48 protein-coding genes (1 of these 48 running past the window's edge) are annotated in these 57,671 nt (G+C 47.1%); 19 read left to right on the top strand and 29 right to left on the bottom strand.

Going from position 1 to position 57,671, the window contains the following annotated elements:
• Nucleotides 1-185 carry the beginning of an ExeM/NucH family extracellular endonuclease gene (locus RHEIN_RS12780; RefSeq protein WP_008899390.1) on the bottom strand. It extends 2,794 nt beyond the left edge of the window, so the window shows 185 of its 2,979 coding nt (coding positions 1-185); the start codon lies at nt 183-185; its stop codon lies off the left edge, out of view.
• Nucleotides 186-473: 288 nt separating this feature from the next.
• Here RHEIN_RS12780 and RHEIN_RS12775 point away from each other — a divergent pair, with 288 nt between their 5' ends.
• Nucleotides 474-707 carry a hypothetical protein gene (locus RHEIN_RS12775; protein WP_008899389.1) on the top strand — a complete coding sequence of 78 codons (234 nt, stop codon included), beginning with the start codon at nt 474-476 and terminating at the stop codon, nt 705-707.
• 16 nt (nt 708-723) lie between these two features.
• Here RHEIN_RS12775 and RHEIN_RS12770 read toward each other — a convergent pair whose 3' ends face one another.
• Nucleotides 724-1,461, bottom strand: coding sequence for an alpha/beta fold hydrolase (locus RHEIN_RS12770; RefSeq protein ID WP_008899388.1), 738 nt, complete (start codon nt 1,459-1,461; stop codon nt 724-726).
• Between the two features lie 451 nt (nt 1,462-1,912).
• On the opposite strand from RHEIN_RS12770, the gene RHEIN_RS12765 reads away from it, so the two are divergent.
• From RHEIN_RS12765 to tamB, 4 genes are all read left to right on the top strand, one after another.
• Nucleotides 1,913-2,878 (top strand): ABC transporter ATP-binding protein, encoded by a 966-nt coding sequence (locus RHEIN_RS12765; protein WP_008899387.1) that lies wholly within the window; start codon nt 1,913-1,915, stop codon nt 2,876-2,878.
• Nucleotides 2,875-4,044, top strand: coding sequence for an ABC transporter permease (locus RHEIN_RS12760; RefSeq protein WP_008899386.1), 1,170 nt, complete (start codon nt 2,875-2,877; stop codon nt 4,042-4,044). The genes RHEIN_RS12765 and RHEIN_RS12760 overlap by 4 nt, the downstream gene beginning before the upstream one ends.
• Nucleotides 4,045-4,178: 134 nt before the next feature.
• Nucleotides 4,179-5,888, top strand: coding sequence for an autotransporter assembly complex protein TamA (gene tamA / locus RHEIN_RS12755; RefSeq protein ID WP_008899385.1), 1,710 nt, complete (start codon nt 4,179-4,181; stop codon nt 5,886-5,888).
• Entirely contained in the window at nt 5,885-9,646 is a 3,762-nt protein-coding gene (gene tamB, locus RHEIN_RS12750) for an autotransporter assembly complex protein TamB (RefSeq protein ID WP_008899384.1), read from the top strand. Before tamA ends, tamB begins: the two co-directional genes overlap by 4 nt.
• Before the next feature lie 113 nt (nt 9,647-9,759).
• On the opposite strand, the gene RHEIN_RS12745 is transcribed toward tamB, so the two are convergent.
• The 18 genes from RHEIN_RS12745 to RHEIN_RS20450 all read right to left on the bottom strand — a co-directional run bounded on the left by RHEIN_RS12745 (nt 9,760) and on the right by RHEIN_RS20450 (nt 31,129).
• On the bottom strand, nt 9,760-10,542 hold the full coding sequence (locus RHEIN_RS12745) for a Crp/Fnr family transcriptional regulator (protein ID WP_008899383.1): 783 nt from the start codon (nt 10,540-10,542) through the stop codon (nt 9,760-9,762).
• Nucleotides 10,543-11,002: 460 nt separating this feature from the next.
• Entirely contained in the window at nt 11,003-12,562 is a 1,560-nt protein-coding gene (locus tag RHEIN_RS12740; protein WP_008899382.1) for an HAL/PAL/TAL family ammonia-lyase, read from the bottom strand.
• Between the two features lie 20 nt (nt 12,563-12,582).
• Nucleotides 12,583-13,716: an AMP-binding protein gene (locus RHEIN_RS12735; RefSeq protein WP_008899381.1), complete on the bottom strand. Its 1,134-nt coding sequence runs from the start codon at nt 13,714-13,716 to the stop codon at nt 12,583-12,585.
• A gap of 82 nt (nt 13,717-13,798) precedes the next feature.
• Entirely contained in the window at nt 13,799-14,182 is a 384-nt protein-coding gene (pyp, locus tag RHEIN_RS12730; protein ID WP_008899380.1) for a photoactive yellow protein, read from the bottom strand.
• Nucleotides 14,183-14,901: 719 nt separating this feature from the next.
• Nucleotides 14,902-15,648 (bottom strand): 4'-phosphopantetheinyl transferase family protein, encoded by a 747-nt coding sequence (locus RHEIN_RS20455; RefSeq protein ID WP_008899379.1) that lies wholly within the window; start codon nt 15,646-15,648, stop codon nt 14,902-14,904.
• Nucleotides 15,648-16,520, bottom strand: coding sequence for an NAD(P)H-binding protein (locus RHEIN_RS12720; protein ID WP_008899378.1), 873 nt, complete (start codon nt 16,518-16,520; stop codon nt 15,648-15,650). Before RHEIN_RS12720 ends, RHEIN_RS20455 begins: the two co-directional genes overlap by 1 nt.
• Complete coding sequence (locus tag RHEIN_RS12715; RefSeq protein WP_008899377.1) at nt 16,517-17,041, bottom strand: nuclear transport factor 2 family protein; 525 nt, start codon at nt 17,039-17,041, stop codon at nt 16,517-16,519. The genes RHEIN_RS12720 and RHEIN_RS12715 overlap by 4 nt, the downstream gene beginning before the upstream one ends.
• Nucleotides 17,041-19,656: an efflux RND transporter permease subunit gene (locus RHEIN_RS12710; RefSeq protein ID WP_008899376.1), complete on the bottom strand. Its 2,616-nt coding sequence runs from the start codon at nt 19,654-19,656 to the stop codon at nt 17,041-17,043. Before RHEIN_RS12710 ends, RHEIN_RS12715 begins: the two co-directional genes overlap by 1 nt.
• An 18-nt stretch (nt 19,657-19,674) precedes the next feature.
• Nucleotides 19,675-20,493, bottom strand: a complete 819-nt coding sequence (locus RHEIN_RS12705) for an outer membrane lipoprotein-sorting protein (RefSeq protein WP_008899375.1) — start codon at nt 20,491-20,493, stop codon at nt 19,675-19,677.
• A 13-nt stretch (nt 20,494-20,506) separates the two neighbouring features.
• Nucleotides 20,507-21,709, bottom strand: a complete 1,203-nt coding sequence (locus tag RHEIN_RS12700) for a DUF1302 family protein (protein WP_008899374.1) — start codon at nt 21,707-21,709, stop codon at nt 20,507-20,509.
• Nucleotides 21,697-22,461 (bottom strand): SDR family NAD(P)-dependent oxidoreductase, encoded by a 765-nt coding sequence (locus tag RHEIN_RS12695; RefSeq protein ID WP_008899373.1) that lies wholly within the window; start codon nt 22,459-22,461, stop codon nt 21,697-21,699. Before RHEIN_RS12695 ends, RHEIN_RS12700 begins: the two co-directional genes overlap by 13 nt.
• The gene (locus tag RHEIN_RS12690) at nt 22,458-23,195 is read right to left on the bottom strand and encodes an SDR family NAD(P)-dependent oxidoreductase (RefSeq protein WP_008899372.1); all 738 of its coding nucleotides are present in this window, start codon (nt 23,193-23,195) and stop codon (nt 22,458-22,460) included. The genes RHEIN_RS12695 and RHEIN_RS12690 overlap by 4 nt, the downstream gene beginning before the upstream one ends.
• Before the next feature lie 11 nt (nt 23,196-23,206).
• Nucleotides 23,207-26,044: an aminotransferase class III-fold pyridoxal phosphate-dependent enzyme gene (locus RHEIN_RS12685; RefSeq protein WP_008899371.1), complete on the bottom strand. Its 2,838-nt coding sequence runs from the start codon at nt 26,042-26,044 to the stop codon at nt 23,207-23,209.
• 1 nt (nt 26,045) lies between these two features.
• Nucleotides 26,046-27,044 (bottom strand): hypothetical protein, encoded by a 999-nt coding sequence (locus RHEIN_RS12680; RefSeq protein ID WP_008899370.1) that lies wholly within the window; start codon nt 27,042-27,044, stop codon nt 26,046-26,048.
• Entirely contained in the window at nt 27,041-28,309 is a 1,269-nt protein-coding gene (locus tag RHEIN_RS12675; protein ID WP_008899369.1) for a beta-ketoacyl-[acyl-carrier-protein] synthase family protein, read from the bottom strand. The genes RHEIN_RS12680 and RHEIN_RS12675 overlap by 4 nt, the downstream gene beginning before the upstream one ends.
• A complete protein-coding gene (locus tag RHEIN_RS12670; RefSeq protein WP_008899368.1) occupies nt 28,306-29,379 on the bottom strand; it encodes a beta-ketoacyl synthase in 1,074 nt (357 codons plus the stop codon). The genes RHEIN_RS12675 and RHEIN_RS12670 overlap by 4 nt, the downstream gene beginning before the upstream one ends.
• Nucleotides 29,380-29,403: 24 nt before the next feature.
• Nucleotides 29,404-30,648, bottom strand: coding sequence for a beta-ketoacyl-[acyl-carrier-protein] synthase family protein (locus RHEIN_RS12665; RefSeq protein ID WP_008899367.1), 1,245 nt, complete (start codon nt 30,646-30,648; stop codon nt 29,404-29,406).
• A 19-nt stretch (nt 30,649-30,667) separates the two neighbouring features.
• Nucleotides 30,668-31,129 (bottom strand): acyl carrier protein, encoded by a 462-nt coding sequence (locus RHEIN_RS20450; protein WP_008899366.1) that lies wholly within the window; start codon nt 31,127-31,129, stop codon nt 30,668-30,670.
• A gap of 436 nt (nt 31,130-31,565) precedes the next feature.
• Here RHEIN_RS20450 and RHEIN_RS12650 point away from each other — a divergent pair, with 436 nt between their 5' ends.
• Nucleotides 31,566-32,195 carry a TetR/AcrR family transcriptional regulator gene (locus RHEIN_RS12650; protein ID WP_008899365.1) on the top strand — a complete coding sequence of 210 codons (630 nt, stop codon included), beginning with the start codon at nt 31,566-31,568 and terminating at the stop codon, nt 32,193-32,195.
• A gap of 545 nt (nt 32,196-32,740) precedes the next feature.
• On the opposite strand, the gene RHEIN_RS12645 is transcribed toward RHEIN_RS12650, so the two are convergent.
• Genes RHEIN_RS12645 through RHEIN_RS12635 form a run of 3 tightly spaced genes read right to left on the bottom strand, consistent with a single transcriptional unit; the run spans nt 32,741 to nt 35,574 of the window.
• The gene (locus tag RHEIN_RS12645) at nt 32,741-33,514 is read right to left on the bottom strand and encodes a methyltransferase domain-containing protein (protein ID WP_008899364.1); all 774 of its coding nucleotides are present in this window, start codon (nt 33,512-33,514) and stop codon (nt 32,741-32,743) included.
• Nucleotides 33,515-33,539: 25 nt separating this feature from the next.
• Nucleotides 33,540-34,304 carry a Nif3-like dinuclear metal center hexameric protein gene (locus RHEIN_RS12640; protein WP_008899363.1) on the bottom strand — a complete coding sequence of 255 codons (765 nt, stop codon included), beginning with the start codon at nt 34,302-34,304 and terminating at the stop codon, nt 33,540-33,542.
• Nucleotides 34,297-35,574, bottom strand: a complete 1,278-nt coding sequence (locus RHEIN_RS12635) for a glycosyltransferase (RefSeq protein WP_008899362.1) — start codon at nt 35,572-35,574, stop codon at nt 34,297-34,299. The genes RHEIN_RS12640 and RHEIN_RS12635 overlap by 8 nt, the downstream gene beginning before the upstream one ends.
• Before the next feature lie 101 nt (nt 35,575-35,675).
• On the opposite strand from RHEIN_RS12635, the gene trhA reads away from it, so the two are divergent.
• Nucleotides 35,676-36,365: a PAQR family membrane homeostasis protein TrhA gene (trhA, locus tag RHEIN_RS12630; protein ID WP_237704363.1), complete on the top strand. Its 690-nt coding sequence runs from the start codon at nt 35,676-35,678 to the stop codon at nt 36,363-36,365.
• On the opposite strand, the gene RHEIN_RS12625 is transcribed toward trhA, so the two are convergent.
• Complete coding sequence (locus tag RHEIN_RS12625; RefSeq protein ID WP_008899360.1) at nt 36,362-39,571, bottom strand: sensor histidine kinase; 3,210 nt, start codon at nt 39,569-39,571, stop codon at nt 36,362-36,364. The genes trhA and RHEIN_RS12625 overlap by 4 nt on opposite strands.
• 292 nt (nt 39,572-39,863) lie before the next feature.
• Here RHEIN_RS12625 and trxB point away from each other — a divergent pair, with 292 nt between their 5' ends.
• The 4 genes from trxB to infA all read left to right on the top strand — a co-directional run bounded on the left by trxB (nt 39,864) and on the right by infA (nt 42,589).
• Nucleotides 39,864-40,820, top strand: coding sequence for a thioredoxin-disulfide reductase (gene trxB, locus RHEIN_RS12620; protein WP_008899359.1), 957 nt, complete (start codon nt 39,864-39,866; stop codon nt 40,818-40,820).
• A 26-nt stretch (nt 40,821-40,846) separates the two neighbouring features.
• A complete protein-coding gene (aat, locus tag RHEIN_RS12615; protein WP_008899358.1) occupies nt 40,847-41,560 on the top strand; it encodes a leucyl/phenylalanyl-tRNA--protein transferase in 714 nt (237 codons plus the stop codon).
• 1 nt (nt 41,561) lies between these two features.
• Nucleotides 41,562-42,275 carry an arginyltransferase gene (locus RHEIN_RS12610; RefSeq protein WP_008899357.1) on the top strand — a complete coding sequence of 238 codons (714 nt, stop codon included), beginning with the start codon at nt 41,562-41,564 and terminating at the stop codon, nt 42,273-42,275.
• 95 nt (nt 42,276-42,370) lie between these two features.
• Nucleotides 42,371-42,589, top strand: coding sequence for a translation initiation factor IF-1 (infA, locus tag RHEIN_RS12605; protein ID WP_008610216.1), 219 nt, complete (start codon nt 42,371-42,373; stop codon nt 42,587-42,589).
• A gap of 229 nt (nt 42,590-42,818) precedes the next feature.
• Here infA and clpA read toward each other — a convergent pair whose 3' ends face one another.
• Entirely contained in the window at nt 42,819-45,074 is a 2,256-nt protein-coding gene (gene clpA / locus RHEIN_RS12600) for an ATP-dependent Clp protease ATP-binding subunit ClpA (RefSeq protein ID WP_008899356.1), read from the bottom strand.
• Between the two features lie 48 nt (nt 45,075-45,122).
• Nucleotides 45,123-45,443, bottom strand: coding sequence for an ATP-dependent Clp protease adapter ClpS (gene clpS, locus RHEIN_RS12595; RefSeq protein WP_008899355.1), 321 nt, complete (start codon nt 45,441-45,443; stop codon nt 45,123-45,125).
• Nucleotides 45,444-45,699: 256 nt separating this feature from the next.
• Here clpS and cspD point away from each other — a divergent pair, with 256 nt between their 5' ends.
• On the top strand, nt 45,700-45,921 hold the full coding sequence (gene cspD, locus RHEIN_RS12590; RefSeq protein WP_008899354.1) for a cold shock domain-containing protein CspD: 222 nt from the start codon (nt 45,700-45,702) through the stop codon (nt 45,919-45,921).
• Nucleotides 45,922-46,097: 176 nt separating this feature from the next.
• Here the strand turns inward: cspD and RHEIN_RS12585 are convergent, their stop codons facing one another.
• Nucleotides 46,098-48,320 carry an NADP-dependent isocitrate dehydrogenase gene (locus tag RHEIN_RS12585; RefSeq protein ID WP_008899353.1) on the bottom strand — a complete coding sequence of 741 codons (2,223 nt, stop codon included), beginning with the start codon at nt 48,318-48,320 and terminating at the stop codon, nt 46,098-46,100.
• 366 nt (nt 48,321-48,686) lie between these two features.
• Between RHEIN_RS12585 and RHEIN_RS12580 the strand changes: the two genes are divergently transcribed.
• The 5 genes from RHEIN_RS12580 (at nt 48,687) to RHEIN_RS12560 (ending at nt 53,594) form a co-directional block, all read left to right on the top strand.
• Complete coding sequence (locus RHEIN_RS12580; protein WP_008899352.1) at nt 48,687-49,154, top strand: NUDIX domain-containing protein; 468 nt, start codon at nt 48,687-48,689, stop codon at nt 49,152-49,154.
• A gap of 100 nt (nt 49,155-49,254) precedes the next feature.
• Complete coding sequence (mnmA, locus tag RHEIN_RS12575) at nt 49,255-50,355, top strand: tRNA 2-thiouridine(34) synthase MnmA (protein WP_008899351.1); 1,101 nt, start codon at nt 49,255-49,257, stop codon at nt 50,353-50,355.
• Nucleotides 50,356-50,358: 3 nt separating this feature from the next.
• The gene (gene hflD / locus RHEIN_RS12570; RefSeq protein ID WP_008899350.1) at nt 50,359-50,997 is read left to right on the top strand and encodes a high frequency lysogenization protein HflD; all 639 of its coding nucleotides are present in this window, start codon (nt 50,359-50,361) and stop codon (nt 50,995-50,997) included.
• Between the two features lie 9 nt (nt 50,998-51,006).
• Nucleotides 51,007-52,377: an adenylosuccinate lyase gene (gene purB / locus RHEIN_RS12565; RefSeq protein ID WP_008899349.1), complete on the top strand. Its 1,371-nt coding sequence runs from the start codon at nt 51,007-51,009 to the stop codon at nt 52,375-52,377.
• 62 nt (nt 52,378-52,439) lie between these two features.
• Nucleotides 52,440-53,594: a ribosomal protein uL16 3-hydroxylase gene (locus RHEIN_RS12560; RefSeq protein ID WP_008899348.1), complete on the top strand. Its 1,155-nt coding sequence runs from the start codon at nt 52,440-52,442 to the stop codon at nt 53,592-53,594.
• 93 nt (nt 53,595-53,687) lie between these two features.
• Here the strand turns inward: RHEIN_RS12560 and RHEIN_RS12555 are convergent, their stop codons facing one another.
• Nucleotides 53,688-54,110, bottom strand: a complete 423-nt coding sequence (locus RHEIN_RS12555; RefSeq protein WP_008899347.1) for a DUF4826 family protein — start codon at nt 54,108-54,110, stop codon at nt 53,688-53,690.
• 209 nt (nt 54,111-54,319) lie between these two features.
• Between RHEIN_RS12555 and RHEIN_RS12550 the strand changes: the two genes are divergently transcribed.
• Complete coding sequence (locus RHEIN_RS12550) at nt 54,320-55,360, top strand: Leu/Phe/Val dehydrogenase (protein ID WP_040555170.1); 1,041 nt, start codon at nt 54,320-54,322, stop codon at nt 55,358-55,360.
• Nucleotides 55,361-55,483: 123 nt separating this feature from the next.
• Here the strand turns inward: RHEIN_RS12550 and RHEIN_RS12545 are convergent, their stop codons facing one another.
• Complete coding sequence (locus RHEIN_RS12545; RefSeq protein ID WP_008899345.1) at nt 55,484-56,197, bottom strand: hypothetical protein; 714 nt, start codon at nt 56,195-56,197, stop codon at nt 55,484-55,486.
• 197 nt (nt 56,198-56,394) lie between these two features.
• Here RHEIN_RS12545 and wecC point away from each other — a divergent pair, with 197 nt between their 5' ends.
• Nucleotides 56,395-57,627, top strand: coding sequence for a UDP-N-acetyl-D-mannosamine dehydrogenase (wecC, locus tag RHEIN_RS12540; RefSeq protein WP_008899344.1), 1,233 nt, complete (start codon nt 56,395-56,397; stop codon nt 57,625-57,627).
• The last annotated feature ends 44 nt before the right edge of the window (nt 57,628-57,671 follow it).

The following is a 57,671-nucleotide window of genomic DNA, read 5'->3' as shown; positions in this document are numbered from 1 at the left end:
TTACCATTAAAAAACATCTGCAGCTTGTACTGCGACAAATCAAGGCTCTGAGTGCCCAGATTCACCAGTTCAATCGCTTTGTTATTGGACGAGCCTTCAACGTATTCGGAGATCAGTAGTTCAGCCTGCAGCTGTGGACTGAGCGCCAGTGCAACAGCAACGGCGCATAAATTTTTGATGTTCATGGAGTTCACTTTTTAGTTGTTTATAATTTTAACGGTCAAACATTAGAAGTTAACAATGTTACAAACACATTAATAAACGAACACATTTATTTAATCAATCGCAAAATACCAGCAGCTAAACTGAGTTCAGGCTGCATTCATCGTAATTTTTCTGCTTTTTATCCAGCCAAAGGAACAAAGTCACCTTAACTTGTGTCAGAGCCATTGCATGAGAACTCCTCCCGGAGTGAGAGAAGTAGTACACCACCAGGGATTATTATTAAAAAGCGCTACACCGGAGCTCAACCCATGATGACAAGTATCCGTACCCGTATTCTGGCTTTTTTAGATCTGGCGCACTGCCAGTACAAAGTAGAAGGTAATACCATCACCACGTCCACTGCGGTGCTGGCCTTTACCGCTGATCATTTATCTATTTTGCGTGAGGGTAAACCTGAGCGTTTAATGCCTTATGAAAAGCTGAATATGGATAAAATTCTGTTTTTACTGACGGCTCAGTCGGATAAAAATCCAGCACATTAACAGCACAGCAGCTGGCTCAGGCTAGCTGCATTGACTGTTGTTGCTGCGCTGAAACAAGATGCTCTTCGATAAAAAGTTGTAGTTGCCAGGCCGCTTGATCTGGTATGGCCTGAAGTAAAAAATGCGGAGCATCTAATCTGACAAGCTGCATATCAGGTTGCAGCTTTTTTAAGGTTTTTGCATTAAAAGCCCAGATAAGCCGGTCCTGCCGGGCCTGCAAATACATCATAGGTAAAGTCAAAGTCGCAAATTCTGTCAGTACATCCACCTGCAGGGTTTGCTTAGCCCTGTGTTTAATCACCTGTTCTGGCACCATCATCAGAGCATTTCCCATCAAGGCAGACAACTGCGGACTGGCATAACGCCCTTGCAACCATAATGCGGTCCAGTGATGCACCAGTTCATTCCATGGCAGTTTATCCACAGCACTTGCCAGACCTTTAATAGCAGGTAACGGATTCCGGCCAAAAGTACAGCACAAGACCAAAGCTTTTAAATAATGTGGTTTTTCTGCAGCCAGCAGTATGCCCAAAGGGCCGGAAAAAGATTCGGCCAGCAGCAGATAAGGGCTTTGCGGTAATTGGGGCCGGATATAGTCCAGTAACTCACTGTAACCCCACAGCTGATCCAAAGGATATGCAATCACCTGAAGCTCATAGTCCGGAGCCAGTTGCTGGGCCAATTGCTGATACAAAGTGCCGGTCCCATCCAGACCTGGCAATACGACTATGGTCATTTGGCTTTTGATGATCATGAGTCCCGTCCTGCTCTGATAACCCGAGAAAATTCATTCTAACTGAGACAGATGACAAAGTGCTGACAACAGCAGAATACAGGGTGCAGGTTAATAATTTGTCACATTTTTCAGTTGTTGTTACCTCATGTGCATTGATATGCTTAGAGTGTGTTGACGTTTCGAGATTAAATTTTGTTCGCTCTGGCGGCGCTTTGAGCGCGAAACAAGGAGCGAAGTTTAGTTATTCTAAATGAGCGACGAGTGACAAAGCTCAGGGCGCCGCCAGACGAACCCGGAGGGCAGCGCCTGGACGGCCTTTCTGCTGCGTTAGCACTCGTTTATGTAGAATAACTACACTGCACTCGCGCTGCCTTGCATAAAAACCGGCCAGACTGCTGCAAAAATAACCCTGAAACGTCAACACGCTCTAGGATAGCTCATCCCTCTTATTTGCTTGTAAGGACAGATCATGCTCAGGATTTCTGCGTATCAGATAGAAAAAAGTTACAGCACAGTCAAAGCGGTTAATGGCATTAGTTTTGACGTTCAGTCTGGCCAGATTTTTGCGCTGCTTGGCCCCAACGGCGCAGGAAAATCTTCACTTATCCGTATGCTGGTCGGATTAACCAGACCCGACTCAGGCCAGATCCGTATTGAATATAAAGGAGAAGAACTCAGCACTTTGCCTCAACGTTGTTATGGCTATTTACCAGAAGACAGAGGGCTGTATCAGGACAGAACGGTACGCCAAAACCTGACCTACATTGGCAAATTAAGGGGCATGACCACAGCAGAGATCAGCACAGCTTTGATTCACTGGTGCACCCGGCTTGATCTGCTGGAAAAAATGGACGACAACCTGACTAAATTATCCAAAGGGAATCAGCAAAAAGTGCAGTTGATTAGCTGCGTCATGCATGCACCTGACTTGTTAATTCTGGACGAACCTTTTTCTGGTCTGGATCCGGTCAATCAGGAGCATGTATTGTCCATTCTGACTGAATTAAAACAAAGTGGCACTACTGTGATTTTAAGCGCACACCAGATGGCGCTGATTGAACGTTTAGCCGATCAGATGCTGCTGTTAAATAAAGGTCAACTGGTGGCTCAGGGCAGTCTGACAGAAGTCAGCCGGCAGTTGGACCCACAACAATGGTTTGAAGTCTGTTTTGAACAGCAGCTCCCTGCTGAGGCTTTGGATCACTTAACTGCAGTGGCAGAAGCAAAAGCCATAGACGACTGCAAATTCCAACTGACATTAAAGCCAGATGTAAGTGTCAGTCAGTTACTGCAACAGCTCAGCGCTGTGGCAGAGCTGGCGGATTTCAGCCGTATTCAACCCAGTTTGCATCAGTTGTATCTGACCGCGGTGCAGCAACACAATCAACAACAGCCCGTATCTCAGCCTAAAGATGCAGAAGGAGTTGCAGCATGAAATTATGGACTATAGCCGTCTTTGAGTTTCAACGTTATTTCAAATGGAAACAAGAGCTTATCACTATAGCTATACTGGCGGCCTTTTTAGTATTTTCCGCCCTTTGGCCAGTGGTAAAAACCTGGCTGGACAATGACTATAAAATTGCACTGGTCAGCCAGGCCGCAGCCCCTAAAGTCAGTGGTTATAGCTTTAGTCAAATTCCTGCAGACTCTGCAGAAACAGCACTCTCAGGTATTGGTGAAGTCTGGGACTTAGTGGTGCAGGTGCAGGACAATAAGCTGGTGATGACAGCGCAATCCAGTGCCAGCTGGCAGGAAAAACTGACTCCGGAACTGCAAAGCTGGTTACAAAAACAACGGATTGGCGAATTACCGCTCAGTACAGAGCAAAAAGAGATTGTAGATAACCTGCCTGATGCAGAGCTGGTTTTTCTGAAAAAAGATTCAGTCCAACAAAACAAAGAACAAAAATTAGTCAGCGGCGGCCTGCTGCTGCTGATGGTTGTTGGTGTATTTTCAGGTTTTGGTTTTATGTTTACCGCCATTACCACGGAAAAACAGCAAAGAGTCACTGAACAATTATTAACCCTGATCAGCAGCAAAGAATGGATTGACGGCAAAATTTTAGGTATTTCGCTGTTTTGCTTAAAAAGTATGATCACCACAGGTTTGTTTTTTTACATCATGCTGCAGGCCATTTCTATGATGAAAGGCAAAGGTATTTTTGTATTGCCGATCAGCCCGTCAGAACTGGTCAGCGCTTTAATTTTTGTCAGTTTAGGCTTATTGATCATCAACAGTTTTATGGCTGGTTTTGCCGCCACTATTGACGATCCAAACCATTCCAGCCGTTCGATCATCATGTTTTTGCCCAGCGTGCCTCTGGGTATAGTGTTCAGTGCGATGGACAATGCAGAAGGTAGCCTGATGCACATCCTCAGTTTGTTCCCGCTGACTTCTTTTGCGGCTATGCCGATGCGAATGGCCACAGTGTCTGTGCCCTGGTGGGAGTGGCTGTTATCTCTGGTTTTACTCATTGCTTGCCTGTTCTGGCTAAAAAATGCCGCCAGCAGAGTCTTTGAATTAGGGATCCGTATGTATGGCAAAGAACCCGAATGGTCCTTGCTGTTAAAAACCTTTTTATTTGCAAGGGTTAAAGATTAGAGCTCCAGGCAACTAGTCTACGCAATTGGTCTGTTAAGCGTTTGAAAACGTACTGAACTCTCTCATACTGTTATACTCTTAGAGCTAAGCCGGACCTTGCTGGTCCGGTATTAACACAAAGGATAGTTCGCATTTTGTTGTACAGGACTCTGGCCATTCTGGCGCTGCTTGCCGCCTCTGCCGCCGCAGCGCATCCCCAAATAGAACTCAAGGGCGTTTCAGGCCCCCTTGCCGAGAATATTGAACTTTATCTGGACCGATTACCGGCGAAAAACAACCTGGGTTCCAGACGTTTTCAAAACAAAGTCATTGAAGATGTCAAACTTGCAGGTCGGGCTGTGGGTTATTACCGCATGACTATTGAACCCAGCCTGGTGGGTAAAGATAAAAAACAAAAACTCCGGCTGACCATTAAACCAGGTGAAGCTTTGCGGCTGAAATCCGTCAAAGTAGAAATTTTAGGTGAAGCCTCCACAGATCCCGAATTCATCCAACTGGTAAAACAAGTAGGCCCTAAAGTGAATCACAGGGTGCATCATGGCCGCTATGAAGAAATCAAAAACCAGCTGAACTCTTTAGCGCTTCGCCGCGGCTATTTTCAGGCGAAGTTTGTCAAGCAAGAACTCTCAGTGGCACCTCGCTTGTTACAGGGGTTTATTCATATTCAATTTGATTCAGGCCCACGTTATCACTTTGGTGAAGTTGCCTTTGAAGGCAGCCAAATTCGTGACGAACGCCTGCGCTCCTTGCTGCCTTTTCAACCCGGTGAACCTTATTTGTCGAGCCAACTTGGCGAGCTGAATCAACGTTTGGCGGAAAGTAACTGGTTTCGCACTATAGATGTCACGGTCGATGAACCGGAAAATGCCGAACAACAACTGGCTGTCACTATTAAAGTGGAACCACAAGTTCGTAATACAGTGGAAACTGGTGTGGGTTACTCTACAGATTTAGGTCCACGCGTTAAGCTGAACTGGAACAGGCCCTGGCTAAATGACAGAGGCCATAGTTTTAACAGCAGAATGGCGCTGTCTGGTCCAGAACAAACCGTTGAAGCAGGTTACAAATGGCCAAAGAAAAACGTCAGTAACGACTTCTACAAACTGAACTTTGGTATAAAAAATAAAGATATAGAAGATACCCGCAGTCAGGAATATAACACTGCTCTGGAACGGCACTGGTTGCTGGCAGACGACTGGTACAGAACAGTATCCTTGCGCTGGCTGTACGAAGACTATGAACAAGGGCTGGACTCAGGCAGTGCGAATCTGATTATGCCTGGTGTCAGTTTTAGCCGCAGCTGGGACAGTGGTGGCAGCATGCCATCAGAAGCCAGCCGTTACTTAATTGGTACAGAAATTTCTGACCCGGCCTGGGGCTCAGACAGCAGTTTTGTGCGCATACGCAGCCGGGTCGGCTGGATCGGTTCCTTTTCTGAAGACCATCGTTATCTGGTGCGTTTTGATGCAGGAGCCATATTCAGAGAAGCCATCACCGAACTGCCGCCTTCATTACGTTTTTTTGCCGGTGGTGATAACAGCATTCGTGGTTATTCCTACGAGTCCATTTCACCTGTCGACGCAGATGGCAATCTGTTGGGTGCCCGTTATCTGGCAACAGCAGCACTGGAATACCAATACAGGGTGTCAGGCAATTGGTGGGCGGCCGCATTTTTTGACGCAGGCAGCGCCTGGAATGACAAAGCTGAAATTTATCGTGGTGTAGGTTTAGGTGTGCGTTGGGCCTCCCCTGTTGGTCCTATTCGTATTGATGTTGCCTGGGGACTGGATGTGCCCTCCGACCAGGCCTTGCAGTTGCATTTTAGTTTGGGGCCAGAGTTATGAGCGTGGAGAAAAATACAGGGCCTGATGTAAAAAACATCAGTTCAGATTTTAGTGTTAAAAAATTCTTTTTAGCCTTAGGTTTAGGGCTGTTGTTATGTCTTGTTGCGTTGTTTTACACCAACAAACCTTTGCAACTCCTGCTCAAACTGGTACCAGAACAGAGCCCGGTACAACTGGGCCAGATCAGCGGCACTTTGGCCGAAGGTTTTACGCTGACGGATCTACACTTTGCACAAAAGGGTATTAAGCTCAGGGTCAACACCCTGACAGCAAAAGTAGGCTGGTATTGTTTAGGCCGTTTTGAGATTTGTATAGATACAGCCACAGTGCAAGGTGTGCATCTTGTACTCAGTCCAGCCGCTGAAACTGCAGCTCAATCGGAAGAGACCCTGCTCGAATTACCCAAAGTCAGTATTAACCAGCTGAACATCAGTGATCTGACCTTGCACCAAGGCGAGCTGCAACTGAGCCTGAATAGCTTAAGCACAGAGCTGAAACTCGGTGGTCAGCAGATACAGTTGGGCGAGACGCTGCTGGAGCAATTGCAGCTGCGGTTGCCGGAAATGTCAGAACAACAAAGCACAACAGTCAGTGCAGAAGCCTGGTGGCATTATCAGCTGCCAGAGTTACAGCGCATTGAATTGCCCTTATGGCTTAGTATAAAAAAATTCACCTTACTCCAGCCGGAAATCACAGGTGCTCAGCAATTCTCAGCAGAACAGCTTAGTTTTTCACTGCAAGCCAACCCTGATCAATTTGAATTAACTGCACTTCAACTGACCGGACTGGAAACCAGCCTGCCTGACTTTCAAGGCCATCAGCTCAATGCCGAAGCACAACTTAGCCTGACCAACTCCACCCCTTTTGCAGTGCAGGGTTTTATTAAAGCAGACAGTGGCTCACTGGTGCTTAACAGCAGCATTGCAGGTTCACTTGAGGAGTTACAACTCAAGCTGGAGTTAACAGGCACTCAGCAAGCCACAGCACAGGTAGAGATTGCCCCGCTGACTGCCGGATTACCGCTGTCACTGCAACTGAACGCCAGCAGTTTACAATGGCCACTGCAAGGTGAAACCTTATACAAACTGCAGGCTGTGACAGTGGATGCACAAGGCTCATTGGCGGATCTGAAGCTTTCAGTAAAAAGCCAGCAGCAATTGCCACAACTGCCCGACAGCCAGTTACAGCTGACAGCCTTATGGCAGGCGCCACTGTTCAGTTGGTCAGCCTTAACCCTGACCTCCTCTTTGGGCTCTGTCAGCAGTGCAGGAACTCTGGATTTAACCAAAGAGCTAGCAGTGGATGCCACTCTGGCGCTGGACAAACTGCAACTGGACCCCTGGCTAAAAGAGTACCCAGGCCAGTTAAGTGGTGATCTTCAAGTCAAAGCCAGTTACCACCAGCAGCAATGGCAACTGGAATTACCCGCTTTAGCTATTCAGGGCCAGGTGCGTCAGCAGCCACTGTCTTTGTCTGGCCAACTGAGTGCCAAAGGCAAAGCCTTAAATATAGAAAAATTAAGCAGCAAAACTCTGATACTGCAACATGGCAACAACAGCATCAAAGCCGAAGGTGAAGTCACAGATCAATGGCAGATGCAGCTCTTGGTCACAGCACCAGATCTGGCCAGTTCTGTTGCTGGTGCTCAGGGTAGCCTGAGCGCTGAAGCAAAAGTCACAGGGCCACAAAAGTATCCTGCTGTAGATATCAAATTACAGGCACAAAAACTGCGCTACAAAAAACTGCTGCGTTTGCAGAACATGAGCCTGAATGCGCAAATCAATAGCAATAATCTGGATCATCAACTCGAACTGACGCTGGGTAAAGGCATGCTGTCTGGCCAGAGGTTAAATTCTGCCCAACTTTTAATGACAGGCAATAAAAACAACAGCGATCTGGTACTGCAACTGGATGCTGTTGACTACAAAGCCCAGCTGCAGGCAACTGCCACAGCTAAACCAAAACAGCAATGGCAGATCAGCGTACAGCAAGCTCAGCTGCAAACCCCTGTAGGTCACTGGGCTTTGGCTGACACTCTGCCGATAGCACTGGACTGGCCCAAACAACAATTGGCTTTACCTGCACATTGCTGGACTTCTGAACCTGGTCATTTGTGTCTGGAAAAACCCAGCACCATCAGCAGCAGTCAGGGCGACTTATCTGTGAAGCTGCAACAGTTTCAACTGGCACTGCTGGAGCCTTTTATTGGTGAGTCACAACAACTGACAGGTGAAGCGGCCGCAGATCTGCAACTGAACTGGGGTAAAAAACAAGGCTTAAATGCATCAGTGAAACTCACAGGTACAGCAGGCCGCTGGCGACAAACGGATGTGAATCCGTTGCAACTGCCATGGCAAAGCTGGAATGCAACAGTACAGCTGACTCCAAAAAAGCTGTCCAGCGACTGGCACATGCAGTTTAGTGAAGACCGCTCTCTGAAAGGATCAGCTTCATTACCGGATTTAAGCGCCGAGGATAAAAAACTTGAAGCAGAGCTCACCCTGAGTCGGCTGGATTTAAGCTTTTTACGTACTTTATTGCCTGAACAAAGTGAATTTGTCGCCACCTTAAACGGTCAGGTTCGTGCCAGCGGTACACTGAACAGACCTTTGTTATCCGGTCAGCTCGCTGTCACTGAGGTAAAACTGCACGGCGCCAATGCACCACTGGATATTGAACAAGGCAATATGCAGTTGGATTTTTTACAGCAAAAAGCCATATTAACCGCCGATATTCAAAGTGGTGAAGGCAAAGCACAATTATCAGGTTATGCCGACTGGTTTGATTTAAAAAATTATCAGGCCAGACTGGCTCTAAGTGGTCAGGAATTACCACTGAACTTGTCGCAAGGCGTGGTGTATATCAATCCTGAAATTACAGTACTGGCGCAAAATCAGGTGGTCGCAGTGCAAGGCACAGTGCAAATTCCGCGTGCTGAACTGGCCATAGATGACTTACCACAAAACGCTGTACAGATCTCAGATGACGAAATTTTGCTGAATAAAGAACTGGAAGTGCGCCGTGGAGCTGTTACCAGTTCAGTTAAATTAGTCACCGAAATGCGTTTGATTTTAGGGGATGAAGTAAGGCTACAGGCTTTTGGTTTAAAAAGCCGGTTAAAAGGCCAGTTGTTGTTTAGTCAGAATGAGCAGCAACAACGCTTACGTGGCGAAGTGAATATTCTGGATGGTACTTTCCGTTCTTACGGTCAGGATTTACTGATCCGCAAAGGCAAACTGATCTTTAACGGCCCTGTTGATCAGCCGTTTTTAAATATCGAAGCCATTCGTAACCCCTCTTCTACTGAAGATGACGTGATAGCCGGGATCAGAGTCAACGGCCCTGCCGATCAGGCCTCAGTGGTGATTTTTTCCGAGCCATCCAAACCTCAGGCCAACGCTTTGTCTTACTTGTTGATGGGACGGGATCTGTCAGGCAGCGGTGACAGCAAAAGTAACCCACTGACCAGCGGTTTAATTGGCCTTGGCATTGCCAACAGCAACGGCATGGTCAGCCAGTTAGGTCAGGCATTAGGTTTTGAACAATTTACTCTTGATACTGCAGGCACGGGTGACGACTCACAAGTAACAGTCAGCGGCTATTTATCCCCCAAACTGCAACTAAAATACGGTGTAGGTATTTTTAACTCTTTGGGCGAATTTACCTTACGGTACGAGCTGATGAAAAACTTCTATCTGGAAGCAGTACAAGGCATAGACAGCGCCGTAGATGTGCTTTACAAGTTTGAGTTTGATTAAGGTTTTTAAGCAGAGTCCGGGATAGTTTCCGGCCCGTCTGAAACAATTCAGAGGGCCGCTTTCTTATAACGGAGTTGTTTTAATGGAGCAGTGTTCTGCCACTGCTTTATGCTTCAGGCTTTTGTAGTTGGCAAAACCACCACAGGAATAGCAGCTACATTGGTGATGACCTGCCGCTGCGGCAAATAAGGCAACAAGAGTTCTGTTTCTTTTTTGACGACTTCGTAACACTCACAACTCAGCGCTTCGAGTTTATCTCTGTCCAACACCTGGATATGGCCACGCGAATAAGTTATGGCTCCCTGTTGTTGCAACTTTATTGCAGCGTGAGTCACACCTTCTCTGCGAACACCCAGCATATTGGCCATAAACTCCTGTGTCATCGATAAGTTGTTATGGGTTAAACGATCCATCGACAGCAGTAGCCAGCGACACAGCTGCTGATCAATTGAATGGTGCCTGTTGCACACCGCAGTCTGAGCTACCTGAGTGATCAAGGCCTGGGTATAACGCAACATCAACTGCAATAACTGACCGTGTCGGTTAAATTCATCCTTTACCTGAGGCCGTGGCAGGCGATACGCATGACCAGCACTTTGCACCAGTGAACGGTTTGGTGTGCTCGCCCCGCCCATAAACAACGAAATACCTAACAAACCTTCGTTTCCTACCACCAGAATGGCTGTCGTAGCACCGTTTTCCATAATGTACTGCAATGAGACAATAGCGTCTGTTGGAAAGTAGACATGACGCATAGGGCGACCAGACTCATACATCACTGAGTTCAGCTGCAAAGACACCAACTCAAGGTGTGGAAATAAACGAGCCTGAACTTCAGGTGACAGCGCCGCCAGCAAATGATTTTGCTGCGGTTGCGGTGTGGTTTTTGTAGACATTAAAGCCCTCAAATAAGATGGAATAATATGCCTAACAAGGCAAAAACGGCCAGATCATGCTGGTGTAATTCATATGAGTTCTGTGCGGTAACACACATAAGAAACTTGCCGCGCAAAAAAATAGCAGCTAAGGATCCTGAGCCTGTACGTCACAACGTCTAAAGGTTGAATTGGAGAGGGAATGGGTTAAAAACATTTCAGTTTTTTTAACTTACTGAAATCAGTCAAAGTCTATGGAAGAAGCCCCGGGTGGGAGTCGGACTTAGAAATAGCAGACTGGAGCCACCATAACACAGTTCATGGCAGGATGTTGGTTTTTAATTTTTCACCCTGTGTTTGTTTTCTTAGCGGTATCAAGCTTATGTATCAAACCATTTTTTACTCTTAAATTCAGAACTATATAAAACAGATGTAACTCCAGGGCAGAGCTTCAGACATAGAGTTTCAAATTTGGATAAAATCAGGCTAAAAGCTCAATCAACGACTTCACCTTGTCTGGATCAATAAGGGCCTCTGCGACTCTGGTTATATCCTCTGACAAAGCGCGGTCCTCTTTGAGTGGCAATGCATACTGCCTTAACCATGCACACACTACTTGTGACGAATGGCTAAACGAATGGGTATTTTTTAGCTCAGCCCCTTGCACCAACACCAGGGCTTCAATGGCCAATATTTGATAAAGCTGAGTCAAACTGGTACTTGCTCTTCTGGCGGCAATAGTACCAAGGGGCACTATATCCTGATTATCAGCGTTGGTTGGGATGGATTGAATTGAGGCTGGCATCGCTTGACTGCGCAGCTCAGCGACCAGTGACGTAGCACAGACTTGCGCTCCCATAAAACCACTATGCAAACCTGTATCAAGAGGCTGCATAAACGCCGGAAGCCCTTTATTTCTTAAAGGATCAGTGATCCTTGCGATACGGCGTTCGCTGTATAGCGCCATTTGGATCAGTGCATTGTTTAAATGATCGCTGGCAAAAGCTAAATGCTGACCAAAAAAATTGCCCCCATGCAAAATAAGCTCATCTTCAGCAAACAGCAGCGGATTGTCAGTCACAGCACTCAGTTCAATCTTTACTGTTGTCGCATGCTGGCTAATCACATCAAGAGCAGCCCCCAGTGCCTGTGGAGCGCAACGTAAGGTATACGCATCTTGCAACAGCGGTTGGTTTTGCTGGATATCTTCTCCCATCAGATTAAGGTTCCTGGACTCTGCACACCATGGGACTAAAGCATCACTGCTGGCTGACAAACTCCATAACCAACTGTGTAGCTTTTGTTGACCTGGATGAGGCCGTAACTGTCCAATAGCAGGGTGAAATGCTTCTCTGTGCCCATTGAGTAACTCTGCGTATAACAGAACCAGTAAAGTACTAAGTTTTAACGCCCGCTCTGCAGCTGTTGCGTTTAATGCTGCTATGCCCACAGTTGCTGAAGTTCCATTCACAAGGGAGATAGCATCTTTTCCTTTTAATACCAGTGGCTGCCAACCCAGTTGCTGATGTGCATCCCTACTTTCTATCCAGAGTCCACCTTTTATGCTTACTTTTCCCCCTCCACTCAGGGCTCTTGCCAAATGTGCCAGCGGGGTTAAATCTCCGCTTGCTCCCACTGTACCTCGACATGGAATAAAAGGAACTATATCTGCATCCAGCCACTCTTGCATTCGTTTAATCAGCAAAGGATTGGCACCTGAGTGCCCTGACAATAAACTTATTAAACGAGCAACCATCATGGCACGAACCTGAGGATGAGTAAGAGGATCCCCCACACCGCTGCACAAGTGGTGAACTAAATTTTGCTGTAAAAGAGCTGATTGTCTTGGGTCTACCTCTGTGGTCGCTAAAGGACCATAACCCGTAGTCACACCATAAATTCGTTTTCTGTCCGAAATAGCACGGCAGAGGAATTTATGCGCGTTTTCTACAGCATGCATTTGTTTTTCGGTCACCACTAAAGTTTGGCGTCCAAGCGCGATGGCTTCAACATCTTCAAGCGTTAGCTGCTCAGAGCGCATAAAAAGTTTCCTTCAGGATTTTACCAGTCGGTGAGCTTACCCATCTCATTCATGGGTAAAGCAGCACCATAAGTGATTTGAACAGGACGCTCGGCCGCGGGCCAAAGTTTAATAGCATTGTTTATCTCTGTTGCAGTCTCATCTTCACTGGTTCTGGGGATCACAAAGGCTTTTAAACGAAGCTGAGCTCCTTGTTTAGCTACCCGAACTGTGCAGTCAGCAACACTTTCCAAGGCACGCAACTTCTGCCCTACATAGGTGACACTGACATTGACGCCACCTATGGAGGTCACCTCATCAAGGCGGCCTTTGAGTACGAAGTGACGTTCGTTGTCCCACTCTACATTGTCCAGCAGCGGCAGCTCAGCCCCATCATTCTCACGTTGAATATGCTGAGCATCGCAGCCAGGTTGCCAATGCTTTAATAATTGGTACGAGGTTTCCGGCAACCAACGTGCGGCTATACCACCAGTTTCGGTACTGCCATAAATATCTAACAGACCTGATAATCCCTGGCTTCGCAAACTTGAGCCTGTGTCCTCTGATAGTTCACCTGTAGAACAGACTCCATAAACAGCAGGCTCCCATGCCCGGCGTGACCTTGCTAAATAATCCCAACGTGGTGGCACTGTGACTAATAAATCGCCGCTTGATAGTTTTGGCAGCACAGCATCAGTCACAACCAACTGTGGAGTAGTTGCCATAGCAGGGAACGCCATTCCCAGCATAAACCCATACAAATGATGTAATGGTAACCAACTGACCACCCGCTTTATGGGCTTGGATGAAAGCAAAACGAGAGCCAATGAATCCACTTCGGCTTTTATATGTTCCCATTTATGATGATGCGAAGTCGGGTTCCCTGTACTTCCCGAGGTTCTGAACATAAGCCCCGAGGTTTCGCATGTCGCATTGGCGACCAGAGCTGCCCAGTCATCCAGGCTCTTTGTCATTAATAAACGATCTTCTGAGCCAGTCTCGTGTAAACAGAAAAATTCGTTGACGCAACTGGCCAGATGTAAAAGTTCCAGCGAGTCAATATCAGCTGGCTCTTGCCAGTAAGGAATAGCTATTCCCCTGTACGCACTTAACTCAGCACTCAATAATGATTGCAGCACTAGTTTGCAATCTGACACCGTCAGTTGCTGTGGCATGTCAACATCCTTAACCTTCACTTGGTGAATTCGAATAAAAATGCTGGCATAGGCCAGCACTTGAAGGGACCAAAACTACAGATTATAAGCGTTTTACAAAAATCCAAAAGCTATCGCCTGTCATCGCCTTTTTCATATGCACTTTCACTTTGGTCGGCTTCATCTGATAATCGAACACATATTCAAACATAGTGTTCAGGTCGCCTTTTTGAACTCCCTCCTTAAAACGTCCCTGGAACTCTTTACTCTGGGTACAAGGTGCTACATCAGTGAAAAAGTTTTTACCAATAACGGTTTTAGGATCACGACCTGTGATCGTTCCTTCTGCAGCGTTGTAATGAATGATTTTGCCATTACCGTCGAGCTGAATAGCACCAAATGCCAGTTTATCAAGAGCTTTATCATCCATTTTTGCCAGCGAGTTTTCGATATCGTCGCCGCCAAATCTTACTGTTTCCAACGTCATAGTTATTTCCTCAGCTACCTGTGCCTAAATCGGCGTAAAAAATTATGAAGAGCATATGAAAACGGCAAAATGACCTATGTCTCTTGCCAAGGTACCAGTAAAACCTGTACCTCACAAACAAGTTTATCTTGCCCACATTGATCTTAAACCCTTTGACGAATACGTAACACATAGAATATCGATCACCGGACACAGCAAGGTATTTCGCGCCCCTTGCTTTCTCGTTTGCACAACAACGGTGCCAATGGCAGGACTTATTTGAATCAGGATGGATGTTGTACAAATAAAAAGGACAATTTTTTATCAACGCTGAGACGGACTGACTGGTTGCAATTTGCTTAAAGCAACCTTTGCTGACTTATGCAAAAGACAGGGATGACAAAAAAATGCACGGCTGATAAGGCAGGGCCAGAACCTGCGTTTGGAAAAGACAATAACTCCGGAGCCTCACAACATCATCAGGCTTCGCCGTCACAAAGCCGCAGACAAAATCCAGAAAAACAGAAGCAATAAAACAGCTCAAATAACTATTCAAACAAACAATGTTTTGCTTTGAGTTTTTTTATCAACAACCCACAAGGAAAAAAACCGTAACCTACAAGGTCAATAACTTTACACAAAAGCAAAAGGCTTTATTTAGCTTCAGATAGCGACATAAACCTGAGCTAATCTCACCTCAAGGCCAGGTATTGCTGTGTGCGTCATTTATGAAAGCTGGTCTACGTCTGGCAGTTAGCTGATAGTTTATCTTGCGGTGGCGTGGCCACACAAAGCACTTGCAACTGTTCCTGATCATGCCAATAACATACTCTTAGTTCAGCAGGCCACTCCGAATGATACGCGCCCATTTTCGGCACAACGGTTAATTCAGCACTGTCCGGAGCATGTGCAATGATCCGGATACTGAGCAGGTCCAGTTGGTGTGCCATTCGCTCTGACAAAGCTTTAAATACTGCTTCTTTAGCAGAAAAGCACAGAGTGACGGCTATGACCATGTCGCGGCAGGCTGAGGTTAATAAATGCAGTTCAGCACTGGTCATTATGGCGGGCCAGATTTTTTCAGCCCTGTCAGGGCTCATCAGTGTTTCGGTATCAATACCTATAGCCACTGGTGTAAGGCAAACGACAGCTATTGCCAGCTGCGCGCAATGACTAATGCTACCGAAAAAACCAGCAGGCCACAGCGGCTGGCCATTGGCGCCCGAACTAACTGTAACAGGAATGGTTGAAGGTGCCAGTTGGTTAATAGCCATACGAGCACAATGGCGGCCTGCCAGATACTGACACTGACGCATCAATGACCTTTGTTTTAACGCTTCAGGCAACTCCAATCCGCTGGATAAAAAAGCAGCAAGCTGCCCACCTTCGCTGATGAACTGATAACGACAAATCACCAGTTTCAGTGGTTTGGTGTCCAACAGCAGCAGATGATGGCTGCTGTTGGCAAAAGAAGGAGGGACTACCATCAAGATTTTAACCAGTGCCTGATATAATCCATATGTTGTTGAATGAACTGTTCAAAACTGCAAGGTTGATAACCCATCACGTCGGCGAACACTGGTGTTGGAGGGTAATTTACTCCGTTGCGGCTCAGGCTTGTCATACCAATAAACATCTCCAGCGAACTGGCTGAAGCCCCCCGCTGCAGCATCATGCTGCGATATTCATCCGCTGTCGGCTGAATAAAGCGAAAAGGCCTGCACTGACTGCCAGCAAGCATAGTGTTGATCTTGTCAGCGGCCTGTGCAAATGTCATGGCCTGTGGTCCGGTGATCCGCATACAGCTTTGATGATATCCAGTCGGATCTTGCAGCAGTTTGGCAGCAAAGGCTGCCACATCTCTGACATCAATAAAACTGACCAGGCCTGGCCCGCCCGGAAACACCCACTGCCCTGCCTGAATGTGCCCAAGAAAGTTTTGCATAAACCAGTCAGGGTAGATAATGCTAAAATTTAGTGCTGACTGGCAAATACGCTGTTCGTATTGACCATGTAACCGGACAAAACTGATGTCAGATTGTGGGTCAGCCAGCGCAGACAACACCACCAGCTTATTCAGCCCTACCTGTTCAGCAATCCGGATAAATTGGTCCAGTTGCACCTCAAATTGCGGATCTTCATTACTGACCAGATAAGCAGCGCTGATCCCTGTTAAAGCAGCCTTCACGCTGGCTGCATCGGCATAATCACCCTGAACCAGTTCCACCAAAGCATCGGGTAAATATCTTTGCGCCTTTTGCGGATCACGTACCATGATCCGGGGTCTGATCCCCACTTTGTTTAACTGCCTCACAACTGCAGAGCCCGTTGTCCCTGTTGCTCCTGTCACTAAAATCATTGTTGCTCCTGTGGTGTCGGCTGTAAATAATCAAGCCATAAGCTGTCAACCCTGCGACTAAAAGCCGGGTGCTGCCGAAATGGCGTTAAACCGTCAAAATAATCCTGCCGCCGCACTATCAGTCCTTGTGGATCCAAACTCAGTACCGACACCAACTGGTAATGAACCTGCTGGGCTGGTTGTGCCAGAAAACGAATATCTGATTCCCAAAGCACCACCAGTTCTGATCCCTGCCGAATACTGCTGATAATTCGGGTGTTATCCACCTGGATCTGTGTCAGTAAAGCTGCAAAATGATCTTGAATATGGCTACGACCCTGCAAGCTAACATCCGGATCGGAAAATAAAGCGTCCGGATGATAATAACCTGCAAATTGACCTATATCCTGCGCACTGATTTGGCCCAACATCTGGGGTAATGGTAAAGACTCCTGGGGAGTCGCCGCGGTACGGCTGGTTAAGTGGCTACAGCCACTTAACCAGCACAGCAGCAACAACAGGCCTAGCTGCTTTATATTCACTATTGAGCCACCTGTAATTGTGGAGTTTCTTCAACACCCTGAGCTGTTTTGACATCGGCAAAAAACCAGGGGGCGTATAGAGTGACAACAAAAAGAGACATCATTCCACTGACAAACAACGACAAACCAACCAGCATTCCGAGGTCTACCAGAGGTTTAAACTCAGAGAACAACAAGGCTACAAAACCGAGGGTAAATACCAGAATATTCACCAGAATAGCCCGACCTGAGATCAGAGTTGCCATTTCTACTGCCTGAGGAATATCCAGACCGCGTTGCATTTCAGCTTTGATCCGTACAATAAAATGCACTGAATAGTCGACTATACCGAGCACAAGAAAGGACGTAATAGCGGTACCTATGTTTAACTCAATATTAAAGCTGCCCATCAGAGCAAAATACACTACGACCGTCGCCAGCAGAGGCAGAGTACCTGCCAGTCCAAGCCGGAAAGACCGCAACCACAATGACATCACCAGCAATACAGTGGCAAAGGCCAATAACAAACTTAATGTCTGACTGGTAATTAATGCGTCAAGTACAGTGCTCCAGATCACAGGGGTACCAGCGAGCTTTACCGAATAACCTTCTGGTGTGTTTTCTGCAAGCCAGGGGTTTAACTTGTCGAGGAACAAGTTGTAATCGCTGGCAACTGTGGTGCCCAAAGTATAGAGCAGCATCGTTTTGCGAAAATCAGTGCTGTATACGTTGGTAATATCCGTACCACCCCCATTTTCGTACATCAACACGGCCTGACGAACAATGTCTTCACCTGACACTTCAGTGACAATAGTCTGCCCTGTTTGCGGATCCGTTTCAGTGAACTTTTCAACAGCAACTGGCAAGCGATTGTACTGCTCGTCAAAGTCGTTCATGGTGTAATTGATACGGCGTACATAGCGGGCAGCCGAGTAGCTGAACGTTACGTTTTCCTGCTGATGAATAAAAGTCTCCAGCGCGTCGACAAAGGTCAGCATCTCCAGCGACATCGCTTTATTTTCAGCGCCGCTATCAATTTCTATCCAGCCAGGACTGGTGCCGGCAATATGCTGATTGATAAAGTCATCTGAGATCCGGAAATCACTGGTTTTAGCAAAATAACCACTGCCCATATCATCAATCCGCACATGAGTAGCCAGATAAGCAAAAGAAGCCATCATCAGAATAAAAATCCAGTTAAAAGCGTTCCGGTGCCTTGTTACTGGCCGTAACATAGCAGTCAGTACTCTGCTGACCAGGTAACGACGAGCAACCTGAAGATCGTCTTGTGCAGAGGGGGCTGCGGCCATGGCCGGAGTTTTGCCCTTAAACAATGCAATAGCTGCCGGTAATAACAGCAGTGAAATGATCAGGGCTGCAAACATGCCAAACGAAATCAGAATGCCGAAATTCTGCAGACTCTCAATGGCGGTTGAAGTCGACACTGTAAAAGTCGCACAAGTCGTCACTGTGGTCAGAATAACAGGTGAAATCATCATCAGCATCGCGCGTCGCATTGCTTCTACCCGTGCGCCAACCACCTTGCGCTGATGGTAGTATTCAGCCATGACGTGAATGGCATCAGACGAACAAATAGTGATCAGAAACACGGGCAGTATTGCCGTGATCACATCCAGTGGCATCTGCAGGATGGCCATCATGCCTAAGGTCCAAATGGTGCATAACACCACGTTCAGCATAGGTAAAAGCACCCCAAGAATAGTGCGGAAAAACACGGCAAGAACCACGGCAATAATGAGCAAAACCAGGGGCAACAAAGTGGCAAAGTCATGGTCAATCACTTGCTTTTGTGCAGCAAAAAACACAGGAACACCGCCGATATAAACTTCGTCAGTAAATTCAGGGTGGGCGTCCTGATACTCAGATACCATCTTCTGAAAGGCTTCATAAGCTCTGATCTGGCCGTATGCATCATCTTCAAGCAGACTCAACTCAACCACTAATAAAGCGACTTTGCCTTCTTTATCAATAAAACCATCTTCCATCAGTTCGTTGTTCATAATGGCTTTACGGATAACGTCCGGATCGGCATCGTATTGATTCAGGGTTTTTTGTGCATACAAAGTACCTGATGCGTCGGTAAACACGTTTTCGGTAGCTGCCATACCCGCCATTTCCCTTACCGGGTCAGCCCGTTCCGCTATAACCAACAAAGATTTCCTGTCAGCCGCAGGCAGATCAGTGCTCTGTTGCCAAAGCTGGCGCAATAGCGGCCCATCGGCCTGAGTCAAGCCATCCTGTAAAATCTGATCAAGCGCTTTGCTCAGCTGGGGATAGCTGTCGCGAATGGCTGTTAACCGTTCAATGTCAGATCCATCAACAAAATTGATGGCCTTCGATTGTTCTGTCAGTTCAAAGATCGCGTTCAGCGTAGTTTTATTGAACACAGATTCTTTGTGGTGAACAGCAACCAGAATAGAGTCGTATGTGCCAGTAAAGTCGCGTCGCATATCATAGATGACACTTCGAACCGGGTGTTCTGCGGGTAGAAAATAGGGGTTGTTGTCTTCGGTTAATCCCACCATCGCATTAAAGAAGTAGAATGTAAGTGCCGCCAGGCCAATAAGAATAGCCCATGCGAATCTGAAAACTAACTGTAAATATTTTTCAATCATTTTATTTTGCCTGTTGTCTTAGTTAGAATGATTCATGGTTAATTGAACCACATCAGATTTATCTACACCGCGCTTAATACTCATGATATTAAATAACCCATCAGACAGACCAACATTATAAACAGTCTTATTGTATTTAATATGGGACTCCTTTTCTTCCGTGAAATTCACCATTTTCGACTCCACAATAGTCCATATATCCTGCACAAGTTCTACCTTTAGAGACTGCTGCTTTTTAAAAACAATTCCTTTTGCATCGACGTAATCTTGCTGCAGTACAATATCCCGCTCTTTATCTACATAAATAACTACTTTGTAATAACCTGCTTTGTTTATGACATCCTGATTAACTGGCGTTCGTTCTATCTTCCAGGTATCACGTCCATCAATAGTTTCAGAGCCAACTATGGTTGATTTAAAATCTGCAACCCGTAATTTGTCCAAATCAAAATAAGAAAACTCACTGCCCATAAAAGCGCCGCGCTTATCTTTAGCAGAAATACGCCTTACTTTTCGAAACGCTGGCAAATACATCCATTGTTCATCTTCAATTTGTTTTGTTTCTTTAAATACTTTCACTAAAAAGCCAACGTTTCTGACATCTGAAGGTGCTTGAACAGAAATAAATAAAAACTCTTCGTCGCCAATATCTTTTTGCAACATATACATCGATTTTTCGCTACTGCCTCCTCCTTTTGTTTTGGTCGTTAACGTCATGTCAGAAATATAATCCTGACCGTCATACCGATCTCTTACTTTTGCCAACACAGAGTCCGCATCAGCTGCGGACGCCATGAATGATGAAATCAGGAACCCTGCTAATAATGTTTTTTTCATACAATTGCTCTCCCTATAAATAAAAAACGACAGACAACATTGCTCTGTCACGATCCGAAAACTGGCCAATGGAATTACGAGAGCTGCCTGACATAAAATCCAGATTCAATTTCATGTGCAGCGACTCTGAGTATTTAAACGTCGATTTAATTTGCGACAGAACGCCGCCACCATTCGTGGGGATAGTTGAAATCGCAGACTTAAAAATCAGATTGCCACTAAGAAAGTCACGTTCTGCCGACAAGGTGTAAGTAGGTTCAAACTGCGGCACCATTAATTCTGACTGATGGTTGTGCAGATATTGCCCGGCCAGTTGGAAAGTGAAAGTCCAGTCAATATGGCGATAATCCACACCTAACAACGCTTGCCATTTATCAATCAGGGCATAGTCTGTTGTCAGATGGGGCACCGCCAGGTTGGCAGTCCTGGCCAGTTCAGTTCTGAACAGCAATGAATCATAGGGTTTGCTGTAACTGGCTCCGAGCATCAGATAACGGTGCAGCAGATAGGCAAACTCTGCCTGCGGCTCAGATGCAAGCATGACCGGATCATCGTTGTAGCCGGAAAAGGCATAAAATCCGGCATCACCATCCCAGAGGTAACTACTGAGTTTTAAACCAAACTCCAGCTTGTTATTGTCACTGATACTGACGGGTAACGCCGAAGCAAACGCCAGTTCTCCGCCATCTGGAACCAGAGTATTGGACTGGTACCCGGCAATAGCCAACAACTCAAGGCTGACCTGCTCTGTCAAGGCTGTTTCCAGTTTTGCCATCGGCAACGCCTGACGCTGTTCGTCCAGATCAATCAGAATAAAGTCCCGGTAGTTCACCGGGTTAACCACATCAACCAGCCTCAGTTCGTCGGCTTCACCCCAGGCGACTTTTTGCCAGCCCAGACGAAAATCCACATCATTGTTCTGCCAGGCAACATACACATCATCCAATAACAAACGTCGCTGATATTCAGTCCGGTCGGCCGGGCTGTATCTGCCTTCGCCACTGTAGACAAAGTCATAGCTGAGACGGCTGTCAAACTTCAGCAAATAAGCATCCTGCCGGTGCTCGAAGTCAATTCCGACTACAGCTTCCTGACGAGTGCTGTAGTCTTTCACCAGATTCTGACCATAATTGACTTCCAGAGTTGGCTGCCAATAAGTCTCGCCTGCGGCCAGCCCCGGCAGCAAAGCTAACGCCGTAGCCATTACAATCCGCATCCGTCACCTCCGTCTATGACAAGAGACTGAGCTGTAATCATCCGGCTTTGGGCTGATAGCAGAAACTGGATCGCATGCGCGACATCGTTAGCCTCCACCATTGACCGTAAAGGGATCCGCTTTTTAATGCGGCGTAACATATCTGCTTCCGCAATACCCGTCAGGTCAGCTTGTCGGCGCACTTCCCGCCTTAACATAGGTGTGTCTACCCAACTGGGTAACACTGCATTCACTCTGATGCGCCTTGAAGCCAAATCCAGTGCAGTAGCTTTCACCAAACCGAGTAAACCGTGTTTACTGGCGCAATAGGCAGAGTTGGCTTTTTTGCCAATCAGACCAAGGATGGAAGACACAATAACAACACTGGCACCATCGGCCAGCCGGGGTTCCAGCACAGCAAGCAACCGCTGCACCGACGTCAGATTGGTCAGCAGCACCTTGTCCCAGATTTCGCACTGGTCCAGCTGATTTTCGTCGGCGATGCCGTGACTGATCACCAGTTCGTGGATACTGTTGTCGGCCAGCAGTGGTGATAATCCGCTGGTCAGTTGCTCTGTATTGGTGAGGTCAATAGCGAGTGTCTCAACAACAACACCCGGAGGCGCTGTTGCAGCCAGTTCGGCCAAAGTGTCAGCCTGCCGGTCAAGCAGAATAAGATTCTTGCCAGGCACTGCCATCAACTGCTGACTGATAGCCGCGCCGATGCCACTGGCTGCGCCTGTAATAACCACAGTAAAAGGTTGACTGCTCATGACAACAACAGACCTCCGTTGACAGCCAGAACTTCACCCGTCACATAATGATTGTCAGGATCGGCCAGATACAAAACCGCTCTGGCGATATCCTCAGGTTGGCCGAATCTGTTGCTGAGGATACGTTTTTTCAGCTGTTCGCCCTGACTGGCTAATAATTCCTGCACCATATCGGTTTCAATCACGCCAGGCGCGACACAATTGACCCTAATGCGTTTTTTCGCCACTTCAACTGCCAAAGCACGGCTGAATGCTTCAAGCCCACCTTTACTTGCAGCATAAGTGGTTTGTCCAGGATTAGGTTTCTGTGCGCTCACCGAGGAGATGTTGATAATGTTACCCGTACGACGAGGTAGCATCAGTTGCAACGCTGCTTTACAGCAGCGGATCGGTGCCAATAGATTCAGCTCTATCACAGAGGTCAGTTGCTGTTCATCCATCACGGCAAGCAACGAATCCGCTGTAATACCGGCATTATTAACCAGTAGATCGAGCTGTGGAAAATGTTCGTTGTAAGTGTTGAACAACTGTTCAATAGCTTCAGGCGAGGACAAATCCGCTTCAATTGCCAACACTTTGCAGCCTGTAGTGCTAAGAGCAGCAGACAACGCATCAGCGTCTGACTGACGACGATAACAAAATGCAATGTGGTAGCCGGCCTCTGCCAGTTTCAGTGCCAAAGTGCGGCCAATGCCACGGGTTGCACCTGTCACCAACGCATATAATTCATTCATGCTTGATGCTCCTACATGGACTGACTGGTTTTGGCCTGCGCCAGACCAAAACCATGGTGCGCGGCCAAACGATGAATTTCTGCAACATTCCGGATATCCAGATCGCCGTAGGAGTAGTGATGGAAATGATTTTCCATGCCAAGCACTATGGTTTCCGCCATACAAGCGTAAATCTGTCCTGGTTGCAGGTAAGCCCGCACGTTTTCTGGCAGGCTTTCGCCATGAGGTGTTGCGACAATGCCCCCCCGGATGCAAACCAAATCTGGCCGGCCAGCCAGCGCCTGCTCATCCAGATTGTGTGGTACAGATACATCACAGATCACTGCGCCATGGCGCAACAGCTCTACAGGTAAAAATGCGTCAGCAGCGTTGGTGGCACAGACCACAACTTCATAACCCTGCACCAGCCGGATGTCATCAGACAGCAACAACGGAGCATTTGCCTCATCTGCCATCAGTTCGAAAATCGCTTGTCCGGCCTGCGCTGGGGCCAGTTCCGGTTGGGCCAGCCACTGGGCAATAGTTGGGTGTTGCAATAACTGCTGACAAATACCTGTAACGGGCACAGCGTCCAACAGTTGCTGCCAGCAGTGTTGATAAATCTGACAGACACTTTGGTGCAGCCGTTTGTCAGAGCCGGCGCGACCGCTGCCAATCAGCAACAACTGTCGGCAATGGGTGCTTAGTGCAGTGGCATAAATACTGCCAATATTACCGGCGGCCCCTATCACTGCAGCACGCCATAGCTGCTGCGGCTGCTCCGCCATTGCTTGTAATACTGCTGCGACCGACATCGCGACAGTCAGAGAATTACCTGTCGTCAGTGCGATGTTGGTCGCGCGCACTGATTTGGCGTTGTTGGTGACCACTGAAGTAAACATACCAAGACCCGCAACCTGACAACCGTCTTGCTGTGCCGTCTGAATACGTTCGTCGATGGCGTCCCGCAATCTGCCTAAATCGTTATCAGCCAGCATCCGGGCAATACGGTTTGATGTCAGGCCAAGCGGATACATCACAAAATCCAGCTCAACACCTGTCGCAGAGACAAAACGTTGCGCGGGCAAAGGGGCAACCCGCCAATCAAAATCCAGCCGGTTCAGCAACAGATCGGCTTCCTCAACCGGTACGTGCTGCATAGAAGGGTCAATCTGCGCCAGCCAGTCGGCGGAAATCAGATGATTAATAAAGGCGACACGCACGGCAGCCGGCGGTAGTGCTGGTTCAACTGGCGCTTGCTGACGAAAATCCTGCAGCTGGCTGCGGTTGCTTCGGACTTTCAGGTTGCGGGTTAAAAACCGCAGGAAATAATAAGAATCCTGATAACGCAGGGTTTGACACAAATCAGCAAAAGCCTGATAAACGCTTTCAATATGCTGTGGTGTCAGACAAAGATTGGGTTCCATTCTGATCACATTGGGGGCACTGGCTGAGGGGGCGACCCGCAATGCATGCTGGTTCAGTAGGAAGCCAGCGGCCATATAACCCAATGAATCCTGATAGGACATTGTGCGGAACATCATTGAACTGGCGTTGTGCTGCGAGGTAAGCTCTACACCCAGTAGAAATCCCCTGCCCCGCACCTCGCTGATCACATCTGGGTATAAAGTTTGCAAATCTTTCAGTCGTTGCAGTAACAATTCGCCAAGCTGGTTGATTTGAGTAAATGCAGCGCCTTCATTCTGATACAACAGCTCAAGATAATGCAGAGCCACAGTCGCAGAATGTTCATCTTCGCCAAAAGTGGAACTTTGTACCAGATCGTAACCTTGCACATAAGCAGAGCTTTTAATAGCAACCAGACCAATTTTGACCAGTCCACCGCCCAATGCCTTAGACAGGATGACATAATCAGGCTGTAAACCTATCTGACTGCCGGCAAGAAAACTGCCGCAGCGGCCAGAGCCACTTTGAATTTCATCTGCAACCAGCGGACATCTTAATAACTGACTGGCTTGTTTGAGCTGCTCGCTCTGAGCTGACGTCAGGCAGCGGATACCACCTTCGCCCTGCACTGGTTCAGCAAAAATAGCACTGACAACCCGGACAGGCTGCCAATACAACGAAAACTGATCACCCAGTTGCTTCACTGCAATAATAGATGATGCAGGAAAATCACGAGCGAATGCCAGGATCTCATCAGCGTCACAGAACCGTACATCCAGCCCCAGGTGCCGGTAAGGTCCGCTGTAACCGCTGCCGTGGGTCAGTTGCACTGAACCACTTAATTTGCCGTGAAAACTGTTTTTTAACGCGATAAAACAGGGTTTACGCTGCAAAACCTGTTGGTTGTAGTGCTCAATAGCATTGGCGAGATCAGATGCATTACTGTTTGTTGCGACATTTAAAACCTGACTGAATTCGGTTGGGATCGTCAGTTGTCGCTGCAACCTTTTTAATTCACTGAGCCTGAAGTTTATTTCCGTAAGTTGTTTGTTTACCTCTGTACTGCGCGCGAGTTCAGCGTGTTTCACTGCAATTTCAACAGCTTCGGCCCCGGTTGAACAAAATGAAAACAGGAAATCCTCGTTGGAAGCTGCTTCCTGACGCAGGATCTCATTCAGTCTTGCCGCAAGTCTGGCTGGCGCTGTGCGCACCGAAAACTGGCTATGCACCGGACAACCTTCATGAAAAGCAGCCACAGCAGTACGCACAAGCTCGGGATGATGGTGCTGTAGCAACACAGCTCCATAGCCTCCCAGCAAATCCAGTACTGCTTTTTCTTCACTGGTCTGTTCATCCCAATAATACAAATATGTGGTAGCAGCCCTGTGGTAAACGTAGTTGAGTCCCATGGCCTGCAAAGCAGCATGTAGCGAGGGCTTACAAAAGTGTTGGTATTCGTTCATTTCAATAATCCTTTACGACTATTACAGCACTGCAGTAGCCTTCGCTTCCGACAGAAATTGCAATAAATCTTTGATAAGACGTGCTTTTTAGTTGATTTAAACCACAAAAGACTGCGCTTAGCAGGCCGGGGCAACCCATTTGATCCCGCCACTGACGCAGTGCAATCAGTTGACTATCAGGCCAACCAAGCTCTTGCTGCACTAGTCCGGCATCGGCGGCAGATATCACGTCAAGCAACAACAAATCTGTGGTTTGAACCACGGATACCATCTGGCGCAGCTCTGTTAGTAAATCCGGCAAGCTGAAACTGCCACAAAGTTGCTGAATAACACCCTGAACACTTTGCCCGGATGACAGAGAAGACAAAGGCTGTAATACACAGGCAATTGCAGCCACAGGGGGAGCGGCCAAAGACAACGCCTCACCAACTGACAATCTTTGCATCGCCATTAAGTCTTGTTGAGCTCCGGCGCAAACCACTAAAGCCTGCTTGCAATACAGCTGCTGCAAGTTAAATGCAGCCTCTTCAAGTGCTGTCGCTGCAGCAAGTTCGTCGCGAACCAACGCGGCACAATCCGCAGTTTGTTGCAGATGCAAACTGAGCAAACCAAGCAGGTTGTTATTGAGCATCTGAGTGACAACAAAAGGGCTGACGCGGGACGAGTGCCAGGCGTCAACAAAAGCCTGAGCTGCAGTGCCGGGCTTTGTATGACTGAAAGTGGCAATAAAGTCTTTCAAATGCGGATGCAAATAACCATATTGCGCCACATAAAGGCCAAGTTTGCTACGCGAAGCCTGATCCAAATCAGCCTGTTCAAGAGCAAGTTCCGCAGCTTGTATCGCGGCAGGTGTGGCATCTGACATATATCGTTTCAGTTTGCGACTGACCCTGTGCTCGTCGGCTCCGGTCAGACAAAGCCCACCAAATTGCCCGGTAAAGGCAGCAGAAGGGAACAATCCGCTATAGCCTGTAATGGCCAATGGAAATGCAGAATTCACGGGTAAACTCCAAATATGAGCGATGCGTTAATACCGCCAAAACCAAAAGAATTGGATAAGGCAAACTGATGGGGGAAATTCTCAGTCAACGTCCTTGCATAACGAAGCCGGCAGTCAGGATCTGCATTGCACAAGTTAATAGTTGGCGGGACACATTTTTCTCTCAGCGCCAGAATAGTAGCTATAGCCTCCGGTGCGCCTGCGGCTGCAATCCAGTGACCAATCACAGACTTGGTAGCGCTGACCAACAGATCAGAAGCTGCTGCGCCAAACACCTGTTCAATTGCTTTGCTCTCAACAACATCATTTAACGGGGTGGAAGTTCCGTGTGCATTAATATGCCCAATCTGATAGGGCTCTAGTCCTGCATCAGCAATAGCAGCCTGCATTGCTGCAACTGCGCCAGTGCCTTCAGGATGAGGGGCTGTTACTTTGTAGGCGTCAAGCGAACTACCATAACCAACCAGTTCTGCGTAAATAGTTGCGCCACGGGCTTTAGCGTGTTGTTCACTTTCAAGTACCAGCATGGCGGCACCTTCGCCTGCGACCAATCCGGAGCGGTCCTGATCAAAAGGACGGCATAAGTTGTTGCCAAAACGCTGACTTGTACTGCAGGCCCCCAGTGATACCAACGCACTATTGGTTCTTATATTCAGAACAGAGTCGCCGCCACCGGCCAGCATCAGATCGGCTTCACCACGTTGTATCGCTTTGTAAGCGAGGCCAATAGCTTGAGTCGCACCAGCACAAGCTCCACTGATATTGAGTACAGGTCCTTCAAGTTCGTACTGACTTGCAATTGCTGTTGCCAACAAGTCATTACCACAACGGAAACCACCCATTTTATTTACCAGTTGATGGCGCTGTTGTAACAAGACGAGAGCAGCTTGTGGGCTGTTGACACTGACAAGAGCAGCCAGAGTCTGATCATCAGCTTCAGGGACACCACTACAAACGCTGACGCCCCAACGGGCTGAATTCTGCTTGGTGAGCCCTGCGTCAGCTACAGCATTTTCAGCCGCAATAAGACCAAAAATACTGCGTCTTTCTACACTGTAATCTGCCGGAAAATAACCAGGGAATTGCTGTTGCAATGGATCTATAGCAATAGCAGCAGCATAACGTACCGGGTAATTCGACACCCCTTCAGGTTGCCAGTTGCTGATGGCCCCTTGTCCTTTTTTAACTGCCGACCAAAAAGGTGTAACTCCTACCCCATAAGGGCTAACTACCCCAAGACCTGTGATGACCACTTTTTGCTTCATGGCTGTTTTCCTGTCAGTAAATAACTGAATTGCTGACTGGGTCCCAGCGTTAACACCAGCACTGCGTCAAGCCCTTCTGCATCAGGCCCAGCGACATTGTCTTGCAGCAGCTCTAACGCCAGATTGACGGCAGCGGCACAACTGGCGGCACCGATAAAACCACAGCCGTCTTCGATAAAAATCAGTTCGGCTGCACCTGCCACGTTCTGCAGTTGCAACTTGATTTGTTGCTGATCCGGCATACCACCAGAAATAATGATCTGCATAAGCCGGTGCTTTGGCCATTCAGTCAAATGCAGAGCAAGCTGACGGATCAGCGCAGTCCAGTCGCCTCCACTTCCCCGTCTGCCGCGGTAGCGCGCGAGCAGTCTGTTAGCCGAAGGCTGATGGCTCATGACAAAAAAAGCAGCTGCCTCTGTTAACCAGAGTTTGCTAAAACTTCGCCAGTACGTCTCATTGGCTAACAGGTACCAAGGGGTGATTTTGTGAGCGCCCCCCCCAACTAACGCAAGCTCAATGCGCTGTTCAGCCAGATCATAAGAAGCCTCTATAGCGGCATTGGCACCACCATCCTGCAAATGTGAAAAGCAGCAATTCTGGCCGGTGATTTGACACATTTGTGAGATGTGGCTGGTGGCTGTTGTATTCAGCAGGATAAGTCCGACCATCGGATTATTGTGTGTCAGCTTGTGGTCACTGAGATCCTGAGTGGTACAGCTGGCTAAAAACGCTTGCTCATCCGCTTCATCACAATCGACAGTACCAAGCCCGATATACAGCCCTTTGGTTTCAGCACCAGAAAACAAGGGCGTCAGTGCGTCTTTGGTTCTGACGGCTGTATTAATCAACCAGCGGGACTGGCGCTCGGTGGTTTTTTTGACACTACGGTCGGGCGCCAGATCGGACATATCAACATCACCAAGATAGCTGCCATGACACTCAAGATCCAAGGCACTGCCCGCCGGTACAGCAGTGCTGACCAGCTGCGTTGCGCCAGACAGAAGCTGGCGCAAGTCTGCCTGACCAGGCAGTAAAGTAAGCCCGCGATGCAGGTAAATAGGTTGGAGCACTGTGATTCGCCTCTGAAGTAGTGGTTAAGCCTTTGAAATCACCAGACTGGCGTTCTGACCGCCGAAGCCAAACGAATTACTGAGAATATGAGTCAGTTGTTGCGGGCGGGATTGCCGGACTATGTTCAGCTCTGCTTCCTGCGGACCCGGGCACTGATAGTTCAAGGTGGGTAACAGTTGCTGCTGACGCAGTGACAAAACACTGAGTACAGCTTCAATAGCACCACTTCCGGATAATGAATGCCCCAGCGCACCTTTGGTTGATGTCACAGGACAATGAGCGCCGAACAAATCACGAATGGCCAGTCCCTCAGCGGAGTCATTACTTTTGGTGCCGGTGCCATGCGCATTCACATGGTCAATTTGCGCCGCGATAAGACCTGCATCTGATAAAGCTGCCTGCATGGACTGCAAATACAAAGAACCATCCGGCGCAGTACTGGTCATTTTGTATGACTCAGAACTGCGACTGCCGCCACTGATACGTGCCAATACTGGCGCGCCTCTGAGTCTTGCATGTGATTCTTCTTCCAGGATCAGAAAGGCTGCGCCATCAGCAAGTACAGTGCCACTGCGGTCCCTGTCAAAAGGTCTGCACATAGTATCGGCTGTCGTATCCGGACTGCTTAAGGCGCCCAAATGCTTGAACACCAGATTCCATAACGGCTGAGATCCTTCGTCGGCTGCCCCACAAATTGCCACATCAAGGCTACCGGCACGTATCCGCCGCAGGCCAGACAAGATGTTAGTGGCGCCCGCAGCACAAGCATCGGCCACAGCCTGAACCTGTCCAAGCAGCCCAATCGCGCGGGCAAATACAGGTAACACATGGTCAGGTCGGAATTGGCTGAATTCTGCTTCTGATAACGGCGCAACATTTAACTGCTGCAAAGTTTCGTTATAACCTTGCCAAAAGTTGAACAACAGCTCAGGTGATATCAGCGATTTGTGGACGCCATAAAACAAACCACAGCGTTTGGCTAACAAAGGCACATCAATACCGGAACTTTTCACAGCATAGGTTAATGCATGGAAGGCCATAGTGCCGCTGACACTCAGCTCTGCCGCCACAGCAGGGTATAACGCGTGCAATGTAGCAATTTCATCTCTGGACACAGCACAGGTCGCGACATTTTTGACTCCCAATGCCGCCATTTTTTCATCAAAATTGATAAAAGACTGACCTTGGGCCAACTGACTAAACAACTGTTGTGGTTCAGAGCAGCCCGGCACACAGACCCCCACACCAGTAACAACAACTTGACGCATCCCATTTATCCTTTGCTAATCAAACTGTTTCAGCCAGATAATCGGCAGCAAACTCAGTAACAAAGTCACTCAGGGCTAAATCGCCATTTTTCGTCGGATGAGACGCGACAAAGCAACAAAGTTCATACCAGTTTCTGACACTGGTTGCAGCCAGCACCATAGCCGCGCTTGCACCGACTTTGGCCACCTCGGCTGTATACAAATTTGGACCATTTTGTAACATACGAGCCCCAAGTTCAGTCAGCCGAAAGTTTTGCAGTACAGGAAGATCTGGCGCCAGTTCTGCAACTATCCCCAGTACTGTTTTGGTTGGCATTTTGATACCAAAAGCTTTACCTAATGAAAATGCGACATCGACAATATCCAGTGAATCAGCCCCTAAATCATCCAATAAAGCAGCGTCCAGACCGACGTCATCAATATCCATCTCCAATACGTCCGCCACGATCTCAAGCACCTTACTTTCTTCAACTGTACTCATGTCATTTCATCCTTTGTCGTAATTTTCAGGGTAAGCGACGCACAAACAGTTGGTTTGTAGGTCATGTGACCTTATTATTTAAACACCCCCGAAGGATGTCAACAAATAATTTACTTTTATTTTTCATTAAGGTCTTTTGACCTAGAAGGGATGACACTGGATTGGCAAGTGATTAATCAAAGGAGATCGAAGGAGTTATCACGTTTATGTCGATAAAAGTCTGGAGTTCGCAGCTGTATTTAACATGTGCCTGATTCAGGTCTTGGATCAGGCAGGTAAAGGCTTTAGCCAGACTATTTTTTATAAAACTAAGATTGTTTACAGTCCAATTTGATCCGAAAGGCAAACCGCAAAATTACCTGCAAAAAGAAGTTTGGTATATTGGCGAAACCTTGCCATGTTTCATTGACGCAATATCAGATAAAAGGGTACAGCAGTGGTCAGAACAAACAACCAACAACGGATACTTGAATATGCATTGGATTTACTTGCAGAACATGGCAGTCACGGGCTGACCATGCGAAAGGTGGCTGACCGTTCAGGGATTAGCCTCGGTAATTTGCAATATTATTATAAAGATCGAGAAAAGCTGCTGATGGCAATGATTGATATGTACCTCAATAAATGCATGACAATTATTGAGATGGAGTTCTTTCGCCATCTGGCAGAAAAACCGGAAATACAGTTACCAGACTTGCAAAAATTTATCGCCAGTTTAATTCACAGTGAGGAACTGTCTGAGTGGTGTCGCATTTTCCGTGAGTTCTGGGCCTTATCAAGTCGCAGCTTGCCGATAAAAAATCATCTTGATTATTATTATCTGCAAAGTGCCACAAAGTTAAGCCAGATCTTTGCAAAATTGACAGAGGACTCTGCCAAAATCCGCCGTATTGAATTATTACTCATACCTTTTATTGAGGGTTACTCAATCACTTCAGATGCGTTACAAGCTTCTGCCGAACAAACCAGTCAGTTTATTTCTACAATTATCTGGTTGATCTTAAAAGAAGATCTGGCAGCAGACTGCATCATCACGCCCCGCAGCGAACCGTTAATCCCTGGCTGATATTGCCATAATCGATGGCTCAGTTGTGACAGGCAGAGCCAGAAAGTGCGGTGAAATGCGGTAATAGCTATGTCCGCACCAACTGCGCCCTGAAGAAGGTAACTTTATCCTTCACCAAAGGTTTCATTGGCGGCCGCTATCAAGCTGGCTGTTTACTCTGGCTAAGTTTAAATCCTTGGTCTGTGGCGGCATAGTGATTATCACCACATAAGAGCTTTGGCATACCGCATATGTCGATAAATATCTGGATCCCGGACTTAAAAAAATGCCCGGCTGATAAGGCCGGGCCAGAACGTGGTCTTTGGATGGGCAAAGACTTCGGAGTCTGACAACAACAGCAGAACAGTTGTTGTCATAGGGTCACAACATGTAACACAACTATTATCCGCCTACGAAATCAAGGTGCCTTCCTGGCAGGGTGCAGACTTCCCACTTGATTGCATATTTTGCAAATGATAACCGTTCGTATTACGCAATTAATCATAACAGCTTTCTTCAGCACTGCAACTGTTTTTTTACATTTAATTTTCGGCTAAGGAAAAAGGTTACAAAGCCCGGAGTAACAAATGCTGATAACGCCCTATAGAGGCATAAGGTTCTTGTCTGTTGTATTGCAGTTCCACCTGCAGCAACTTATCAAATTCTGTCTCCTGCTCAGAGCGGTCGCGCAGATAATCATGGAAACAGCGCACTCCGGTTTTACCTTCAATGGCAAAACCAGCCTCTTTGCACCAGCGATACACCTCTTCCGGTTGCAGTGGGTTTTGCGGGCTTAAACTGACTTTTTTCTTAAACGCCAAATCGCGCAGCACATAGTTAAAATTGCCATAAATAATATTGCTCAGGCGTTTAGCGTCTTTATTGTAAAACATCAGCGACACCAGCCCGCCTTTTTGCACTAAAGCACGCAGTTGCCTGATGGCCTCTGCCGGTTCATGCAACCATTCCAACACCGCATGACATAACACCACAGGAAACGGCTGCCAGTCTTGCTCCGACAACTGCTGCAAGGCCAGAGCATGGCATTGGATCTTTGCTTCTATTCCGCGCTCTCTGGCATCCTGTAACGCCATATCCAGCATATCCTGCGACAGGTCAGTTAACGTCACCTGATGGCCTTGTGCTGCTAAAGCCAGCGCCAGTTGGCCCTGCCCTGCGCCTACATCCAGAATACGGCTGGGCTGCTGTAAATCGGCACATTGTGCAAAGTCACGCAACAGCACAGCCTGGCGCAAGCGGCCTTTAGTCGTCTGGTAAATATTTTTCTGAAACTTGCCCGCTATGCCATCAAAACTGCGGTCCTGCTGCTTTTTAGTCACTGTTTATACTCACTTGGAAAAACTCTTAAGCCGGATTGTCGATATCAATAAATTCACAGACCACACCGGTTTTCTGCTGCACAAATTCAGCCAAAGCTTTGATGCCATAACGCTCAGTGGCATGATGACCTGCGGCAATAAAGTCGATACCCAGCTCGCGGGAGCTATGAATAGTTTGTTCCGACACTTCACCGCTGATAAAAACTTCTGCACCGGCAGTATAAGCCTGATCAATATAAGACTGGCCACCGCCCGTGCACCAGGCCAGTTCTGTTATTGGTTTATCCAGCACTGCATGCAGCAGCGGAGCACGATTGAGCTCATAATGCAACCGATCTGCAATCTGCTGACTGGTCATCGCCTTAGCTAAAGAGCCTCGCATCAAGACGCCTGCCGGGCTGACGCCGGGCACAGCCTGCCACTGGGTTAAGCCCAGCTTTAACGCCAGCTGGGCATTGTTACCAAGCAGCGGGTGCACATCCAGCGGCAGATGGTAAGCAATCAGGCTGATGTCGTGTTTTAACAGGCTTTGTAAGCGGCGTTTTTTGATGCCGGTGATCACATAGTCTTCGTTTTTCCAAAAATAACCGTGGTGCACCATTATGGCATCAGCACCAGCTGCTACAGCCGCATCCAGCAAAGCCTGGGAAGCCGTCACACCAGCCACTATTTTTTTAATCTGGTTTTTACCCTCTACCTGTAAACCATTGGGGCAATAGTCTTTGATCAGGCTACTTTGTAGTTCCTGATCCAAGAGTTGAACTAAAGCCTGACGGCTGATTTCACTCATCTGTTGTCTCCTGTGCAAGGCTGTGTTTCAGCTCTGCCAATTTAGTTTTTGCTTCAATCCACTGCGCCATAAATTGCGTGCTGCGATGCTGATGATGTCTGAGCATAGCGCCAGTGAAGTTCATTAATCTGCGCTGTGACAGCTGTTGCTGCACATCTATCAGTTGCTGCCAGACCCTGGGCTGATGTTGATCTTGTGCAAAACGCTCCGCCAGAATGCGGAAGCCTTGTTGCTGCTTTTGCTGCCATAAAGCCTGATCCTGATACAAAAGCACAGCGGCTTCTGCGATTTGTTCAGCAGTTTCGCCAATAAGTCCAGCCCATAGCCCCTGATGCACCATGCCTTCAGCGCCTATGGCCGTGGTGACATTGGGAGTGCCCTGCACCATGGCATCAATAAATTTGCCTTTAAGGCCAGCACCAAAAGCCAAAGGGGCCACTAACACCCGGCCATTTTTAACCACTTCAGCTGCGCTTTCAGCCCAGCCTTTGACCAGAAACCCCTCTTTGGGCTGATGAAGCTGAGTGGCTTTAGGCGGCGGATAAGCGCCGTAAATATGCAGTTCGGCTTTGGGCAGTTGCTTGCGGATCAAAGGCCAGATCTGCTGCTTGAGCCAGAGCACAGCCTGCCAGTTTGGTTCATGCCGAAAATTACCAATAGAGACAAAATGCTGGCGCTGCTCAAACAGCGGTAAATCAGCAAGGAGTTCAGCTTCGGTTTGAGTTTCAAGCCAAAACGGGCTGTAACACAGCAGATCTTCCGGTACCTTAAAGTGTTCGGTCAGCAGCTGCATTTCGGCTTCTGAAATAATTAACGTCAGATCAGAGCGGTAAATAGCAGCTATTTCACGCTGCGCCTGTTCGCTGTGTAAATCATCCAGTGTCACAGCCCTGCCCGCTTTAAACGCCTGCTGACGGGCTAAACGTAAAAAGTGCAGATCTTCAGTATCTAACAACCGCAGCGCATCAGGGCATTGCTGTTCAACACGCCAGCCAAACTGCTCTTCAAGCATAAAACGGTCAAACATCACCATATCGGGCTGCCACTGTTTTAATTGCTCATCAAAGCTGCTGTCGTTTAACTGGATCTGCTGTTCGGCAATTTGCCACTGACTTAAATCAAAACGGTGTGGGCTTTTTTCCGCCGGACTTGCAAAAATAACAGTCCAGTTTTGCTCGCGGAACATCGCCAGCAAAGACAACATCCGACTGCCGGCAGCGGAAGAATTAGGTTCAGGCCAGACATAACCGACCACAAGAAGCACAGACATAAAAGACTACTGTTCAGTATAAAAAACAAAGGTCGTTAGTTTACCTCTATCTGTCGAAAATAACGAATCAGGCTGGTTGCTTTTATCCAGCCAGTGTTAACATGATGTTTTCAACCACTCAGAACACTATACCGAAGATGAAAGCAGCCACCAGTTACAGTGCATCAGAAGAATTAAGCCATGCCATCAGCCATGGTTTAGGGGTGTTAGCCAGCATCATTGGCTTGTATCTGATGCTGCAGCAAAGTGCTGATACCGATTTCTGGCGGCAATTAAGCAGTTGGGTCTTTGGCCTGAGTTTAATTTTATTGTACGGCAGCTCTACGTTGTATCATGCCATTGATAACCTGCAGCATAAGCTGTGGCTGAGAAAACTGGATCATTCGGCCATTTTTATTTTAATTGCCGGCACCTATACCCCTTTTACGCTGGTGAGTTTAAGAGACAACTGGGGCTGGTGGTTATTTGCCTTAGTCTGGAGTATTGCGCTGGCTGGCGTGCTGTTAAAACTCTTTACCGGCGCTAAATATCAGAAGTTATCTTTAGCCATGTACCTGATGATGGGCTGGATAGTGATAGTCGCTATCAACCCTATGCTAACCCATGTACCAGCAGCAGGCATGTGGTGGTTATTGGCAGGTGGTTTATTTTATTCAGGTGGCGTGCTGTTTTATGTGCAAAAAACTTTGTTTATGCATCATTTGATCTGGCACTTGTTTGTACTGGCCGGCAGCCTTTGCCATTTTCTGGCTGTGTATTGTTATGTATTACCGCTGTCAGTGGCTGCTTAAACAACCTCTGAATGCCCTTCTTGCGTCAGCGGTAATTCAAACCAAAACAAAGCGCCTTGTTCTGGTTCACTGTCAAAACCAATAGTGCCATGATGAGCCGCAATAATAGTTTTGCAGATATTTAAACCAAGCCCTGTGCCTTCAGTTTTGCGACTGCTGGAGCCATCAGCCTGAGAAAACTTTTCAAAAACACGGTTACGGAAATTATCAGGGATACCACAGCCCTGATCCTGCACTGCAAAACGCATAAAACCAGCTTTTTGGCTTAACTGCACCATCACTGTCTGGCCTGAGCTGGAAAATTTAATGGCATTAGACAATAAATTATCCACCACTTGCCTTACTCTGGTTGGATCGGCCAGCACTTTAGATTCTGCAAGTTGAGTCTGAAAACTCACCTGATATTTGGCAGCATAAGGCGCAATGCTGTCCAGCGCCTGAAGTACAAGCTGTTTCATATCTATCACTTCAAAAGACAAACTAAAGTTACCGGATTCAAACTTTTGCAAATCCAATAAGTCGTTAATCAGCTGCGATAATCGTTCACTATTCCCCAAAGCGGTGCTCAGCAATTGCTGGTAATGCCCTGAATTCTGGTCCACAGCTTTACTGGCAAGTAATCCGACCGCGCCACGAATAGAAGTTAAAGGTGTACGAAGTTCATGGCTGACAGTGGAGATAAATTCATCTTTTAAGTTATTCAGCCGTTTAAGTTCTTTGTTATTTTCGGCCAGTTGCGACAAACTAAGCTCCAGCTGTCGTGAACGCAGAGACAAAGTTGCGGTGCTGTCCTGCAGCGCTTTAGTGCGTTCTTCTACCATTGCCTCCAGCACCGTTTGAGTTGTGGCTCTTTCCTGTACCGACTGTTGCAGCAGCTTGTTAATTTGGCGCATATGCCTCAGCCTGTAGCCATGGCCAGCCAACAGCAATAGCATTAAAAGCAGTGCAAGGCCTGTGATCACCCAGCCGCGCTGCCACCATAAAGGCAAAACTTCGATATTCAGCGTCTGAGCTTTCTCGGTAAATAAGCCATGCTGGTTTGAACCCAGCACTTTAAACTTATAGCTGCCGGGCTCTAACTGGCTGTAATTTACTTTGGTGTAGCCGGTATTGTGTTGCCAGCTGTTATCCACCCCTTCGAGCTGATAAATAAACTGATTCCGTTTAGGGTCGTGGAAATCAAGACTGGCCAGCTCCAGACTAATGTTTTCACCGGGTTTTAATTCAATATGAGACCAGGGGCCCTGCATCAAGCCGGGTTTAAGTTTCTTTTGATCAATCCAGATAGCGGAAATGCGGGTATTGGCTTGATGATGATTCAGCCAGAGCCTTTCGGCGTTGACTATAGCTAAACCTCCGGCAGTCCCCAGGTACAAGTTGTCACGTTTTGATACAGAAAATGCTTTAAAAATCATTTCCTTACTATTAAGACCATCTTGTTCTGTGAAAGTCGTTAAACGCTCTTGCCGGTAAGGTTTTAAGGTTAAACCATAGGCCGATAACAACCAGATATTGTTTTGTTTATCTGTGTAGGCCCCCAGTAATTCAGTGCCCGGCAGTTTGACTGCGTCCACCAGTACCGACACTATGCGGTTTTGCAGATCCAGACTTAATAAGCCACTTCTGCTACAGATCAACACCGTATTATCCGGACCAGGTGCTATGCATTGAATATCTAAAGCTTGCTGAACAGGCAACCACTCAGCCAAAGCCTGTAATTGCCCTGTGCCTGGGTTCAATACAAAAGCGCCTGAGTAGCGGGTGCCCAGCCAGAGTTGCCCCTGAATGTGCTGCACCACCTGCACAGCATCCCCTACTTTCTGCTGCGCCATATCCTGCAACCATTGCTGATGATTGCCTGCGGGGTCCCAGCGCATCAGGCCGTTTTGCCATAAGCCCAGCCATAAACTGCCGTCTGGCAAGCTGATCAGATCCCGCACATTTTGCCACAGAGTGCTATTGGGACTTTGCCCTGAATCAAGCTGCACCAGTTGTTGCTTTTTCTCATCAAACTGCCATAAACCATTGTCCAGACCAAGGTAGAGTTCTCCCTGACTGGTTCTGGTGATCGCATTCACCCGGGCAGACATGGCAAAAGATGCAACAGCACCTGTACTGCGGTTGATCTGATGAAATTGGTCTGCTGTGCCCAACCATAAAAAATCATCTTCCACTTTGACAGCAGTGAGCTGTTTAGTGGCCAAAGTGGCTGCTTGTTCGCCCCATTGTGTCAGATCAGTAAAAGCAGACGGCTGATGCCTGCCGTAAAATAAACCTTTTTCTCTGCTGCCAACCCATAACAAGCCGCTGCGATCGACCAACAAAGAACGCACATTGATACCGGGTAACAGCTGACGGTGATCGCCAAAAGCTTCAAACTGACCCGTGATTAGAGATAATTTGTAGACACCATCAAAAGTCCCTACCAGCATATTGCCTTGTTGATCGCTGACCAACACATTGATGATAGGACTGACTGCATCATCATAAAAAGGCACTGCACGAAATTCGGAAGAAGCTGGGTCAAATTGAAACAAAGCGCTGCGCCCGCCAACCCAGAGCTGATTGCCATGAGCAAACAAAGTACGCATTTCATTGTTGACGTTGTGTGGACCAAATACCTGATAGGCAGCACTGAGCCCATCTTGTGCTGTCCATTGATGCAAACCGTTACTGGTGGCAATCCAGACTGTGCCATCATCGCTTTGTTCCAGTGCCCAGATCCGCTGATGAACAAGAGGCTGAGCACTGTCTGCTGCACCTATAGTTTGAACTGTGCCGTCGGCTAATAAGCGCTGCAGTCCCTTGTTTGTGCCAATCCATAAAGCGCCGGATTTGTCCATCAACAAGCTTTGAATGTAATTGCTGACTAAAGGCAAAGCGCTGTCTGGCCGGTCAGAATAATGAGTGATCTCGCCGGTCTGGATAGCCACTTTGCTCAGCCCCATGCCCCAACTGCCTACCCAGAGTTGCTGTTGTTGATCGATCAACAAGGCATCAATATCTGGCACCAGCATATTCTCACTGACAGAGGCCGGTAATATGTCAAAAGCTTCCAGTTCATAGCCGTTGTAACGCAATAAACCTGTGTTGGTTGACCCCAGCCAGATATAACCATCATCATCCTGTACTATTTTATAGATGCTGGCATTGGGCAAGCCATCATCCACGCTGATACGGGTAAAAAGAGCGTTAGCAGACAGCATAAAGCTGCAACTCAATAGCCACAGAAACAGAACATAATGACAGTGCCTGAACCTCATCAATTCAGGCCTCCAGAGTTAAAAAAAGCAGGCAGCGCATAGTGCAATTTCAACATGTGCGGAGGATCAATAGCAAATAGGTGTAAACAAACAATACCATAGCACGGGATCCTTGCCAGAGCCTGAACCGGAAAAAATGCAGTTGTGCTTTATCTCGCAGTTGCAATGCCATAAAATCGGCCCCATTAACAAATCCATTGAATACATCACTGAATACAAAATGCCGGAGTAATGCATGTCCACTATAAAACACAGCCGTTTATTGATTTTAGGTTCAGGCCCTGCGGGCTACACTGCGGCTGTTTATGCTGCGCGCGCCAATTTAAATCCGGTGTTGCTGACCGGTATGCAGGCGGGCGGCCAATTAACGACCACTACTGAAGTAGAAAACTGGCCAGGCGACCCACATGGTTTAACAGGACCTGCATTAATGGACCGCATGAAAGCTCATGCTGAAACCTTTAACACTGAAATTCTGTTTGATCATATCCACACAGTCGATTTCCAGCAGCGTCCATTTATTCTGACAGGTGACAATGGTCAGTACAGCTGTGATGCGCTGATTATCGCCACTGGCGCTTCTGCCAAGTACTTAGGCCTGCCTTCAGAAGAAACCTACAACGGCCGTGGCGTGTCAGCCTGCGCGACCTGTGACGGTTTCTTTTACCGCAATCAAAAGGTTGCAGTGGTAGGTGGTGGTAATACGGCGGTAGAAGAAGCGCTGTATTTAGCCAATATAGCTTCAGAAGTGCATTTAGTGCACCGTCGCGATACCTTCAAAGCTGAAAAAATTCTGGTGGACCGTTTAATGGCGAAAGTCGCTGCAGGCAACATTATTCTGCATACCCACCGTGAGCTGGAAGAAATTCTGGGCGACGATATGGGCGTAAACGGCATGCGTTTAAAATCAACCAATGGCCAGCCAACTGAAGATGTAGCTGTAGCCGGCGTATTTATTGCTATTGGTCATAAACCAAATACCGACATCTTTGCCGGTCAACTGGAAATGAACGGCGGTTATCTGAAAGTGCAAAGTGGTACTGAAGGCAACGCCACTCAAACCAGTATTGAAGGTGTATTTGCCGCAGGTGATGTGTCTGATCATATCTACCGTCAGGCTATTACTTCAGCGGGCACAGGCTGTATGGCCGCTTTAGATGCAGAGCGTTATTTAGACGCTTTAGCTAAATAAAAGCTCTGAACTTTAAAGGGTAAATAGTGGTGATTTATTTGCCCGAATTGTCAAAAGCATCGCTTGAATTCCCTCCGGTCAGTCAGGCTCTGACTGAACCGGATGGTTTATTGGCGATGGGTGGTGACTTATCACCCGAACGTTTGCTTAAAGCCTATCAAAGTGGCATTTTCCCCTGGTTTAGCCCGGGCGATCCGCTGCTGTGGTGGAGTCCGTCACAACGCGCCATTTTTAAACCCGACGTATTAAAACCTAACCGTACTTTGCGTAAATTATTGCACCATTCCAGCTTTCAAATCAGTATCAACAAAGCTTTCCCTGCGGTGATCCGTGCCTGCAGTGCACCACGCGCTTCACAGCAAGGCACCTGGATAGTACCGGACATACAACAGGCTTACATCGCTTTGCATCAGCAAGGCCATGCACACAGTATTGAAGTCTGGACTGACGGAGAATTAGTGGGTGGTTGTTATGGCGTAATGGTTGGCCAGCTGTTTTGTGGTGAGTCTATGTTTAATACCTTACCTAATACCGCAAAAATTGCGTTGGCGGCTCTGCAACAGCATCTGTCATCCTTTGCGACAGGCTATATTGATTGTCAGATGATGAATCCTTTTTTACAGCAGTTAGGAGCAGAGCCTTTGTCACGCAGAACCTACCTGACCTTGCTGGCCAACCATAAAAGCCTGCTCTGCCCCGTTGATATCTGGCGTGTGCAGGATATTTTGTTGGAGCTCTGATATGTCAGGTTTAAAGCTTGGAGTGAGTCAGCAACAGCCATGCAATTACCTGCCGGACCGGCAGGAGCGCCTTTTATTTACTCTGCCGGACGAGCCCTTAGATGCAACTTTTTACCAGCAACTGCTGACACTGAATTTCAGACGCAGCGGTGAGCAAATTTATACCACCTACTGTGAGGGTTGCCAGCAATGTCAGTCGGTGCGGCTGGAAGCGACTGCATTTCAGTCGAACAGTAATCAACGCAGGGTCTGGAATAAAGCAAAACGCAGTGACTGGCGGTATCAGTTGGTTGCACACAAGGATATGGACCAGTGTGCAGAAAAATACTATGCCTTGTACCAGTCTTATATCGACACTAAACATGCGGACGGCTCGATGTCGCCGACCAGTCCGGAGCAAATGTCGTATTTATGGCAAGCTGACTGGCTGAAAATACAGTTTTTAGAACAATATACAGGCGATGAGCTAGTGGCAGTGACTGTAGTCGATACCACTGCCGATTCCTTTTCCGCTGTCTACACATTTTACCGGACTGGTCACGCTTTGGCCTTTGGCACCCTGGCTATTCTGGCGCTGATTGAACAAGCTAAACAAGAAAACATCCATTTTGTCTATCTGGGTTATTACATTCAGCACTGTCAAAAAATGAGCTACAAGGCAAAGTTTTTGCCACAACAACGCTTTATAGCCGGAGAATGGCTCTCATTTCGCTAAATCTGTCTATGTTGCTTTACTTATCCGCCCTTTTTCGGCAAAATCTGCGGCAGTTTTTTGAACTAATGAATTTTAATAAGAGGCTGGCACGCTGAATGGCGAAAGAAGACGTAATTGAAATGCAAGGGACTATCTTAGATACCCTGCCAAATACCATGTTTAAGGTCGAGTTAGAAAACGGCCACGTAGTTATTGCCCATATTTCAGGCAAAATGCGTAAAAACTACATTCGCATTTTGACAGGTGACAAAGTCACTGTTGAATTAACTCCTTACGATTTGACCAAAGGTCGCATCGTGTTCCGTCAACGTTAAGATTTGACGGAACCAGATAGCGCTAACGCTATTTGTTTTATGCTCTATAAGAAAAACCCGGCCAGGCCGGGTTTTTTCGTATTCAGTATATGTTGCTAAGTTTTATACCCAAGTAATTGCAGTTGCAGCGCGGCGGCAAGTGCACGAGCCCCCAGGAGCATAGTTCACCTATGTGACTGGGGCGAGAAGCGCAGCCAACAAAGCTGTAGCTTCAAGTACGACGGGTATATTAGACCAAGGCTTCTTCTTCGTTATAATCAAATTCTAATTCATCCCCTTTCAGATCAATACGCACATCACCGCCGTGCGCCAGTCGTCCAAACAGAATTTCATTGGCTAAAGGTTTTTTCAGTTGCTCCTGGATCACCCGCGCCATAGGACGAGCCCCCATCGCCTGATCGTAACCTTTGTCAGCCAGCCATTGACGGGCCGCACCACTCAATTCCATCGAGACTTGTTTTTTGTCCAGCTGTACCTGCAAGTCGCAGACAAACTTGTCGACAATCTGCAGAATAATATCGCGGGATAAATGTTTAAACCAGATGATGCCATCCAGACGGTTTCTGAACTCAGGACTAAAAGTCCGGTTGATTTCGGCTAACGCATCGTGGCTGTGATCTTGCTGTTTAAAGCCGATGGTTTTACGCACAGTCTCCTGCACACCCGCATTAGTGGTCATCACCAGAATCACATTACGGAAATCCACTTTACGGCCGCTGTTATCAGTTAAAGTGCCGTGATCCATCACCTGCAACAAAATGTTGTAGATGTCGGAGTGCGCTTTTTCGATTTCATCTAAAAGCACCACTGAATATGGATGTTTCGACACCGCATCTGTCAATAAACCGCCCTGATCAAAACCTACATAACCAGGAGGCGCACCAATTAAACGGCTGACAGCATGGCGTTCCATATACTCAGACATATCAAAACGCAGCAGCTCTACGCCCATAATTTTGGCCAGTTGCTTAGTGACTTCAGTTTTACCAACCCCTGTAGGGCCTGCAAATAAGAAGTTACCAATAGGCTTTTCTTCATTACCCAAACCAGAGCGGGATAAGCGGATAGCCGAAGTTAACACCTCAATAGGCTCATCCTGACCAAAGACCACCAGTTTCAGGTTACGGTCTAAGTTCGCCAGCACATCTTTGTCGGATGCTGACACTGACTTTTCAGGAATACGCGCCATTTTGGCAATAATATGTTCAATTTCCGGCACATTAATGACTTTTTTACGTTTGGACACAGGCAACAGACGCTGACTGGCACCTGCTTCGTCAATCACGTCTATGGCTTTATCTGGCAGATGCCGCTCGTTGATGTATTTAGCCGATAACTCAGCGGCAGCACGCAAAGCTTTTTGAGTGTAACGCACGCCATGGTGAGCTTCGTAACGCTCTTTTAAGCCCTGCAGAATTTGGGTGGTATCATCCACGCTGGGTTCAACCACATCAATTTTCTGGAAACGACGCACCAGCGCTGTATCTTTTTCAAAGATGTTTTTAAATTCCTGATAAGTGGTAGAGCCAATGCAACGTAAACGACCGCTCGACAGCAGAGGTTTAATCAAGTTAGACGCATCCATCACACCACCGGACGCAGCGCCAGCACCAATAACCGTATGAATTTCATCGATAAAAAGCACTGCATCTTTTTCGTTTTCGATTTCTTTCAGCAAGGACTTTAAGCGTTTTTCAAAATCACCGCGGTACTTAGTGCCGGCCAGCAAGGAGCCCATATCCAGTGAATAAATAGTGGCATTGGCAATCACTTCAGGCACCTGGTTATTCACAATGCGATAGGCCAGACCTTCAGCAATAGCGGTTTTACCCACCCCTGCTTCACCCACCAATAACGGGTTATTTTTCTTGCGACGGCACAACACCTGAATAGTACGCTCCAGCTCCATATCCCGGCCAACCAATGGATCGATCTGGCCATTTTTCGCCAGAATATTCAGGTTTGCCGTAAAGCTTTCGAGGTATTTGTTTTCTTCAATCTGCACCTCACCGTTTTCATCTTGCTGCTCGTCCTGATGCTCGATTTTTTCGGTTTTGATCACACCATGAGAAATATAGTTAACGATATCCAAGCGGCTGATATCGATTTTTTTCAGCAAATAAACAGCCTGGGATTCCTGCTCACTAAAAATAGCCACCAGTACATTGGCCCCTGTGACTTCAGATTTACCAGAAGATTGCACATGAAACACCGCACGTTGCAGTACACGCTGAAATCCGAGCGTAGGCTGCGTGTCGCGGTCTGCGTCATCTTCTGGTAACAAAGGGGTGGTTGAATCTATAAAATGCGACAGGTCGAGCCGCAAGCGGTCTATATTGGCACCGCAAGACTTTAATGCCTCACCAGCCGCCGGGTTGTCCAATAAAGCTAATAATAAATGTTCGACCGTCATGTACTCATGACGTTTTTCCCGCGCAAACCGAAACGCCAGATTTAAGGTTAACTCAAGATCTTTGTTCAACATACAACATCACTCCTAATCCACCTGAGTTACTACAGCAGTTGTTTGGCGTTAAGCCCGTTCCATAGTACATAACAATGGATGTTCGTGCTCTTTCGCATAAATGGACACTTGCTGAACTTTGGTCTCCGCTACCTCGGCTGTGAACACACCACAAACCGCCATACCTTCATTGTGCACCTGCAACATAATTTCACTGGCTTTTTCATATTGCATATTAAAAAACCGGGTTAACACATCGATGACAAAATCCATTGGAGTATAGTCATCGTTGTGGAGTATCACTTTATACATGGAAGGTGGTTTCACCTGTTGCCGGGTTTTCTCCACCACTCCGTAATCTGTTACGTTGTTTTCTTTATAACCGCTCATAAACTATAGCCACGCCTGTTCAAAGCATCAAAATTGCATTGATGTATTTTTTTTGCCGGACCTAAAGCCACTACAGGCTTTGCGGCCACTTTGTATCCCTTATCTTATAGATAGTACCTGCAACCTCTGTTTACAAGTCTGCAAAAAACTTGACTAGTTGCACAAATTATCTACAGTAAATGGTGGAGTCTGCCCGCAGCTCCCTGTTGCTCCGCCTTAGAATACAGAATTTAGCTAACTTAGAGAAGGAAGTAGTATGGCTACCGGTAAAGTGAAATGGTTCAATAATGCCAAAGGATTTGGGTTTATTCGTGAAGATGGTCGTGACGAAGACATTTTCGCCCATTATTCAACCATTAACATGGATGGCTACCGTACGCTGAAGGCCGGCCAGGACGTGGTGTTTGACCTGTCTGAGGGCCCAAAAGGTTTACATGCAGTAAATATAGCACTGCCAGATGGCGAGAAGCCTGAATAACCACCTGAAGCATAGAGACCTACACGAAATGCCAGCTAAAGCTGGCATTTTTCTTTTATTTCAATTGACCAAAATTCGATACAAGAGGATTGTAGGGGCCGCGGCTTGTCCCGGCCCGTCCATAAGCACCCAGGTGTCATTAGACGGGAGAGGACAAGCCTCTCCCCTAAAGTTTATTACAGTGCTGCTAAGGCCTGGTTAAAGGTATCGCTTGGGCGCATTGCTTTTGACGCTAAGGCATCGTCTGGTTTGTAATAACCACCGATATCCACTGCTTTGCCCTGAACTGAATTTAATTCCTGCACAATTTTGGCTTCATTTTCAGCTAAGGCTTTGGCCAAAGGAGCAAATTGAGCGGCTAAAGCTGCATCTTTGCTTTGTGCTGCCAGAGCTTCAGCCCAGTAGAAGGCCAGATAGAAGTGACTGCCACGGTTGTCCAGCTGACCCAGTTTACGGGTTGGTGATTTGTCGTTATCGAGGAACTTGGCTGTTGCCTGATCCAATGCATCAGCCAGAACCTGAGCTTTTGCATTGCCTGTCACCTGACTTAAATGCTCCAGAGAAGCAGCCAAAGCCAGGAATTCACCTAACGAATCCCAACGTAAGTGGTTTTCTTCAACAAATTGTTCAACGTGCTTAGGAGCAGAACCACCAGCGCCCGTTTCAAACAAACCACCGCCGTTCATCAGAGGCACAATAGACAACATCTTAGCACTGGTGCCTAATTCCAGAATTGGGAATAAGTCAGTTAAGTAGTCACGTAATACGTTGCCTGTAACAGAAATAGTGTCCAGACCGTCTTTAATACGCTGTAAGGTATGACGGGTTGCGTCTTCCGGCGACATGATCTGAATATCTAAACCATTGGTGTCGTGATCTTTTAAGTAACGTTCTACTTTAGCAATCAGCTGAGCATCGTGAGCACGGTTTTTATCTAACCAGAATACAGCAGGTGTTTTGCTTAAACGGGCACGGTTGACGGCCAGTTTCACCCAATCCTGGATTGGAGCATCTTTGGCCTGACACATACGCCAGATATCGCCTTGCTCAACATTGTGTTGAATCAGCACAGTACCGGCAGCATCTACAACACGCACCTGACCAGCAGCTTTGATTTCAAAGGTCTTGTCGTGTGAGCCGTATTCTTCTGCTTTTTGCGCCATTAAACCTACGTTAGGCACTGAGCCCATAGTACGAGGGTCAAAAGCACCGTGTTCACGGCAGAAATTGATAGTTTCCTGATACACGCCAGCGTAGCAACGGTCAGGGATAATAGCTTTGGTGTCTTTTAACTTGCCGTCCGGCCCCCACATCTGACCTGAAGAGCGGATAGCCGCAGGCATAGAAGCATCGATAATCACATCGCTTGGCACATGCAGGTTCGTGATGCCTTTGTCTGAGTTCACCATCGCCAATGCTGGTTGCGTGGCATACACAGCTTTAATGTCGGCTTCAATTTCAGCTTTTTTATCGGCTGGCAGCTTAGCGATTTTTGCGTAGACATCACCTAAACCGTTGTTGGCATCTACACCTAATTCAGCAAAAGTAGCGGCGTGTTTTTCAAATACGTCTTTGAAGAACACAGTGACCACATGACCAAACATAATAGGGTCAGAGACTTTCATCATGGTGGCTTTTAAATGCACTGACAGCAGCACATCTTTGGCTTTTGCATCCGCAATTTCTGCAGCGATAAAATCACGCAGTGCTTTTTTGCTCATGGAAGAAGCATCAATGATTTCACCAGCTTTCACAGCAGTTTTTTCTTTCAATACAGTCACGCTGCCATCAGCTGCTACATGCTCAATACGCACTTGGCCTGCTTCAGCAATAGTGACTGACTTCTCACTGCCGTAGAAATCACCTGCGCTCATATGAGCCACATGAGATTTCGACTCTTTGCTCCAGGCTCCCATAGAATGCGGGTTTTTACGGGCATATTGTTTAACAGAAGCAGGAGCACGACGGTCAGAGTTACCTTCACGCAGCACAGGGTTTACCGCGCTGCCTTTAACCTTGTCGTAACGGCTACGGGCTTCTTTTTCCTCCGCTGTTTTTGGGTCTTCTGAGTAATCAGGCAGTTTGTAGCCTTTGGCTTGCAGTTCTTTAATAGCAGCCACTAACTGTGGAATAGAAGCACTGATATTTGGCAGCTTGATGATATTGGCTTGTGGCGTATTGGCCAGCTCGCCTAACGCTGTCAAGGCATCAGGTTGACGCTGGGCTTCAGTCAGAAATTCAGGGAACAAGGCAACAATACGGCCAGCCAAAGAAATATCCTGAGTTTCAATTTCGATATCGGCAGTTTTGGCAAAAGCCTCCACTACAGGTAAAAAAGAATAAGTGGCCAGTGCCGGGGCTTCGTCCGTAATAGTGTAGATAATTTTTGAGGTGGTCATATCGTTTCCTGGATTTACAGCAAAATTGAGTCGTTTGATAGGCAAACCTCTATGTCGAAGTGCCTATGCTGTTTAAAACGTTACAGTTACTCGCGGTGTGCGAGTATAACAGCGCTATTCGCAAGAACCTAGTCAGGGACAGCGCTTTACGACAGAAGTAGTAGAGGCCCAAGCCCTGTCGCGCTTTATCCTACCTAATTGTCAGGCGAAAAAGCACTAGCCTGCGGCCCGACCACTGTGGCAACTTTAACGATTTATGGGCGTTTTGCGTCAATTACAACAAAAGATCGGATTTTTTGTTCATATATGGCATAAAGATCAGAGTTTTTGCTATTTTTGCTACTTTTCCTTTGCTTCGGAGCCTGCATGTCCCGTCCTTTATTGCATTTAACTGTAGCTGCCGTGTTGTATGTTCAGGGCCGTTATTTACTGGTGGAAGAAAAAGACAAAGTCTCTGGCCGCCTTGTTTTGAATCAGCCTGCTGGTCATGTCGAAGAGAATGAAGACTTAATCAGCGCTGTAAAAAGGGAATTACAGGAAGAAACAGGCCTGAGCTTAGAACCTGACGCCTGGCTTGGCATCTCTCAGCTTAAAGCCGCCAATGGGCATTTTTATGTGCGGGTAAACTTTGTCTTTACCCCAACCCTATTACCCGTTGTTTATCAGCCACAAGATAAGGACATTCTGGCTTTGCACTGGTTAAGTCTGGCCGAGCTGAACGCACATACCCTGCCGGTGCGCAGTCAACTGGTGCTGGACGCCATCACCCAATTTGAACAAAAGCAGTTGCTGCCACTAAGTCAGATTAAAAACCCGATCATCCATTCAGATTAGAAACACTGTCGCATATTCCGCCTGATTAACATTTTTTGGCAAAGAATTTGGTGCTATAATCCGCGCCCGTTCCCATCCAGCCAGTAAAAAGTGCGGTGTAATGTCAGATAACAGCAGCAAAAAAGTCATTGTCGGTATGTCCGGCGGTGTGGATTCTTCAGTGTCCGCTTATCTTTTGATCCAGCAAGGTTATCAGGTCGAAGGCCTGTTTATGAAGAACTGGGAAGAAGATGACGACAGCGAATACTGCGCTGCTGCAGAAGACCTAAAAGATGCACAAGCGGTTTGTGACAAGCTGGGTATCAAACTGCATAAAGTCAACTTTGCCGCTGAATACTGGGACAATGTGTTTGAATATTTCCTTGCCGAATACAAAGCCGGTCGTACCCCAAACCCGGATATTATGTGCAACAAGGAAATTAAGTTTAAAGCCTTTCTTGAATTTGCTGCCGAAGCTTTGGGCGCCGACTATATAGCCACAGGCCATTACGTACAGCGCCGCGAAGTGGACGGCCACTGGCAGTTATTGCGTGGTCTGGATACCAATAAAGATCAGAGTTACTTCCTCTACACCATAGGCGAAGAGCATGTGGCGCAGACCCTGTTCCCTGTAGGTCATCTGGAAAAACCGCTGGTGCGGGCTATTGCTGAAGAACAAGGTTTAATCACCCACGATAAAAAAGACAGCACAGGCATCTGTTTTATCGGTGAGCGTAAATTTAAAGATTTCCTGCAAAAATATCTGCCAGCTCAGCCTGGTGATATTTACACAGTAGAGGGCGATAAAATTGGCCAGCACGATGGCCTGATGTATCACACTTTAGGCCAGCGTAAAGGTTTACGTATTGGTGGTTTAAAAGATGGTGATGATCAGCCCTGGTATGTGGTAGCAAAAGATTTGATCAATAACCGTCTTATTGTGGCTCAGGGCCACGATCACCCAAGTATGTTTTCCAAAGGTTTAGTAGCAAACCAATTGCACTGGGTCGATCGTACAGGCCCGCAGCAGCTACTTCGCTGCACTGTCAAAACCCGTTATCGTCAGACCGACATTCCATGCACCCTGACCCCAATGCCGGATGGCACTGTGGTTGTGGTATTTGATCAGCCTCAGAAAGCCGTTACCCCGGGCCAGTCTGCTGTGTTTTACAGCGACGAGATTTGTTTGGGTGGTGGCATTATTAACTCGGCCATACACTAATTTATGCAACACAGTATTCAGACTCAAACCTTAGCGCTGGCAGGTATGTGCCAGGCACTTATGCTTTTACAACAAGTTACCCGCACTAATGATGTGGCGCTGGCCGATTTGCAGCTCTGTTTAGCCAGTATCGCCAATTTATCCCCGGCTGAACCTTTGGATATTTATGGCAAAGATGTGGCGAACCTGCAGGCAGGTTATCAGTGTCTGGTCGATCAGTTAGGTGACAATCAGCGCAAAGATGTGGAGCTGACCCGTTATGTGGTCTCTGCAATAGCGCTGGAGCGTAAGCTAAGTAAAAACCGCGATAATCTGGATAACCTGGGCAAACGTTTATCCCGTTTAGAGCAGCAACTGCAGCATTTTGCTATTACCGACGAAAACATTATTGCCAATCTGGCTGATATTTATGTCGAATGCATCAGCTCTTTAGGCACAAGAATTCAGGTCGCTGGTCAGCCAGAGCTGTTGAAGCAGCCACTGGTACAGCACAAAGTAAGAGCTTTGTTATTGGCTGCTATCCGCGCTGTGGTGTTATGGCGTCAGTCCGGTGGCAGTCGTCTGCATTTTATATTCAAACGCAAAGCTTTGCTCAATGAAGCCAAATCCGTTTTACACACTATTGCCCCAACCCATTCATAGGAGCACCTAATGGAATTATCAGCATTAACCGCCATCTCCCCTGTAGATGGCCGCTATGGCTCAAAAGCCAGCGAGCTGCGTGAGTTTTTTAGTGAATATGGTTTAATCAAATTCCGTGTGACTGTGGAAGTGCGTTGGTTGCAAAAATTAGCAGCCACAGCAGCCATCACAGAAGTTCCGGCTTTATCCGACAGCGCTAATGCGCTGTTAAACGGAATTGTCGACAATTTCAGCCTTGCTGATGCGCAGCGAGTGAAAGACATAGAGCGCACCACCAACCACGATGTCAAAGCTGTTGAGTATTTATTAAAAGAAAAAGTAGCAGACCATGCAGAGCTGGCATCGGTTAGTGAATTTATCCACTTTGCCTGTACCTCAGAAGATATCAATAACCTGTCTCACGGTTTGATGTTAGGTGCGGCGCGTGATGAAGTGTTGTTGCCACTGTGTGATCAGTTACTAAACGAAATCAAAGCTTTAGCTCACAAGTACAAAGCTATTCCTATGATGGCCCGTACCCATGGCCAGCCTGCCTCTCCGACCACCTTAGGCAAAGAGATGGCGAACGTGTATATGCGTTTAAAGCGTCAGCGTGAGCAAATTGCCAAAGTTGAACTGCTGGGCAAAATCAATGGTGCTGTAGGTAACTATAACGCGCATTTATCCGCCTACCCGAACCTGAACTGGCACCAGTTTGCAGAAGAGTTTGTCACAAGCCTTGGTTTAAGCTGGAACCCGTACACCACTCAGATTGAACCGCATGATTATATTGCCGAGCTGTTTGACGCCATTGCGCGTTTTAATACCATACTGCTCGACTTTGACCGTGATGTCTGGGGTTATATTGCTTTAGGTCACTTTAAACAGCGCACTATAGCTGGCGAAATTGGCTCTTCAACTATGCCGCATAAAGTAAACCCTATCGATTTTGAAAACTCAGAAGGTAACCTGGGCCTGGCCAATGCCATATTCCAGCATTTATCCTCCAAGTTACCTGTATCACGCTGGCAGCGTGACTTAACAGACTCTACTGTGCTGCGTAACTTAGGTGTAGGTTTTGCTTACACTGTCATTGCTTATCATGCGAGCCTCAAAGGCATCAGCAAACTGGAAGTCAACGAAGCCAACCTGATGAGCGAACTGGATCAAAACTGGGAACTTCTGGCCGAACCGGTACAAACAGTGATGCGTAAATACGGCATTGAACAGCCGTATGAGAAGCTGAAAGAGCTGACTCGCGGTAAGCGTATTACACCAGCAGATTTAGCGGTCTTTATCGACAAGTTAGAGCTGCCTGCAGAAGTGAAAGCAGAACTAAAAGCTCTGCGCCCTGATAACTACTTAGGCGCAGCTATCGAACTGGTTAACTTATTAGACTAAGCTAAACAGCACTTCAAATACTTCAACAGGGCGATTTTATCGCCCTGTTTTTATGGTGATTTATGTACCAATTATTTTTAAATGAATTAACGCCCCAGCAGTTTTTAACGGACTACTGGCAGAAAAAACCTTTGCTGATCAAAGCCGGTTTCAGAGAATTTATCGACCCTATCAGTCCGGATGAACTGGCAGGCCTTGCCGGTGAAGAAGAAATTGAATCCCGTATTGTCAGCAATAAAGACGCCGCCTGGGATATGGAGACGGGTCCTTTTGAAGATTTCAGTCATTTAGGAGAGGAAGGCTGGACTTTATTAGTGCAGGCAGTGGATCACTGGCATCCCCAATCTGCAGCTTTGATAGAGCCATTCCGTTTTATTCCTAACTGGCGCATTGATGATTTGATGGTGAGTTTCTCCACAGCTGGTGGTGGTGTAGGACCGCATCTGGATCAATACGATGTATTTATTATCCAGGGTCAGGGCAAACGCCATTGGCGTGTGGGTATGCCGGACAGCAGTTTAAAACAGCACTGCCCTCACCCACGTTTATTGCAGGTCACTCCTTTTGTTGATTGCATTAATGTGATCACTGAACCTGGTGATATTTTATACATTCCGCCAGGTTGCCCGCATGACGGCATCTCATTAGATCCATCACTGAACTACTCAGTAGGTTTCCGCGCTCCGGCACAAAAAGATTTATTGACAGGTTTGGCCGACCATCTGATTGATCAGGACATTACGGGTCGTCGTTTTACTGATCCAGAGCGTCAGATACCAGAGTCAGTGGGTGCGATCAGCGAACAGGATCTGAGCCAGGTACAAGATTTGTTACGCCAATTGGTGGACGACAAAAATCTGGCGGCTCAGTGGTTTGGCAGTTATATCAGCCATGCCAAACATGAGCTGGATGCCACAGAGCCGGATCCACATTATGAAGCCAATGAAATTGGTGAGTATCTGGAAGAAGGTTCTGTGCTGGCCAAATTAGGTGGCCTGCGCACTTTGTATTACCAGGCTAATCCAGCAGAAGATATTCAGTTGTTTATCAACGGCGACCGCTTTTTAGTGCCTGTGACTGAACTTGCTACCGTGAAAAAACTGACCGATCAGATAAGCCTTAGTCAGGAAGATTGCCAGCATTTCGCAGCGGATAACGGTCGTTTGCAGTTGATCACCCTGCTGATCAATAAAGGCTACTGGTACTTTACTGAGTAGGCTCTTATCTGCTGATGGCCTGAAGACAAAAAACCGCTAATGGCGGTTTTTTGTCTGAGATAGCATGTAAAGATTTATATACTCTCAGCTTGCTTAACTTTGCTTGCCCCATAACTCTTCTTTATCAAAGAGTTCATACAAACCATGGGCACGTTGCACCAATAAATTCGCAAAATCGACTTTGGTTTGATCCAAAGCGCCGGAATTCATAATTTGCTCGGCTTTTAATTGCCAGTTGAATGAGAAAGCACGTACAGCTTCTCTGGCGTCTTTTGCCGCCGACAAAGGCAAATGATCTGTAGGTAAATCACCACTTATCACCCAATATTGTTGACGGTTTTGAGCAGTCATCTTCCAGACCGCCAATATTGGTGTTAAATAACGAGATTCTGATACTGCAATAGTATCTGGCAATATGCCTTTTTCTGCCAGATACTGGTTCGCTTTTTGAAACTGAGTGCGAACCCATTCATTGTTTGCCTGTTCTTGCTGTTCCGGGGTTAACTGATCTGTCATTGGATTAATCCTCTCCTGAAGTGGCGTTACTTTATGTGACTCAATCCAGACAATCAAGAGTTGGCTTACATTGTCGACAATTACCTGGTCTTACCAGATTTTGTTTTTATAGATTGATGGCGAAAGCTTTACTGAAGTGGTACATTCCGCGGCGCAAAAAAGCCCTTTCCCTGCCAGGTGCAGTGAGTTATATCAACGGAGAACAAGTCGTGGCTGTATTTAACCATCCTGAATTTGATAACCATGAGCAAGTCGTATTCTGCAGTGATGAAACCACAGGTTTAAAAGCCATTATTGCGATTCACAGCACCGCCTTAGGCCCAGCGACAGGCGGCTGCCGTATGTGGGACTATGTGGCGGATGAAGATGCTTTAGTTGACGTATTACGTTTATCCCGCGGCATGACGTACAAAAATGCAATGGCGGGTTTGCCATTAGGCGGCGGTAAGGCCGTTATTATTGGCGATGCTAAAAAAATCAAATCTGAAGCTTTGTTCCGCAAGTTTGGCCAGTTTGTACATTCTTTAAGTGGCCGTTATGTCAGCGCTGAAGATGTGAATATCACCACTGGCGACATTATGATGGTCAACAAAGAAACACCCTATGTCGCTGGCTTAGAAGGTTTAAGCGGCAATCCAGGTCCTTTCACTGCGCTGGGAACTTACCGTGGTATAAAAGCTGCCGCTAAACATAAGTTTGGCACCGATGATCTGAATGGCCTGACTGTCGCTGTGCAGGGTTTAGGCAGCGTTGGGTTTTATCTGTGTGAATACCTGCATAAAGAAGGCGCCAAACTGATTGTGACTGATATCAATCAGGACGCTGTCAGCCGTGCCGTAGCTCAGTTTAACGCTACTGCTGTAGGCTTAGATGAAATTTATGCTGTTGATGCTGATATCTACGCTCCTTGTGCTTTAGGTGCCACCATTAACGACATCAGCATTCCTCAGCTGAAATGCAAAATCATTGCTGGCTGTGCCAACAACCAGCTTAAAGAAAGTCGTCATGGTGAAATTCTGCGTCAGAAAGGCATTTTGTATGCGCCGGACTATGTGATCAATGCCGGTGGTATTATCAACGTGGCAATGGAAATGCGTGTTCAAGGTTATAACGCAGAAGAGTCCACCGCTAAGGTAAATCAGATTTACCATACGCTGCTTAATATCTTCGAACGTGCTGATGCACAACTGAAACCAACCAACGAAGTAGCTGATTTAATGGCGCAGGAAATCATCCGCAACGCCCGTTAACTGTATACCCCATCGATACCCAAAGTAATTGGAGTTGCAGCGCGACGACAAGCGAGCGAGACCCCAGGAGCATAGTTGTCCTATGTGACTGGGGCGAGTAGCGCAGTCAACAAAGCTGCAGCTTCAAGAACGCGGGGTATACCACTCAGTCCAGTCTTTGGTTAGCCAGTAGACTTGCAAACTTGCGGTTTCAGCTGTCAGCTTTGAAAACAAATCATAGTTCGACAAATTCACCGTCAGCAAACAATTCCAGCCACAATTTACCGGCCTGAAGGTTGCGCTGGATGCGGCATAGACTTGCGCATTCAACTGGTGCATTTGCGATAATTTTTTTACCCGGAGGGCGTGGTAATCGCTGCTGATAAACAAATAACTTTTAGTTTTATCCAGCTTTTTATCTAAGGACGCAAACTCATGGTAGGTGGTAGGCCCGCCGTCAAAGCACGTAATGGCTGCATACTCTGTTTTTTTCTTTAATAAGGCCTCGTAAGGCGCGCAGTGCAAAGTAGTCATATGCACATTCACCGGACGCTGCTGTGCATTAATCATTAAAGACAGCTGACTGATCCTGTTGATAGCGCAATCCGGCAGACTATGTTCATTGCCACCACAACCCAACAATACATAGTCGCCGTTGAAATTAACGGGCAGTTCAGCCGTGCTGATTTGAGAGCTGTACCATTCCCGCACCTGATTTGCCACTAGCGTATTGCCTGTCAGATAAAACCAAATCAACAATAACCACAGCCCTTTTCGGCGATAGTACAGGCAGGCGAAAAAAAACAACCAAAGAAATATATTCTGTGGATACAAAAAAGGCTCTAAAAAATCTTTCACTGCATAATCCTTATGACGACTGTGGGCAGTTCATTGCTGCAAGATACCACAGAGTCACTAAGCAGCCATTGGGCTAACACTGTTATTTTATTAAAAAAATTTCTCAACAGCCACGCTTCGTCATCTAAGCTTTCTGGCGTGCTGTGATAAGATGTCAGCCAATAAAAAACCAATGTAGCAGGTTAATGGAGTTCAGTATGTTTAAGACGGTATCGGTGATAGGTTTAGGGTATATAGGCCTGCCTACGGCAGCCATGTTAGCGTCTCGCAAGCTGCGGGTCATTGGTATAGATGTGAATCAACATGCCGTGGATACCATCAATCAAGGCAAAATTCATATTGTAGAACCTGAGCTGGACATGCTGGTGCATGCAGCTGTGACAGGTGGTTATTTGTCAGCACAAACCAGCCCTGTAGCAGCCGATGCCTTTATGATTGCAGTGCCAACGCCATTTTTTGATGATCTGTCACCGGATTTAACTTATGTTGAAGCCGCAGTAAAATCTATAGCGCCAGTGCTGGCCAAAGGCAACTTAGTGGTACTGGAGTCAACCAGCCCTGTTGGCACTACAGAAAAAATTTGCCAGTGGATACGTGAAGCCCGCCCGGATTTAACTGTACCTACCGATTCCTCTCAGCCGGATATTCATGTGGCTTATTGCCCTGAACGTGTGCTTCCGGGCCGTGTTGTGTATGAACTGATTGCGAATGACCGTATTGTTGGCGGCTTAACCCCGGCCTGTTCTGAAAAAGCCAAAGCGCTGTACCAGACTTTTGTCACTGGTGAATGTTTGCTCTCTGACGCCCGTACTGCCGAGATGTCGAAACTGACAGAAAACGCCTTCCGTGACGTCAATATAGCCTTTGCCAACGAGTTGTCGGTCATCTGTGATGAGTTGAACATCAACGTTTGGGAACTGATTAAAATGGCCAACCGCCACCCTCGCGTAAATATTCTGACGCCAGGCGCCGGTGTAGGTGGCCACTGTATTGCTGTTGATCCATGGTTTATTGTGCACTCAGCACCGGAGCAAGCAAAACTTATTCGCACAGCCCGTGAAGTGAACGACTTTAAACCTCAATGGGTATTGCAGAAAATTTTATCTACCGTGGCTAATCATACTTTGCATAAACCTTCTGTTGCTTGTTTTGGCTTAGCTTTTAAACCGGATATTGACGATTTACGTGAAAGCCCGGCTTTGCATATAGTCAATGATTTAGCTGCTGCTTATCAGGGTAAAATCTATGCAGTCGAACCTAATGTGGATCAGACCAACAAGCTGGCCGCCAATGTCGAACTGGTGTCCGTAGAACAAGGTTTAAAAGCCGATATCATTGTGATCCTGGTGAACCACAAAGGTTTTGGTGATTTGGATTTCAGTAAAAACAGCCTGATTAACGTGGTAGGCCCGTTACGCTCAGCGCACTAAACACTCAGCAGAACAGAACGATATAAAAAGGCCGGTGCTATCAC

Origin of the sequence: Rheinheimera sp. A13L (assembly GCF_000217935.1) — a bacterium.
GTDB lineage: Bacteria > Pseudomonadota > Gammaproteobacteria > Enterobacterales > Alteromonadaceae > Pararheinheimera.
This window is presented reverse-complemented; position numbering and strand designations above follow the sequence as displayed.

Bases quoted from the DNA above. Each gene is read 5' to 3' on its own strand.
- RHEIN_RS12775 (WP_008899389.1), top strand. From the start codon at position 474: ATGATGACAAGTATCCGTACCCGTATTCTGGCTTTTTTAGATCTGGCG.
- RHEIN_RS12770 (WP_008899388.1), bottom strand. From the start codon at position 1,461: ATGATCATCAAAAGCCAAATGACCATAGTCGTATTGCCAGGTCTGGAT.
- RHEIN_RS12765 (WP_008899387.1), top strand. From the start codon at position 1,913: ATGCTCAGGATTTCTGCGTATCAGATAGAAAAAAGTTACAGCACAGTC.
- RHEIN_RS12760 (WP_008899386.1), top strand. From the start codon at position 2,875: ATGAAATTATGGACTATAGCCGTCTTTGAGTTTCAACGTTATTTCAAA.
- tamB (WP_008899384.1), top strand. From the start codon at position 5,885: ATGAGCGTGGAGAAAAATACAGGGCCTGATGTAAAAAACATCAGTTCA.
- RHEIN_RS12745 (WP_008899383.1), bottom strand. From the start codon at position 10,542: ATGTCTACAAAAACCACACCGCAACCGCAGCAAAATCATTTGCTGGCG.
- RHEIN_RS12740 (WP_008899382.1), bottom strand. From the start codon at position 12,562: ATGCGCTCTGAGCAGCTAACGCTTGAAGATGTTGAAGCCATCGCGCTT.
- RHEIN_RS12735 (WP_008899381.1), bottom strand. From the start codon at position 13,716: ATGCCACAGCAACTGACGGTGTCAGATTGCAAACTAGTGCTGCAATCA.
- pyp (WP_008899380.1), bottom strand. From the start codon at position 14,182: ATGACGTTGGAAACAGTAAGATTTGGCGGCGACGATATCGAAAACTCG.
- RHEIN_RS20455 (WP_008899379.1), bottom strand. From the start codon at position 15,648: ATGGTAGTCCCTCCTTCTTTTGCCAACAGCAGCCATCATCTGCTGCTG.
- RHEIN_RS12720 (WP_008899378.1), bottom strand. From the start codon at position 16,520: ATGATTTTAGTGACAGGAGCAACAGGGACAACGGGCTCTGCAGTTGTG.
- RHEIN_RS12710 (WP_008899376.1), bottom strand. From the start codon at position 19,656: ATGATTGAAAAATATTTACAGTTAGTTTTCAGATTCGCATGGGCTATT.
- RHEIN_RS12705 (WP_008899375.1), bottom strand. From the start codon at position 20,493: ATGAAAAAAACATTATTAGCAGGGTTCCTGATTTCATCATTCATGGCG.
- RHEIN_RS12700 (WP_008899374.1), bottom strand. From the start codon at position 21,709: ATGCGGATTGTAATGGCTACGGCGTTAGCTTTGCTGCCGGGGCTGGCC.
- RHEIN_RS12695 (WP_008899373.1), bottom strand. From the start codon at position 22,461: ATGAGCAGTCAACCTTTTACTGTGGTTATTACAGGCGCAGCCAGTGGC.
- RHEIN_RS12690 (WP_008899372.1), bottom strand. From the start codon at position 23,195: ATGAATGAATTATATGCGTTGGTGACAGGTGCAACCCGTGGCATTGGC.
- RHEIN_RS12685 (WP_008899371.1), bottom strand. From the start codon at position 26,044: ATGAACGAATACCAACACTTTTGTAAGCCCTCGCTACATGCTGCTTTG.
- RHEIN_RS12675 (WP_008899369.1), bottom strand. From the start codon at position 28,309: ATGAAGCAAAAAGTGGTCATCACAGGTCTTGGGGTAGTTAGCCCTTAT.
- RHEIN_RS12665 (WP_008899367.1), bottom strand. From the start codon at position 30,648: ATGCGTCAAGTTGTTGTTACTGGTGTGGGGGTCTGTGTGCCGGGCTGC.
- RHEIN_RS20450 (WP_008899366.1), bottom strand. From the start codon at position 31,129: ATGAGTACAGTTGAAGAAAGTAAGGTGCTTGAGATCGTGGCGGACGTA.
- RHEIN_RS12640 (WP_008899363.1), bottom strand. From the start codon at position 34,304: ATGAGTGAAATCAGCCGTCAGGCTTTAGTTCAACTCTTGGATCAGGAA.
- RHEIN_RS12635 (WP_008899362.1), bottom strand. From the start codon at position 35,574: ATGTCTGTGCTTCTTGTGGTCGGTTATGTCTGGCCTGAACCTAATTCT.
- trhA (WP_237704363.1), top strand. From the start codon at position 35,676: ATGATGTTTTCAACCACTCAGAACACTATACCGAAGATGAAAGCAGCC.
- RHEIN_RS12625 (WP_008899360.1), bottom strand. From the start codon at position 39,571: ATGCTGTCTGCTAACGCTCTTTTTACCCGTATCAGCGTGGATGATGGC.
- trxB (WP_008899359.1), top strand. From the start codon at position 39,864: ATGTCCACTATAAAACACAGCCGTTTATTGATTTTAGGTTCAGGCCCT.
- RHEIN_RS12610 (WP_008899357.1), top strand. From the start codon at position 41,562: ATGTCAGGTTTAAAGCTTGGAGTGAGTCAGCAACAGCCATGCAATTAC.
- infA (WP_008610216.1), top strand. From the start codon at position 42,371: ATGGCGAAAGAAGACGTAATTGAAATGCAAGGGACTATCTTAGATACC.
- clpA (WP_008899356.1), bottom strand. From the start codon at position 45,074: ATGTTGAACAAAGATCTTGAGTTAACCTTAAATCTGGCGTTTCGGTTT.
- clpS (WP_008899355.1), bottom strand. From the start codon at position 45,443: ATGAGCGGTTATAAAGAAAACAACGTAACAGATTACGGAGTGGTGGAG.
- cspD (WP_008899354.1), top strand. From the start codon at position 45,700: ATGGCTACCGGTAAAGTGAAATGGTTCAATAATGCCAAAGGATTTGGG.
- RHEIN_RS12585 (WP_008899353.1), bottom strand. From the start codon at position 48,320: ATGACCACCTCAAAAATTATCTACACTATTACGGACGAAGCCCCGGCA.
- RHEIN_RS12580 (WP_008899352.1), top strand. From the start codon at position 48,687: ATGTCCCGTCCTTTATTGCATTTAACTGTAGCTGCCGTGTTGTATGTT.
- mnmA (WP_008899351.1), top strand. From the start codon at position 49,255: ATGTCAGATAACAGCAGCAAAAAAGTCATTGTCGGTATGTCCGGCGGT.
- hflD (WP_008899350.1), top strand. From the start codon at position 50,359: ATGCAACACAGTATTCAGACTCAAACCTTAGCGCTGGCAGGTATGTGC.
- purB (WP_008899349.1), top strand. From the start codon at position 51,007: ATGGAATTATCAGCATTAACCGCCATCTCCCCTGTAGATGGCCGCTAT.
- RHEIN_RS12560 (WP_008899348.1), top strand. From the start codon at position 52,440: ATGTACCAATTATTTTTAAATGAATTAACGCCCCAGCAGTTTTTAACG.
- RHEIN_RS12555 (WP_008899347.1), bottom strand. From the start codon at position 54,110: ATGACAGATCAGTTAACCCCGGAACAGCAAGAACAGGCAAACAATGAA.
- wecC (WP_008899344.1), top strand. From the start codon at position 56,395: ATGTTTAAGACGGTATCGGTGATAGGTTTAGGGTATATAGGCCTGCCT.